We start from the raw sequence: 56342 nt of genomic DNA, 5'->3' as shown, positions 1-56342 counted from the left end.
CAGCAGCCGGCCGGCTTGCTCGCACGCCATCTCGCTGTCGCCGGTGCCGGGCAACTGTCGCTGCAGCCGCAGGCGCGTGAGTTCGTTTTCGGCGCACATCTGGGCCAGCCATTGGTCGCTCTGGCGCACGGCGGCTCGCGTGAGCGAGCCGGTGGCCTGCAATCCAGCGGCGAGTGTGATGGCGATCACCGCGAGCGCCACCAGCACTTCAATCAGGGTGAAACCGCGCGAGGCCTTCACGGTGCGTCGGGCACGACGGCAAAGGCCGAGATGCCGTCGGTGGACAGGGTCAGGCGCCGGTCGCCCTGCTGCAGCACCACGCGCTGCGCTGCAATCAGCGGCTCGGGGCCGAGCACGAGCGTCAATGCCCCCGGGGGCTGGATCACCTGGGCCACGGTGTCGGGACTGAGCCAGCTGCGTGGTCCGATCAGGCTGTCACGCGAGGGCGCACCGCTGCGCAGCGGCGGCAGGCCGACAAACTCAAAGCCTTGCGGCAGGCTGCGCCACACCACGGGCAGGCCGCTGGTGCGCGATTGCGCGCGCGCCGATTCGATCAACGCCGACAGGCGAAGGCCTTCCCGCTCCAGCCGCGTGGAGCCGTCATCGCGCAAGGACAGCGTCACGCCGGCCGTGGCCAGCGCCACCAGCGCCACCACGACCATGAGTTCGATCAGGGTGAAGCCCAGGCTGCGCCGCATGGGTTTCTTCAGGCGACCCGCGCAGCGGCGGAGCGTGGGGGCCAGGTTTCGCCGCCGGGCCGCCCCAAGGCGAAACAGCCCCCTTGGGGGGCAGCGACCCGCGCAGCGGCGGAGCGTGGGGGCAAGCTCATTGCCAACTGCCGACGTCCGCATCCCGGTTTTCACCGCCCGGCTGTCCGTCGGCGCCGAGCGAGAGCACGTCCACCTCACCCTTGAGGCCTGGGTTGAGGTACTGGTAAGGACGGCTCCAGGGGTCGGCCGGGAGCTTGTCCAGATAGGGGCGCCAGTTGGGCGGGATCGGGCCGGTGCTGGGCTTGGCCACCAGCGCATTGAGCCCTTGTTCGCCGGTGGGGTAACGCTGGTTGTCCAAACGGTAGAGCTTGAGCGCCTGCATCAGGTTGTTCACATCGGTCCTGGCGGCGGTCACCCGGGCGTCGTCGGCGCGGTCGAGCACGTTGGGCACGATCAGCGCGGCCAGCACGCCGATGATGACCAGCACCACCATGAGCTCGATCAGCGTGAAGCCGCGTTGCAGGATGCGCCGTGGCGCGCGGGCGCGCGATTCAGTGCTGTGGTGTGTCAATTCGAACTCCCGAACGCTGGTGTGGTGACGAGACCTGGCAAGTGGGGGCACAGGCCTGTGGCCCCACCTTGTGCGCGGGGCTCGGTCGATCATAATCCGGGGCATGAAAAAGGCACCCGCGTTCGGTCACTCCGGCTTTCTGATGGAAAGCCCGGCGGCGTTGCAAAACACCAGCCGACGAGGGCCGGCGCTTGTGGCGGGTGTGTTGTGGCTGGCAGCGGGCCTGAGCGCGGGTTACTGGGCTTTGCAGGCCCTGGGCCGCTCACCGGTCACGCCCTTGGCGGTGGCCGCCCCCGCACCGATCCAGGTGGACTCGTTGGCCGTGGCCCGTGTGCTGGGTGCCCAGCCCGTGGCCTCTGCTGCACCCAACGCGCCGGCGGCACCCACCGGCACCCAGTACCAGTTGCAAGGTGTGGTGGCCGCCAGCGCAGCAGGCGGGGCCGCGCTGATCGCCGTCAACGGCCAGCCGCCGCGTCCATACCGGGTGGGCGCTTCGCTCGAGGGTGGGCTGGTGCTGCAGGCGGTCTCGCGGCGCTCGGCGCGCCTGGGGGCTTCCATGAACGGCCCTGCCACGGTCGAACTGACCTTGCCCGAGAGCGCCCCAGCGCCGTCCTGATTCTTTCGCGCTGTCCATGGCCGCCCGGCGTGCTCCGTCTTCCCCGGCCGCGCTGTGCAGCGAGCTCCAGCGCCATCCACCGTTTTCCGACATGTTGCCGGCCCACGTGCAGGCCTTTGTGGCGGCGTCGCGCGAGCTCGCCTTTGCAGAGGGGGATGCGGTGGTGCGGCCCGAAGACGGCCCGGTGCGCGATCTGTACTTCATCCGCAGCGGCGCCATCACGGGTCGGCGCGGTTTGTCCGATGTGGCGGGTGGCGCCTTCCAGTACGAAGCGGGGGAGCTCTTTCCGGTGAGTGCCGTGCTGGCCCAGCGCGCGGTGACCACGCTGTACAGCGCCACGGAAAACAGCACGGTGCTGGCGCTGCCGGTCGATGACGTGCAGCGGCTGGCCGAAGCCAGTGCCGTGTTCGGTGATTTTCTGAACCGCCGTATCCTGCGCTTTCTCGAACTCTCGAGGGCGGCGTTGCAGGTGGTCTACGCCTCTCAGGCGCTGGCCGAGCAGTCGTTGGAGACGCCGCTGGGCCAGCTCTGCCGCCAGGCGCCTGTGACCTGCCGGGCGCAGACGCCGCTGCAGGACGCGCTGACCCGCATGCATTCACTTCGCATCGGCTCCATGTTGGTGGTCGACGCGGCCGAGGCGCCGGTGGGCATCCTGACGCGCTCCGACATCCTGGAGCGCATCACGCTGCCGCAGTTGCCGCTGGCCACACCAATTGGCCAGGTGATGGCGCAGCCGGTGATCACGCTCACGCACCAGCACACCGCGCAGGACGCGGCGCTGCTCATGTCCAGCCGCGCCATTCGCCACGTGCCGGTGACGCGGGACGGTCGGGCGGTGGGTGTGGTCTCCGAGCGCGATCTGTTTGCCTTGCAGCGCCTGAGCCTCAAGCAGGTGAGCAGCGGTCTGCGCAATGCGCCCGATGTGCAAGGCCTGCTGGCGGGATCGCGCGAGATCCGCCGTCTGGCGCGCGCACTGCTGGGACAGGGTGTGCAGGCCCAGCAGCTCACCGCGCTCATCAGCCACCTGAACGATGTGTTGACGTCGCGCCTGGTCCATCTCATGGCGGACCAGCACGGCCTGGACCTGAGCGACTGCTGCTGGATCGCGCTGGGCTCCGAGGGGCGCAACGAACAGACGATTGCGACCGACCAGGACAACGCACTGATCCTGGCCGAGTCAGAGGGGGACCCGGCGCCCGACAAGGCGCGCTGGCTGGCGTTCGCACGCGACGTAAACGAGGCGCTGGACGCCTGCGGTTATCCGCTGTGCAAGGGCAACATCATGGCCAGCAACCCGGCCTGCTGCCTCACTCTGAGCGAATGGCAACAGCGCTTTGCGAACTGGGTCGACCGGGGCACGCCGCAAGACCTGCTCAACGCCAGCATCTATTTCGACTTTCGCAGCCTGGCCGGGCAAGCCGCGATGGCAGATCGACTGCGTGCGTCCGTCACGCACCGTGCCCGCGGCAATCCGCGGTTTCTGCGGCAGCTCGCGCTCAACGGTTTGTCCCAAAGTGCACCGCTCAACTGGCTGGGTCAGATCGACACCACCGAGGTGGACGGGCAGGGCACGCTGGACCTCAAGTTGCAGGGCACGGCGATCTTTGTCGACGTGGCGCGCCTGTACGCCCTGGCCCAGGGCGTGGTGGCCACCGGCACGCGCGAGCGCTTCGAGGCGGTGGGTCCTTTGCTCGGAGTGCCCGTTGCCGAGCACCAGGCCTGGGTGGGTGGATTCGAGTTTCTGCAGATGCTTCGCCTGCGCGCCCAACTGGATGGCACCGCCGTGGGTGGCAACCCCAACCGCATCGCCATCAAGCACCTGAACGACATCGACCGCCGCATCCTCAAGGAGACCCTGCGGGTGCTGCGCTCACTGCAGCAGCGCGTGAAGCTCGACTACGAACGCTAGCGTTCCAGCAAGCTTTGTGCGGCCAGCAGCATGGGCCAGGCCAGCAGGGCGCCCGTGCCCTGGCCCAGGCGAAGTCCCATGTCCAGCAGTGGTTGGGACTGCATGTGGATCAGCAGCAGGCGGTGCCCGGCGTCGGCCGCGCGGTGGGTGAACACGAGGTAGTCCACCACATCGGGGCACAGCCCGCGCGCCACCAGGGCCGCCGCACCCGCCACATACCCGTCGACCAGCACCACGCGGCGTTCGCTGGCCGCTTGCAGCATGGCGCCGGTCATCATGGCGATCTCGAAACCGCCGAGCGCGGCCAGCGCCTCGAACGGTCCGATGGCGTTGCGGTGTTTGCTGGCGGCGGCCGAGAGCTTTTCCACCCGCTTCACGTGCTGGGTGTCGTCCAGGCTGCCGGTCTCGGTGTCGTCGCGGCTGAAGGCGTCCACCAGCGGCACACCGCACAGCCGCGACAGCAGCATGGCCGCGCTCACCGCGTTCGCCACGCCCACATCACCCAGCGCGATCACATTGCCTGGCAGGTGGCGCACCACGTCCATGCCGGCGTGCACGGCCGACACCGCCTGCGCCGTGGACATGGCCGGCCCCAGCATCAGGTTGCGAGTGCCGTACCCGATCTTGCGCAGCAACAGAGAGCCGTGTTGTTTGGTGTCGCTGGGCGGCGCGATCGGCTTGGCCATGCCCGCGTCCACCACGGTGAGTTCGAAACCATGCATGTCGGCCAGTGCGTTCACCGGCGCCTGGCCGCGCAGCAGCTGCATCACCATCTGCTCGGTCATGGTCGGCGCCAGCGACGACATGCCTTCGTCGGCAATGCCGTGGTCGGCCGCAAACACCACCAGTTGTGGCGAGTCAAAGGCCAGCAGGTCGAATTCGATCGACGTGCCGTTTTGCGCGCGGGCCAGTTGCAGCACCAGGGATTCCATGCGGCCCAGTGCGTGCTCGGGCTGGCCCTCGGGCCGCAGGCGCTGGCGCAGCGCAAATTCGAGCATGGTGTCGGTGGTGCCCGAGACCGTCGGCAGCTTCAGGTCGGCCGGCAACGCCGCCGAGCGTTTTGAGAGCGGAGAAAAGATGGGGTCTTTGGTCATGGCTCGATCGGATCGGGTTCAGCTCTGCAGGAACAAGCGGTAGACCGGGTTGTTGGTTTCTTCCACGCAGGGGTAGCCCAGGGTTTCCAGAAACTTGTCGAAAGCCTTGTGGTCCTTGGCCGGCACCTGCAGGCCCACGAGGATGCGCCCGTAGTCCGCGCCCTGGTTGCGGTAGTGAAACAGGCTGATGTTCCAGCCCGGGCGCATCAGGCTCAGGAACTTGAGCAGCGCGCCCGGACGCTCCGGGAACACAAAACGCAGCAAACGCTCGTCATGCGCCAGCGGCGAATGCCCGCCCACCATGTGGCGGATGTGTTCCTTGGCCAGGTCGTCGTGCGTCAGGTCCAGCGTCTGGAAACCGTGTTTGATGAGGTTCTTGGCGATCTTGGCGGACTCGCCCTTGCCCTGCGTGGTGAGTCCCACGAACACATGGGCCTTGCTGCCGTCGTGGATGCGGTAGTTGAACTCGGTCACGTTGCGCGGGCCGCCAGGCAGGTCGCCAATGAGTTCGCAAAAACGCCGGAAGCTGCCGCGTTCTTCGGGGATCGTCACGGCAAACAGCGCTTCTCGCTCTTCGCCCACTTCGGCACGTTCGGCCACGAAACGCAGGCGGTCGAAGTTCATGTTGGCGCCGCACAAAATGGCCGCGTAGGTCTGGCCGCGCGTCTTGTGGGTGGCCACGTACTGTTTGATGGCCGCCACCGACAACGCGCCGGCCGGCTCCACGATGCTGCGCGTGTCCACGAACACGTCCTTGATGGCCGCGCACACCGCGTCGGTGTCCACCGTGATGAACTCGTCCACCAGACCGCGGGCAATGCGGAAGGTTTCTTCACCCACCAATTTCACCGCTGTGCCGTCGGAGAACAGGCCCACATCGGCCAGCGTCGTGCGTTCGCCTTCACGCACCGAGCGGATCATCGCGTCCGAGTCGTTCATCTGCACGCCGATCACCTTGATCTCGGGGCGCAGCGCCTTGATGTAGTTGGCCACGCCGGAGATGAGGCCGCCGCCGCCGATGGCCACGAACACCGCGTCCAGGTGGTCGGAGCGCAGGCTTTGCAATTGCCGCAGGATTTCCATGGCGATGGTGCCCTGGCCCGCGATCACGTCCGGATCGTCGAAAGGATGCACAAAAGTGAGCCCCTGCTTCTTCTGGAGGCCCACCGCGTGGTTGTAAGCGTCGGTGTAGCTCTCACCGTGCAACACCACCTCACCGCCGAAGCCGCGCACCGCGTCGATCTTGACCTGCGGCGTGGTGGTCGGCATGACGATCACAGCGCGGGTGCCCAGCTTGCGCCCGCTCAGCGCCACGCCCTGGGCGTGGTTGCCGGCCGATGCGCAGATCACGCCCTTTTTCAGCTGCTCAGGCGTGAGGTGCGCCATCTTGTTGTACGCGCCGCGCAGCTTGAAGCTGAACACCGGTTGCTGGTCTTCGCGCTTGAGCAGCACCGTGTTGTGCAGTCGCTCGCTCAGGTTGTGCGCGGGCTCCAGCGCCGATTCGACCGCCACGTCGTACACGCGGGCGGTCAGGATCTTTTTGAGGTAGTCGGCCGGCCCCATGGTGGTCACAGGCGAGGGCGGGGCTTGGGTTTTGGGTTTTGCGGCGCGGGCTGTCATACAAATGTTCTCCAACCGCATCATATCGGGGCGAAAAAAAGCCCGGACTGGCAGAACCAGTCCGGGCTTGAATCCACCCAGGGAGGGTAGAGGAGACAACCTTACATACAATGCCGCGAGTATATCGAAGCCATGTTGCGACGCAACATCCGCCGTCGTTTTTTGGCGCTTTCTAGGGCGCCGCCCCCAACTCTGTTGACTATTTCACGACTGGACTCTTCCATGGAATGCACCGTCACCTGGACCGGCGCGGCCGGCACCCGTTCCCACATGGGTTTTGTGGCCGAAACCGGCAGCGGTCATGTGATTGCCATGGACGGTGCACCCGACGCGGCCAAGCCCGAAAACGGCGGCGCCAACCTGGCACCGCGCCCGATGGAAACCGTGTTGGCCGGCACCGGTGGTTGCACCGCCTACGACGTGGTGCTCATCCTCAAGCGCGGCCGCCACGACGTGAAGGGCTGCAGCGTGAAGCTGCAAACCGAGCGCGCCGAAGTCGACCCGAAGGTCTTCACCAAGATCCACATGCACTTCACGGTGAGCGGCAAAGCCATCCCGCCCGTGGCGGTGGAGCGCGCCATTGCCATGAGCCACGAAAAATACTGCTCAGCCAGCATCATGCTGGGCAAGACGGCGGACATCACCACCAGCTTCGAGGTTGTGGAAGCCTGATCCAGCGGCTCAGATGCGGTGCGCCACCGTCGTCATGACCTTGGCCGCCATGCGCATCAGACCCCGCACCGGTGCAGGCAACTCCACCGCCCCAGCGCCGTGAGCTTCGCGCGCGTGCCGGGCCTCGTCCTGTTTCATCTGCGCCACGATGGCGCGTGACGCGTGGTCGCCGGCTGGTAGACGCTCCATGTGCTCGGCCAGGTGCGCCTCCACCTGCCGCTCGGTCTCCACCACAAAACCCAGGCTCACCGCAGGCCCCATGCGCCCGGCCATCAGCCCCAAACCGAAAGCGCCCGCGTACCAAAGCGGGTTCAGCAGCGAAGCACGCGAACCCAGTTCGTCCAGCCGGGTCTGCGTCCAGGCCAGGTGGTCGGTTTCTTCCTTGCCTGCAGCTTCCAGCTGGGCCGCCAGCGCCAAGTTGGGTGCCACCGAGCGTCCGGGCCACCGAGCACTGAGCGCTTGAGCCGTGTAGAGCGCCTGCGCACACACCTCGCCCACGTGGTTCACGCGCATCAATGCACCAGAAAGGTGCTTGTCCGCGTCGCTGAGTTCGTGGTCGCTTGCGCGCTCGGGCAGCGTGGGGCATTCACGTGACGCGCGGGGTGCGACAAACAAGGTTCTCAAAGCCGAGTCGGCTGCGTTGATCAAGGCGTCGGTGGCTGTGGTCATGAAGGAGTCGCTATCAAAAATAGAAAAGACATGCTGCCACGATCGGGCGCGCAAGTACTTGTGGCTTGGCCAGCATCAAAGTTCATTGTGAGGACATGGAGCGGTACCGGGGGCCGTATCTGAGGACAAATTCTCTGCGGGTTACTACTGAGTGCGTCGCGGTGGTGCAACAGAAGCACCGCCGCAGGGCAGAAATGCACTCTTCAACATGGCGCCTTCCATTACTTTCTGATGCAATCCATTCAGCTTCCTGATGGAGGTCGGCTCGGCGGCAGAGACCACCAGTCCTTATTCAACCCTTGGAGAACCCTTCCATGAAAAAGACCCTGATCGCTCTGGCTGCAGTCGCTGCAACCGGTGCAGCTTTTGCACAGTCCTCCGTCACGCTGGATGGCGTGGTTGAACTGGGCGTTGTGCGCCCAGCAGCTAACGACAACTCCACGCGTCTCGACGCTGCGAACGGCGCGAGCCAGATCCGCTTCCGCGGTACCGAAGACCTCGGTGGTGGCCTGAAAGCCAACTTCGTTCTGGCCCAGCGCCTGAGCCTGGAGTCCGGCGGCAACGATGGTTCCGCCAACGGCCGTCCTACCTTCCAGGGCGAGTCCACTGTCGGTCTGTCCGGCGGCTTCGGTTCCTTGAAAATCGGCCGTGCACTGACCGCCCTGCAAGGCCCAGTCAACGCCACCGACCCATGGGGCACCCTGCAGCAAGCATCGACTGCGATCCTGCCATCGGGCTACTACACCGAGCCAACCGGTAGCCTCGACGGTTCCGGTCTGGGCCGTACTGACGCCATCTTCTACAACTCGCCCAATTTCAGCGGTTTCAGCTTTGCTGCTAACTTCGGTCCCAAGTTCTCCGGCACGAACCCTGCTGCAGTCCAAACTGCGAACACCGAAAACTTCATGAGCCTGTACGGTTCATTTGCCTCCGGTCCCCTGGTTGTGGGTGCTGGTTTCGAGCAAAACCGTCGCGATGACTCCATCACCTTCGTGCACGCGATTTACGACTTCGGTTTCGTTCGCATCGGCGGTGGCTTCGCCAAGGTTGAGGCCGGTGCAGCTGTGCCCGCAGGCCCAGCAGGCGCTTTGCTCGCCAACGAAGAAGCCAACAACTGGAACGTCATGGCCATCGCTCCTCTGGGCCCTGTGACCCTGAAGGTTGGATACGGCGAAAGCGAAAACGACACGACCAACACCGACCGCTCCAAAAAGCTCGGCATTGGCCTGGACTACCCGCTGAGCAAGCGCACCTTGATCTACACGTCGGTGGGTCGCGATTCGGTTCGCACCACCAACAAAGTGGGTTACGACATCGGCGTTCGCCACACCTTCTGATCGATGCCCGGCCCAGTGCCGGTCTTCGAAATCAGCAAAAAGCCCACCGCGCAAGCGGTGGGCTTTTTTCATGGACGCTGCGGTCACCGCTTTTGAGGTGGACGGAATAGAAAAAAGTAGCTATTTGGAATTCATTTGAGTTGGTGTGTTTCGAAAATAAGACAGATCTGAGCTGTCTCCCGCCGATTTTGAGGGATTACCCTTGGTCGGCGATGAGCGCAGGGATAGGATCACTTTTGTCGATTTTTTCAACCTTTGGCTTTTTACAAGAGAGCCAAAACCTATCCAAGGAAACAACCCATGAAAAAGACTCTGATTGCTATGGCCGTCCTGGCCGCTTCCGGCGCCGCAATGGCCCAGTCCAACGTGACGCTCTACGGCATCGTTGATGCTGGTATCGGCAGCTTCAAGAACGGCGCTCCTGGCACCTCGTCGGAAACCGAAATGCGTTCGGGTGGCTTGAGCACCAGCCGCATCGGTTTCAAGGGCACGGAAGACTTGGGCGGTGGTCTGAAGGCCGTGTTCAAGCTCGAAGCCGCAATTGACGTCCAAGCCGGTGCAACCCGCACCCCTTACTTCGGTCGCGGCGCCTACGTTGGCTTGGCTGGTGGCTTCGGTGAAGTGAACATCGGCAAGAACTGGACCGCTCTGGACGACATCTACGGTGCTGGCAACAGCGGTTTCGACGGTTCCCGTCTGGCCATCTCCAACGCGGTTTGGGCTTCTGCTGGCTACGCTGACATTCCAAACAGCACCATCAAGTACGTTTCGCCTTCGTTCGGTGGCTTTTCCGGTGCAGCCAGCTACTCGCTGGACCAAACCATTGGCCAGTCGACGGACGTGACCTCCTTCCAGTTGAGCTACGCAGCGGGCCCTCTCGCCGCAGCCGTGGGTTACCAGGAAGAAGCTGTTGCCGTCGGCGCAGACCGCAAGACCACCATGGTCAACGGTTCGTTCGACTTCGGCGTTGCTCGCCTGATCGGCGCATTGGGCAAAGTGTCCGGCATCGGTGCAGTTTCTGGCGCCAAGGCTGATGACTACCACGTCGGTGTTGACGTTCCCCTGGGCTCCGCTCTGACCCTCTCGGGTGGCTACGCTAGCTCCAAGTCCAAGACGGGCGGCGTCACGGTCTCCAAGACCGACGGTTTCGGCATTGCTGCCAAGTACAGCCTGTCCAAGCGCACCACCACCTACGCTGGTTACCGCGATGCAGACACCGAAAACGGTGCTGGCGTCAAAACCAACGAACTGAAAGAGTTCATCGTTGGCGTGAACCACGCTTTCTGATCCAGTTCCTCCCGGAACCAGCGTCAGTCCAAAAAGCCACCCGGCGTGCCGGGTGGCTTTTTTCATGGGCGCGACCTTTTCATCACTTCGCTGCCGTGGTCGCTTTCTTGTCGGCGGGCTTCTTCTCTGTCGTTTTCTTTTCCGCCGCAGGCTTGTCCGTTGGTTTGAACGCGTCGCCGTTCACGGTCAGGCCCTGGTTCGACAGTTTTGCTGCGCGCTTGTCACCGATGCCGGGTACCCTCTGGATCAGATCGGCCCAGTCTTTGAATGGTGATGTCTTGCGCTCGTCGAGCATCTTGGCGGACGTGGCTGGGCCGATGCCTTTGATGCTGTCGAGGTCGGCAACGGTGGCCTTGTTGATGTCGACGGCGGCGAAGCTGATGGCAGCAAACAGTGCCAGCGAGCTGGCCAGAATCTTTTTGAACATGAATCCTCCGTGTTGAAGTGGTTTGAACGCGGCAGATCCGGATCGTTGAAGGGGGAAATGGAATCTGCCGTGGAAGCCTGATGGCAGGCTTCGGTTTTGGAATGTAATTTAAAAATATTCATTTCTGCATTTTTTGTTTTGATTTAGACGCCTATTTGGTTATTTGACAACATGCCCCAATCCCGAGCCGTTTCACCTGTTCGCCCTGTCAATGACTTCAAGAATGCTTGTTGGCGCAAGGCCTGGCTGGTGCTCATCGTGGGGCTGGTGGCCTGTTCTGCAGCTCCTGAGCGGGCCGAGGGGGACGGGGAAGGACACGCTTTCGCACAGCAGGTGGCCTTGAGCCACGCGGCCGCGCGGCACTTGACCACACCGCCGAGTGCGTTGAACTGGCAGTCGTTTGCCTTGCCGGGCAAGCGCCATGTGGTGTTCGAACCCGTGGAGGTGTTGGCCCGGCCCGCGCTTCGCGTGAAAGCGGACAGCTCGGTGAGCATCTTTCGACGCCAGTTCGAACCGACGCTCAGCCAACCGGGGCGCATCTCGTTTTCGTGGCGGGTGGACGCGCTGCCCGAGGGGGCGGATCTCGCGGCTGCCGACGCCTCGGATTCGCCGGTGGGCGTCGTGCTCGGGTTCGAGGGCGATCGCACGCGCTGGTCGCCAAAGATGCACCGACTCTCGGAAATGAGCCGCTTGATCACGGGTGAGGAACTGCCCTATGCAACGCTGGTGTACGTGTGGGGCAACCGGGAGGCGCCGGGCACCGTGGTGGTGAATCCGCGCACCGATCGCATCCGCAAACTGGTGCTCGACAGTGGCACCCGAGATGTGGGCGTGTGGCGTGACCACGTCCGCGACGTGCGTGCCGATTTTCGACTGGTGTTTGGCGAAGAGCCAGGCCCGCTGCGGGTGGTGGCCTTGATGACCGACACCGACAACACGCGCAGCGCGCTCACCGCGTGGTATGGGCCGCTGGAGCTGCGTGTCGCCGAAGAACGCAGGCCTTGAAAAGCCTCTGAAGATCCGGGGTGGCGATGCGGGTTACCCCCGGATCGACAGCGGGAACGTTTGTTGCATAGTTCTCGCTCGTCTTCACTGATCAGGGTATCTCCATGCATTCCAACTTTTCCCATGTCCGCGTGGCCGCTTTGTCGCTGGCTCTTGCGGTGACCGCCAGCGGCCTGCAGGCCAAGACCTTCAAATGGACCAGCGCCAGCGACATCCCGACCTGGGACATCCATTCGCAGAACAACGCGCTGGCCAACGGCATTCACGCGTCGGTGTACGAGTCGCTCGTGTACTACAACAGCAAGACCTTCAAGCCCGAGCCGATCCTGGCCACCGCCTGGAAGCAGGTCACGCCGACACAACTGCGCCTCAACCTGCGCACCGGCGTGAAGTTTCACGACGGATCCACCTTCTCGGCCGACGACGCGGTGTTCTCGATCGAGCGCGCGATGACCAAGACCTCGAACTTCGGCATTTATGCGCAGGGCATCGACAAGGTGGTCAAGGTGGATGCGAACACCATCGACATCTTCACCAAAGACCCCAACCCGGTGCTGCTGAACCAGCTCACCGAGCTGCGCATGATGAGCAAGGCCTGGGCCGAGAAAAACAACTCGACCTCGCCGAAAGACATCAAGACGCAAGATGAAAACTTTGCCCACCGCAACGCCAACGGCACCGGTCCGTTTGTGTTGAAAGAGTGGCAGCCCGACCAGAAGATGGTGCTCACGCGCAACGCCAACTGGTGGGGCAAATCCGAGGGCAACGTGACCGAGGTGATCTACACGCCTGTGAAGGCGGTGGCCACACGCATGGCAGCGCTGCTGTCAGGTGAGGTGGACCTCGTGCTCGACCCGAGCCCGCAAGACCTGCCGCGGGTGCGTTCCGAGGGCACGCTCAAGGTGATCGACGGGATTGAGAACCGCACCATCTTCTTCGGCATGGACCAGTTCCGCAACGAACTGCCGGGCAGCAACATCAAGGGCAAGAACCCGCTGAAAGACCAGCGCGTTCGCAAGGCGCTCTACCAGGCCATCGACATGAACACCATCGCCCGCGTGACGCTGCGCGGTCTGGGCCAGCCCACCGGCGCGCTGGTGGCTCCGCAGGTGAACGGCTGGACGGAAGCGGTGCACAAGCGCTATCCGTTTGACGTGGCCGCCGCGCAAAAACTGCTGGCCGACGCGGGCTACAAAGACGGCTTCGAGGTGGACTTTGCCTGCCCGAACAACCGCTACATCAACGACGAGCAGATCTGCCAGGCGGTCACCGCCATGTGGGCGCGCATCGGAGTGAAGGCCAAGCTGCGCACACTGCCACTGTCGACCTACTTCCCGATGATCCAGCGCTATGAAGCCAGCATCTACATGCTGGGCTGGGGCGTACCCACGTTCGACGCGCTCTACAGCCTGCAGTCGCTGGTGCGTTCGGTGGGCGCGGGCGGTGACGGCAACTACAACGTGGGCCGCTACAGCAACCCGCAGATGGACGCGCTGGTGGAGCGCACCAAGAAGGAAACCGACCTGAAACTGCGCACCGAATTGCTGACCAAAGCCCTGACCTTGCAGAACGAAGATGTGGCGCACATCCCGCTGCACAACCAGGTGATTCCGTGGGCGATGAAGAAGAACATCGACGTGGTGCACCGCGCCGACAACCGGCTGGACTGGCGCCTGATCAAGGTAAACTGATTTCAGCCCATAGGCAGAGGGTCGTTCACCCCGCGGTGCGACCCTCTCTTCATTTGTACCCACGATGTTTGCATTCATTCTCCGGCGGTTGGCGCAAGCCGTGATCGTCATGGCCAGCGTCGCGCTGATCGCTTTCATGCTCTTTCAATACGTGGGCGACCCGGTGGTGTTTTTGCTGGGGCAGGACGCCACCGCCGATCAGATCCGCGAGTTGCGCGCCGACCTCGGTCTGGACCAACCTTTCTTCGTGCAGTTCTGGCATTTCCTGGCCAATGCGGTGCAGGGCGAATTCGGGCTGAGCTTGCGCCAGGGTGCCAAGGTGTCCCGCCTGATCGCCGAGCGCCTGCCGGCCACGCTGGAACTGGCCACCGTGGCTGCGGTGCTGGCGCTGGCGGTGGGGATCCCGATGGGGGTGTACGCCGCACTCAAACGGGGCACCTTCATGAGCCAGTTGTTCATGACCGTGTCGCTGCTCGGCGTGTCGCTGCCCACCTTCCTCATCGGCATCCTGCTGATCCTGGTGTTCGCGGTGAACCTGGGCTGGTTTCCCAGCTTTGGTCGGGGCGACGTGATCCAGCTGGGCTGGTGGTCCACCGGCTTGCTGACAGCCAAAGGATGGCTGCACATCACCTTGCCGGCCATCACGCTGGCGATCTTCCAGCTCACGCTGATCATGCGGCTGGTGCGCGCTGAAATGCTGGAGGTACTGCGCACCGACTACATCAAGTTCGCCCGCGCCCGCGGCCTGACCGATCGCGCTGTGCACTTCGGCCATGCGCTGAAAAACACGCTGGTGCCGGTGATGACCATCACGGGGCTGCAGCTCGGAGGCCTGATCGCGTTTGCCATCATCACCGAGACGGTGTTCCAGTGGCCCGGCATGGGGCTGTTGTTCATTCAGGCGGTGACGTTTGCCGACATTCCCGTGATGGCCGCCTACCTGTGCCTGATCGCATTGATCTTCGTGGTGATCAACCTGATCGTGGACCTGCTGTACTTTGCGGTCGACCCGCGCTTGCGCGTTGAAAAATCCGGTGGCCACTGAAACCGAACCGACATGTTGACCCCCCGCATCAAGGCCCACGGTCGTGCGTTCGCACACATCGCCGCCTTTCACCCCGAACTCACCGCGCTGCGGCGCGACCTGCACGCCCACCCCGAAATCGGCTTTGAAGAACACTACACCGCGCAACGTGTGGTGGAGTCGCTCAAGGTGTGTGGTGTGGACGAGATCCACACCGGCATCGGCAAGACCGGTGTGGTGGCGGTCATCCACGGTCAGCGCCGCGCGAGCGGCCGCATGATCGGCCTGCGTGCCGACATGGACGCGCTGCCCATGACCGAGCACAACGACTTCGCCTGGAAGTCCACCAAGCCCGGGATGATGCACGGCTGCGGCCACGACGGTCACACCACCATGTTGGTCGGCGCCGCGCGCTATTTGGCCGAAACGCGCCAGTTTGACGGCACGGCGGTGCTGATCTTCCAGCCTGGCGAAGAAGGCTTCGCCGGCGCCAAGGCGATGATCGAAGACGGGCTGTTCGAGCGCTTCCCGGTGCAGTCGGTTTACGGCATGCACAACTGGCCTCAGATGAAGCCCGGCACCGTGGGCGTGAACCCCGGGCCGATGATGGCCTCGGCCGACCGCATCACGATCGAGGTCACCGGCAAGGGCGGCCACGGCGCGCACCCGTACCAGACGGTGGACCCGGTGCTGGTGTCGGCCCACATCATCACCGCGGTGCAGAGCATCGTCTCGCGCAACGTGCGCGCCATCGACAGCGCGGTCATCAGCATCTGCGCCATGCAGGCCGGCGACATGGGGGCTTTCAGCGTGATGCCCGGCAAGGCCACGCTGGTGGGCACGGTGCGCACCTTCAACGCCGAAGTGCAGAACATGATCGAGCAGCGCCTGCAAGAGGTGTGTTCGGGTGTGGCGCTGGGCCTGGGTGCCGCGGCGCACGTGAAGTACGAACGCATCTACCCGGCCACCATCAACAGCGCTGCAGAGGCGCGCTTTGCGGCCGACGTGGCGCAGAAGCTGCTGGGCCACGACCACGTGGACCGCAACATGGACCCGAGCATGGGGGCCGAAGACTTTTCGTTCATGTTGCAGGCCAAACCCGGCGCCTATCTGCGCCTGGGGCAGGGGCTGGAGAGCGGCATGGGCGGCTGCTATCTGCACAACAGCCGCTACGACTTCAACGACGAGGTGCTGCCTCTTGGCGCTGCGCTGCATGCCGGCCTCGTCGAACACGGCATGCCGCTGGCCGAAGCCACGGACAAAGCTGTGCCGACAACTTCCCCACTTTCCAACCACGCAAGGAGCGATGCATGAAGTTCAACAAGACGCTGGTCACGGGCCTCGTGATGGCCGCTGTGTTCACCATGGGCTCTGCCCAGGCCCAGACCATCCGCATCGGCAACCAGGGTGACGCGCTCTCCATGGACCCTCACTCGCTCAACGAATCGTTGCAGCTCAGCGTGACGAACAACGTCTACGAACCGCTGGTGGGCCGCGACCGCAACCTGGGTCTCGTGCCGGCACTGGCCACCAGCTGGAAGCAGACCTCGCCCAGCGTGTGGCGGTTTGAGTTGCGCAAGGGCGTGAAATTTCATGACGGCGCTCCGTTCACTGCCGATGACGTGTTGTTCACGTTTGCGCGTGCCTCAGGTGAGGGCTCGGACATGAAGAGCTACACCAACGACGTGAAGGAGATCCGCAAGGTCAACGACTTCGCGGTCGAGATCGAGACCAAGGGCCCGTTTCCGATCCTGCCCGACGTGCTTTCGCTCTTGTTCATCATGAACAAGAAATGGTCTGAAGATAACCAGGCCACGCGTCCGGTGGACCGCCGCAAGGGCATTGAAAACGCGGCTTCGTTCCGTGCCAACGGCACCGGTCCGTTCCGCCTGCGCGAGCGCCAACCGAACATCAAGACCAGCTTCGTTCGCAACGGCAACTACTGGGGCAAGATCGAAGGCAATGTCATCAACGTGGAGTACACGCCCATCGGCAACGACTCCACACGCGTGGCCGCGCTGCTCTCAGGCCAGGTGGATGTGATCGAGCCCGTGCCCCTGCAGGACGTGGCGCGCATCAACGCCAGCGGCAAGAGCAAGGTGATGCAGGGCCCCGAACTGCGCACCATCTTTCTCGGCATGGACCAGAAACGTGACGAGTTGCTGTTCTCCAACGTGAAGGGCAAGAACCCGTTCAAGGACAAGCGCGTGCGCCAGGCGTTTTACCAGGCGATCGACATCAACGGCATCCAGCGCACCGTGATGCGCGGCGCCTCCAAACCCACGGCGCTGATGGTGGGCCCGGGCATCAACGGCTTTGACGAGTCGATGAACACCCGCCTGCCCTACGACCCCGACGCGGCGAAAAAGCTGCTCGCCGAGGCGGGCTACCCCAACGGCTTCGAGGTGGCCATGAACTGCCCGAACGACCGCTATGTCAACGATGCCGGTGTCTGCCAGGCGGTGGCAGCCAGCCTTGCGCGGGTGGGTGTGAAGATCCAACTGCAGGCCGAGACCAAGGGCACCTACTTCCCCAAGATCCTCAAGCGCGACACCAGCTTCTACATGCTGGGCTGGACGCCGGGTACCTACGACTCGCACAACGCCCTGAATGCGCTGATGCGCTGCGTGGACGACAAGGGCAGCGGCCAGTTCAACCTGGGTGCGTACTGCAATCCCAAGCTGGACGAGCTCACCGTGCAGATCCAGTCGGAAACCGACAAGGCCAAGCGCGACGCCCTCATCAAGCAGGCTTTCAAGCTGCATTCCGACGACATTGGCCACCTGCCGCTGCACCAGCAGGCGCTGGCCTGGGGCGTGGCGAGCAACGTGACCTTGGTCCAGATGGCCGACAACTTCATGCCATTCCGCTACATGTCCGTGAAATAGAAGCCCCCCTGCGCCGCCTGCGGCGGCTTCCCCCCGGTGGGGGGACGCTCGCTGGGGCCGGCGGAGCCGGACCCTCGCGAGCCTTGGGCTGGCGCTCTCTCACTCGATGCACTCTTAGGAATTCACGTTGACTTCTCTTCTGCACCGCTGGTTCGACAGCGATGTCGGCCACAGCTTCCGAACCTCACCCACCGCCATCGTGGCGGCGGTGATTGCGTTCATCTGCGTCTTCTGCGCCGTGTTTGCGCCTTGGGTCGCACCGCACAACCCGTTTGATCTCGCCACGCTGGAACTCTCCAACGCTCGCCTGCCGCCTGCGTGGAGTCCCGAGGGGTCGCGCAATTTCCTGCTGGGCACCGACGACCAGGGCCGCGACATCCTGTCGGCGCTGATGTACGGCGCGCGTATCTCGTTGGCGGTGGGTCTGGCCTCGGTGGTGCTGTCGGTGTTCATCGGCGTGTCGTTTGGTCTGGCTGCCGGCTTCCTGGGTGGCTGGGTCGACGCTGTGCTCATGCGCCTGTGCGACGTGATGCTGTCGTTTCCTTCCATCCTTGTGGCGCTACTCATTGCCGGTGTGGGCCGCGCGCTGTTTCCCAACGCGCATGACGCCCTGGCCTTCGGTGTGCTCATCATTTCGATCACGCTCACCGGGTGGGTGCAGTACGCGCGCACCGTGCGCGGCTCCACGCTGGTGGAACGCAACAAGGAATATGTGCAGGCCGCGCGCGTGACCGGCGTGGCGCCGCTGCGGATCATGCGCAGCCATGTGCTGCCCAATGTCATGGGGCCGGTGCTGGTGCTGGCCACGATTCAGGTGGCCACGGCCATCATCACCGAGGCCACGCTGTCCTTTCTGGGCGTCGGGGCGCCGCCCACCTCCCCGTCGCTGGGCACGCTGATCCGCGTGGGCAACGACTATCTGTTCTCCGGCGAGTGGTGGATCACCATCTTCCCCGGCGCCATGCTGGTGCTGATCGCACTCAGCGTGAATCTGCTCGGCGACTGGCTGCGCGATGCATTGAACCCGCGACTCCGATAAAACATGAGCCTTCTTCAAGTCAAAAACCTCGTCGTCGAATTTCCCGGCCGCCGCGGCACGCTGCGGGCGCTTGACGAGATTTCCTTCGACATCGCACCGGGTGAAATCCTCGGCGTGGTGGGCGAGTCCGGCGCAGGCAAGTCGCTCACCGGTGCTTCCATCATCGGCCTGCTCGAACCACCGGGGCGCGTGGCTTCTGGCGAGATCCTGCTGCACGGCCAGCGCATCGACAACCTGCCCCACGAAGAGATGCGCAAGGTGCGCGGGCGCAAGATCGGCGCGATCTTCCAAGATCCGCTGACCTCGCTCAACCCGTTGTACTCGGTGGGCCGCCAACTCATCGAGACCATCACCACGCACCTGCCGGTCAGCCAGGCCGAAGCGCGCACACGCGCCATCGAATTGCTGAAAGACACGGGCATCCCGGCGGCCGAGCAGCGCATCGACCACTTTCCGCACCAGTTCAGCGGCGGCATGCGCCAGCGGGTGGTGATTGCACTCGCACTCGCTGCCGAGCCGCAGCTCATCGTGGCCGACGAACCCACCACCGCGCTCGACGTGTCCATCCAGGCGCAGATCATCACGCTGCTCAAGACCATCTGCAAACAGCGCGGCGCTGCGGTGATGCTGATCACGCACGACATGGGTGTGATCGCCGAAACCTGCGACCGCGTGGCCGTGATGTACGCCGGGCGCATTGCCGAGATCGGCCCGGTGCACGAAGTCATCAACCACCCGGCCCACCCGTACACCAAGGGCCTGATGGCCTGCATTCCCGACATGAGCATGGACCGCGAACGCCTGCACCAGATCGACGGCGCGATGCCGCGCCTCAATGCGATCCCGGCCGGCTGCGCCTACAACCCGCGCTGTGAAAAGGTGTTCGACCGCTGCCACGTGGACCGGCCCGACCTGTTGATGGCGGGTGCCACGCGTGCTGCTTGCTGGCTGCATGCCGACGCAGGGGCTTCGGCATGAGTTCGGACATGTTCGAGCGGGCCGTGCAGGCCCAGGCGACCAAGGTGCAGACGGCCGAGACCCGCGCCGCCGTTTCTGCGGCGACCCTGGATGCTGCCAACGCCGCGCCGCTGGTGCGCGCCACCGACCTGGCCAAGACGTTTGATGTGTCGGCGCCGTGGCTCAACCGCGTGATCGAGCGCCAGCCGCGGCAATTGCTGCGCGCCGTCGACGGTGTGTCTTTCGACATCCCGCGTGGGCAGACACTGGCGTTGGTGGGCGAATCGGGTTGCGGCAAAAGCACGGTGGCGCGCTTGCTGGTGGGTTTGTACGAACCCACGCGCGGTGGTTTTGAGTTCGACGGGCAGGACGCGCACGCTGCGTTCAAGACGCCCGAGGGCCGCAAGCTGCGCCGACGCATCCAGATGATCTTTCAGGACCCCTACGCCAGCCTGAACCCGCGCTGGCGTGTGGAAGACATCATTGCCGAGCCGCTGCGCGAACACGAGATCGTGACCGACGCGGCCGCGCTGCGCGACCGGGTCGACGAACTGCTCAAGTCGGTCGGCCTGTCGCCGCTGGACCGCGTGAAGTACCCGCACCAGTTCTCGGGCGGCCAGCGCCAGCGCATCTCGATTGCGCGCGCCCTGGCCACGCAGCCCGAGTTTCTGGTGTGCGACGAGCCCACCAGCGCGCTGGACGTGAGCGTGCAGGCGCAGGTGCTCAACATCATGAAGGACTTGCAGCGCCAGCAGGGGCTCACCTATCTTTTCATCAGCCACAACCTGGCCGTGGTGCGCCACGTGAGCGACCAGGTGGGCGTGATGTACCTCGGCCGGCTGGTCGAGCTGGCTCCCAAGCACACCCTGTTCGACAGCCCGCGCCACCCCTACACGCGCATGCTGCTGGACGCGATTCCGAAGATGCACGACACGGGCCGCGCACGCACACCGGTCTCCGGCGAAGTGCCCAACCCGCTGAATCCACCCACCGGCTGCGCCTTCAACCCGCGGTGCCCGCACGCCAACGACCGTTGCCGCAACGAACGGCCCAATCTGCTCACCCTGGGTGGCATCCGCATTGCTTGCCACGCGGTGGAGGAAGGGCGGATCTGACCTCGGCGTTTCCCCAAAATGGGGGAGTGTTCTGGCGAGGGATTTCTCTTACTCTGTGTGGAGTTACGCGAACGGCATGTTTGGCCCGCTGTGGGCTGGCACCGTGCAGCACCTCGACAGGAGCGCATCATGGTCAAGCAAATGGGCTGGATGGTCGTGGCTTTGGTTTCTGCCAGCGCGTGGGCGCAGGTCGACGGGGTGAGCAGGCCGGTGGCGAAGGTGGGTGATGTCGCGGTTTACGCGGTCGAACAGTGAGCGGACAAGCGCATGTTCGACGAGACCGTCACCGTCACGTCGGTGGATCAGACGCACATCAAGAGCAGCCACGTCAGACCCATCCGCAATCCGCCTGAAATGGAAAGCGTCGTCACCCTGGATTGGGGCACGGTGGTCTCCGGCGCCAGTGGCACGCGTTTCGACCCACCGATCGCGGGCTTCAAATTCCCGCTGGTGGTGGGCGATGGCTGGAAATCCAGCTTCGTGGGCGAGGGCAACAACGCCAAAAGCAAGACCGATCTTGAGTTCAAGGTGGTGGCGCGCGAGAAAGTGAAAACGCCGGCCGGCGAGTTCGACACCTTCAAGATCGAGTCTGGAGGGTGGATCAACGGCGTTTCCTGGTCGGGTGCCATCCGCATGTCCGAGGTGCGCTGGCATGCGCCGTCGATTGGTCGGGTGGTGAAATCCGAGTACAAGGATTTCCGGGGTGGCCAGCTGTGGACCCACACGGTCAGTGAGCTCAATTCCTTCAAGCCGGCGCCTTGAGGCCGGCAGACGCCCTCAGGCGTAGCGTTTGCTTTTCAGGTTGTTCTTCATTTCCTTGAGCAGCGGCTGCAGCTTGGTGCCACCGATGCGCAGCGCCAGGCAGGTGGCCACGATGTCGATCACCATCAGGTGCATCAGGCGCGAGGTCATGGGGCTGTAGCGGTCGTAGCCCTCGGGGTGGTCGGCCGAGAGGTGGATGTGGCCGGCCTGCGCCAGCGGTGTGCCGCTGGTGGTGATGGTGATCACGGTGGCGCCGTGCTTTCGCGCAATGTCGGCCGCGTCCATCAGGTCGCGCGTGCGGCCCGAGTTCGAGACGATCACCACGCAGTCGCCCGGGCCGAGCAAGGAGGCGCTCATCACCTGCATGTGGCCGTCGCTGTAGGCAATGGCGTTGATGCCCAGGCGAAAGAACTTGTGCTGCGCGTCCTGCGCCACGATGCCCGAATTGCCCGCGCCATAAAACTCGATGCGGCCCTTGTGTTTGTAGGTGGCCACGAGCGCATCCACCACCTTTTCGATCGCGTGGCTGGACGCGTCGTTGCGGTACTTCAGGAACGCCGCCACCGTGTTGTCGATCACCTTGACCAGCACGTCGCTGGTCTTGTCGTCCACGTCCACGCTGCGGTGGATGAAGGGCACACCTTCGCTCACCGTGCCCGCCAGCTTGAGCTTGAAATCGGACAGGCCGTCGTAACCCATGCTGCGGCAAAAGCGCACCACGGTGGGCTTGCTCACGTGCGCGCGGTCGGCGAGTTCGGTCACGGGCAGGCTGGCAAAGGTGCGTGGGTCCAGCAGCACGAGCTTGGCCACACGTTGCTCGGCAGGCGCCAGCGAGGGCAGGGAAGCTTTGATCCGGTCGAGCATGGAGAGCACCTGGTTACAGCAGAAGGTGAAATTTTATTACCAACATTGTTCGATAATGCGTTCCATGAACCAACTCGACGCGCTCAAACAATTCACCACCGTGGTGGCCGACACCGGCGATTTCAAGCAGATCGCCGCGTTTGCGCCACAGGACGCCACGACCAATCCCTCGCTCATTCTCAAGGCGGTGCAAAAGCCGGAGTACGCGCACCTGCTGAAAGACGCAGTGGCAACCTATGGTGCCCAGGGACTGGACGAGGTGACGAACCGTTTGCTGGTGCGCTTTGGCTGCGAGATCCTGGAGCTCATCCCCGGACGTGTGTCGACCGAGGTGGACGCCCGTCTGAGTTTCGACACCGAAGCCACGGTGACCCGAGCACGGCGCATCATCGATCTGTACCAGGGCGAGGGTGTTCACGTGGACCGCGTGCTGATCAAGATCGCCTCCACCTGGGAAGGCATCCAGGCCGCCGCCCGGCTGGAGCGCGACGGCATCCACACCAACCTCACCTTGTTGTTCTCGTTTGCCCAGGCGGTAGCCTGTGGTCAGGCCAAGGTGCAGCTGATTTCACCGTTTGTGGGCCGCATTTACGACTGGTACAAAAAGACCGCCGGAGCGGGCTGGGACGAGGCGGCGATGGCCGGCCCCAACGACCCGGGCGTGCGGTCGGTGCGCGCCATCTACGAGTTCTACAAGAAGCACGGCATCAACACCGAGGTGATGGGTGCGAGCTTTCGCAACGTGGGGCAGATCACGGCGCTGGCGGGTTGCGATTTGCTGACCATCAGTCCGGAGCTGCTGGCCCAGCTGGCTGCGAGCGAGGCGCCCCTGAGCCGCGCGCTCGATGCCGCAGCCGCCAAGGCCATGGACATTCCTTTTGTGACCCACGACGAGGCCAGCTTCCGCTTTGCCTTGAACGAGGACGCAATGGCCACCGAGAAGTTGTCCGAGGGCATTCGCGCTTTCGTTGCCGACACCATCAAGCTCGAAGCCCTGATGCGCTGAGCTTGCTCGTTGGCCTGGAGCGCGTGGGCGCCCGGGTGGGCCGGACGGCTCATCAGCCGCTGCGCGTCAGCAAATCGCCGTCCGGCCCACCCGGGCACCCACGCTTTGGGCAAGCGAGAGGCAGAAGAAGAGAGACGGCAATGAAAAAACCCCGCGAGTTGCCTCGCGGGGTTTTTTCTTGGGGGGTTCCTGTCAGCCTGCAGCGATGCATTCCGACGCAGCATGAGGCGCCAGGCCAAGGCGCAAGGGCGTAAACAGTGGCAGCGCCACGGCAAGCCCTTGCAACGCCGGCATGGCGTCTCAGGCAAGGAGAACTTACATGCCCATGCCGCCCATGTCGCCCATGCCCATTCCGCCGCCACCCATGCCACCAGCAGGCGCGTCATCCTTCGGGGACTCGGCAACCATGGCTTCGGTCGTGAGCATCAGGCTGGACACCGAAGCGGCGTTCTGCAGCGCGGTGCGGGTCACTTTCGTCGGGTCCAGAATGCCCATTTCGATCATGTCGCCGTAGGTGTCGTTGGCAGCGTTGAAGCCGTAGTTGCCTTTGCCAGCCAGGATGGCGTTGACCACCACGCTGGGCTCGCCACCGGCGTTGGCCACGATCTCGCGCAAGGGCGCTTCGATCGCCTTGAGCACCAGCTTGATGCCGGCGTCCTGGTCGGCGTTGTCACCCTTGATGGTGCCAGCGGCCTGACGTGCGCGCAGCAGGGCCACGCCACCACCGGCGACGATGCCTTCTTCCACCGCAGCGCGCGTGGCGTGCAGGGCGTCTTCGACGCGGGCTTTCTTTTCCTTCATCTCGACTTCGGTGGCAGCGCCCACCTTGATCACGGCAACGCCGCCGGCCAGCTTGGCCACGCGCTCTTGCAGTTTCTCGCGGTCGTAGTCGGAGGTGGCTTCTTCGATCTGCACGCGCACTTGTTTCACGCGGGCTTCGATGTCAGCGGCAGCGCCGGCACCGTCGATGATGGTGGTGTTTTCCTTGCCCACTTCGATGCGCTTGGCAGAACCCAGGTCGGCCAGGGTCACCTTTTCCAGCGTCATGCCGACTTCTTCGGCAATCACTTTGCCGCCGGTCAGGATGGCGATGTCTTCCAGCATGGCTTTGCGGCGGTCGCCGAAGCCAGGGGCCTTCACAGCCACAACCTTCAAGATGCCGCGGATGGTGTTCACCACCAAGGTCGCCAGGGCTTCGCCTTCGACGTCTTCGGCAATGATCAGCAGCGGACGGCCAGCCTTGGCCACCTGCTCCAGCGTGGGCAGCAGGTCACGGATGTTGGAGACCTTCTTGTCGTACAGCAGCACGAAAGGGTTGTCCAACAGGGCCGACTGCTTCTCGGGGTTGTTGATGAAGTAAGGGGACAGGTAGCCGCGGTCGAACTGCATGCCTTCGACGACGTCAAGCTCGTTCTGCAGCGATTTGCCGTCTTCCACGGTGATCACGCCTTCTTTGCCCACTTTGTCCATGGCGTTGGCGATGATGTCGCCGATGCTGGAATCGCTGTTGGCGGAAATCGAGCCGACCTGGGCGATTTCCTTGCTGGTCGTGGTGGCCTTGGAGGCCTTCTTCAGCTCGGCGATCAGGGCTTCCACAGCCTTGTCGATGCCGCGCTTCAGGTCCATCGGGTTCATGCCGGCGGCCACGTACTTCATGCCTTCGCGCACGATGGCCTGGGCCAGCACGGTGGCGGTGGTGGTGCCGTCACCGGCGTTGTCGGAGGTCTTGGAAGCAACTTCCTTGACCATCTGCGCGCCCATGTTCTGAAGCTTGTCCTTCAGTTCGATTTCCTTGGCCACGGACACACCGTCCTTGGTCACAGTGGGGGCGCCGAACGAGCGCTCGAGCACCACGTTGCGGCCTTTGGGGCCCAGGGTGACCTTGACGGCGTTGGCCAGGATGTTCACACCCTCGACCATGCGTGCGCGGGCTTCTCCGCCGAAAATGACGTCTTTTGCTGCCATGTTGATTTCTCCGGAATTCAGTTAAAAGGAATGAAAAGAGAGGATTTACTTCTCAACGACTGCGAACAGGTCGTCTTCTTTCATCACCAGCAGTTCGTTGCCATCGACCTTGACGGTCTGGCCGCTGTACTTGCCGAACAGAACGCGGTCACCGACCTTGACGTTCATGGCGGACAAATCGCCTTTGTCGTTTTTCTTGCCAGGACCGACGGCCAGGATCTCGCCCTGGTCGGGCTTCTCTGCGGCGGCGTCGGGGATGACGATGCCGGAAGCGGTTTTGGTTTCGCTGTCAATGCGCTTGACGATCACGCGATCGCCGAGAGGACGAAGGTTCATTGCATCTCCTGGAGTTGGTACGGATGGAAAAAGGATTCAGGTCGGCGGTGCCGGCTTGGGGCCGAAAGATGCCGCCGATCACTTGGGGGAAGCTTGTTAGCACTCATCCCCAGCGAGTGCTAATGATAAGGGCGAGGCGGGGGGTTTACAAGGTCGGTCGGGATTTTTTCACCCGTGCGTCCCGGGATTGGGGTGGCCTTGCCGCTCGGCAGGTGCCTTCAGGCGGCGACGGGGGAGCCCGAAAACAGCGTGGTGTGCAGTTCGCACAAGCGCGTCTTGTCTTCCTCCAGCACCAAGGCCAGCATGGCCCTTTGAAGGCTGGTCGCTGCCTGCCGGCGCGCTGCATTCCCCACTTCCTCGTCGCAGCCCTCTGCAACGATCGACAGCAACTTCTGCATGCGCAGCTGCACTTCCGGCACTGCGGCGCCGTCCCGCGCGATGGGATCAAACGCCTGGTGGATGAAGTCGGCCGGGTCCAGGGGTACGAGCGTCAGTCGGTCCAGCGGCGTTTCCCGGGCAACTGGGTCGGTGGGGGTGTCCACCAGCACCCGCGTGATGGTGTTCATGGCAGCAATGGCCGTGCCGGGGTCGTTGACGGCGGGTGACAAGGCGCGCTGCGCCACCTCGCACAGCACGATCAGTCCGAAGCGCGGGTCCTGGTCGAAGCTGCGGCCGTCGCCCAGCACGAAAGTCTGACGCAGCGCGTCGGGGTCGGGGTCGGGTTTGTCGTTGTCAGCACCCGCCTCGACGATCACCAGAACGGTGCCGGGGTGGACCAGCTGGCCCGGGCGCACGCGCACGTGCAACCGGGCCGAGGCCGCCACCGCCTGCTCTTGCAGGGTCTGCATGTCGATGTGGCGCAGGTAACCCACCTTGTTTGCGCGCACCGGCGCGCCTGTCGGCATGGGCCCATGCGCTGTGCGTGCCCCCATGCCGGGTGAACGTCGGTAAGCGTCCATGGCACCCACCGCCGCGGTTTCGAGTTTGGCCAGGGTGTTCTCCATTCGGCCCAGCACCGAGAGCGTTTTCACCCAGCGCACCAGTGTCACGATCAGGTAGAGCAACACACCCATGGTGCAGACGAACAGGATGAAACGTCCGGTGCCTCCGTACAGGCCGAGTCCCAGCGCGGTGTTGGCGATGATCGCGTAGATGAAGGCCGAGATGAAGGTGGTGATGGCGTTCTGCGTGTCCGAATCACCGGCCACCAGCTGGATGGCGCGCGGTGATGCGCCCACAGCCGCCGAGGAGAACGCCGCCACCATGATCGACAGCGAGAACGTGGCCACGCCCAGCATGCTCGATGCGATGACCCCGAGCAGGTTGTCGAGCGTGCTGCGTTCGATGTCGGGAAGCAGGCCTGCCGGGATGAGGCGGTTGCCCACGGCCGCCACCAGCGCGATCAGTACCGCCACCACGCTGCCCACGGCGGGCTTGACCCAAAGGCGGTTTTCGGCGGCTTTCAACCAGATGAGGGCGCGGTACAAGGACATGCTTCAAAGCATAGGTGATTTGGCGCCCGGCCCCCGACTGTCTCCCCGGGCACGGCCCAGTTCCGGCCTGCCATCTCGAGCGCTTACGATCCTGACATGGATTGTTACAACCACCCCCCCGATCCGTCCCCCGGCTTTGCGGTCCTGTTTCGCTCGCTCGCGGGCCTGTCCGTGCTCTTGCTCGGCCTCTGGCTGGCGCTGTGGCCGGACCTTGCCCGCGCCGCGTCCAACGAAACCGATGTCACGCTGCAGGCGCGCCACTGGACCGATCCGTCCGGCCGCCTGGGCATCGACGAAGTGGTCCGGCGCGCGGACGGCGATTTTGAAGCCATCGTCGACTACCGCAGCTTCCAGCCTGGTGCCGGGGCGCTGTGGTTGCGTCTGGACCTGCCACTGCGCGACACCACCCGCCGCTGGTACCTGATGCTGAGCGCGGGGGCCTTCACCAACCTCGCCACGCTGTACACCGCCAACCCGTCCGGCGGGTGGACGGCCCAGCAGGCGGGCGACCACCTGCCCGTGTCGCAGTGGGACCACCCGGACCAGACGCCGGTCTTTCTGGTGGACCCCCAGGCCGCCGGCCCCGTGTGGCTGCGGCTGGAAAACCACCCGGCACCGCTGAGTCCGCGCCTGGTCCTGCTGGACGAGCGGCAGTTGCAGGACACACGGCAATGGACCTTCCTCATGGTGGGCGGCTACCTGGGTTTTGGCCTGCTGGTGCTGTTCCTGGGCTGGGTGCATGCCCGTCTGTATGCCGACCGGGCCTTTGTTGCGTATTGCTGTTATGTCGCCTGCATGCTGGGCTTTCAGGCTGCCTTCACCGGCGTGGGCGGGCTGTTTTTCTGGCCCGGCCACGCGGCGTGGAACGACGCGGCGCCGGCCGTGTTCATGCTCTGGTTGACCGCCTCGGGCATCTGGTTCGTGCGCGAGGTCTGCGTGGTCTCTCGACACAGCCGGAGGGTCGACCGTATCGTGCTGGCGTGGTCGGTGTTCGGCCTGTTGTTCCCGGCGGCCTACCTGCTGCTGCTGAACCAGCCGGCTTTCATCGTGCTCAACCTCTACGGCTTGCTGTCGGTGTTGCTGAGCTTCGGCTTGTGCATCTGGACCTGGCGCCGCGGCGAGACCTACGCGGGCTGGATGGCGCTGGGTTTTCTGCCGGTGCACCTTGCGTATCCGTTCCCAGCGCTGCGCAGCGCCGGCGTGCTGCCTGACAGCTGGGCCACGCAGTATGCGGTGCTGATCGGCTCGGCGATCGAGATCCCGCTGTTGCTCTACATCCTGCATCGCCGCGCCAAGGACTTCAGCGAAAACCGCGCGCGCCTGCGTGCGATTGAAAGCACCGACCCCTTGACCGGTCTGACGATTGCGCCGGTCTTGCTGCTGCGCCTGCGCGACGCCTTGCGCCGCGCGCGCCGGTACGACCACCGTTTCGGGCTGGTGCTGGTGGAGCTGTCCAACCACGCTGCCATCGTCGATCGCGAGGGACGCGAGGCGGGGGACCGGGCGCTGGTGGTAACGGCTTCGCGATTGTCGGCCGTGGTGCGCGACGTGGACACGGTCTGCCGCATCGGCGAAACCCGCTTCGCGGTGCTGGTCGAAGGCCCTGAAGACCTCAAGCTGCTGGGCCAGCACATCGTGGCCAAAGGCCTGGAGCGGGTGCCCCAGCTGCCGGCCGACATGGCCTTGCGTTTTCGCCTGGTGTCGGCCGCACTGCCCGACGAGGCCGATGGATCGGTGGATGACACGTTCTTGATGGAGCGCCTGAATCACGCGTTGGACCGGCTTGCGGACGATCCTCGCAAGGTGGTGTTGCACCTGCCCCAGGCGGTTTGACCCGGCCCGACTTCAGACTTCAGAAGTGGGCGAGGTAGCCGCCGTCCACCACCAGGGTGTGCCCGGTCACGTAGCTGGCCGCCGGTGACGCCAGGAACACGGCGGCGCCCGCGATTTCGTCGGCCCGGCCCCAGCGGCCCAGCGAGGTGCGTTGCTGCAACCAGGCCAGGGTCTGCGCGTCGCCTGTCATGCCGGCGTTGGCTTCGGTCGCAAAGAAGCCGGGCGCAATGGCGTTGACGTTGATGCCATCCGGGCCCAGTTCGGCGGCGAGCGCCCGGGTGAGGGCTTCGAGGGCGCCCTTGCTGGTGGTGTAAGCGGCATCGCCGGCGCGGGCGATCGGCCCGGCGATGGAGGTCACGTTGATGATGCGGCCGAAACCCTGCGCCCGCATGGGCCGGGCGGCTTCGCGGCACAGGTGCCAGGCCGACACCAGGTTGGCCTCCAGCATGTCACGCAAGGCCTGGGAGGGCAACTGTTCCAGCGGCTGCCGACGGCGCTGCCCCACGTTGTTGATCAGGATGTCCAGGCGGCCGTTTTCGGCCAGCACGCGGGCCACGGCGGCTGTGGCCGCGGTCTCATCGGTCACATCGAACGGCAATGCGTGGACGCGGGCGCCGTGGGCGCCTGCCTGCTCGACGGCCGCGTTCAGGCTGTCGGCGTCGCGCCCGTTGAGCCACACCTCGGCGCCGTGGGCGGCGAGTGCGGTGGCCATGGCCAGGCCCAGGCCACGGCCGGCGCCGGTGACCAGGGCCACGCGGCCGTGCAGGGAGAAGAGAGGGAAGGGTGTCGGGGCGGTGGGAATCACGCGCGAATTATCGGCGCGTACCCCGACCGCCGCGCGGCGCGGCTCAAGCGGTGAGTTCGGCCATCGCGGATTGCGGGAACGCCAGCTCGGGCTCCAGGGTCTCCAGCGGCAGCGTGAAGTAGAAGGTGCAGCCTGCGCCCGGCGCGGTTTCCGACCAGATGCGGCCACCGTGGCGGTCGATGATGCGCTGCGCCAGGGCCAGGCCGGTGCCGGTGCCTTCGAAGTCCATCGAATGGTGCTGGCGCTGGAACATCACGAACAGGTTGTGCGCCTTTTCCAGGTCGAAGCCGGCGCCGTTGTCGCTCACGAAGAAGGTGCGTCCGCCCAGCGGGTTGACCTTCCAGCCCACCTTGATGACCGCATCGCTGCGCTTGGCGGTGTATTTCACTGCGTTGTCGAGCAGGTTGCCCCAGGCCTGGGCCAGCAACATGGCATCGCCGCGCACCATGGGCAGGTCCTCGTCGACGGTCCATTCGATGTGGCGGTCCGGGTGTTCCTGCTTCAGGTGGGCAATCACGCCGTGCAGCAGGGGCGCCATCGGCACCGGTTGCGATTCCAGCGTCACGCGGCCCAGGCGCGCGTATTCGAGCAGGCCTTCGATCATCAGGCTCATGCGTTTGGACGCTTTGGCGATCGAGGTCTGGTACTGGCGGGCCAGGTTGTCGGTGGATTCGCCGGTCTGTTCCTGCAGCAGGCTCACGAAGCTGGCGATGTGGCGCAGCGGCGCGCGCAGGTCGTGCGAGACCATGTGCGAGAACACGTCCAGGTCCTTGTTGGCCGCCACCAGCTGCTGCGTGCGTTCGGCCACGCGCTTTTCCAGTTCGCGGTTGAGGTCGTTCATCACGTCCTCGAGGCTCTTGGCCGCGGTCATGTCGCGTGTGATGCTCGAGAGGCCCTGCAGTTCGCCCATTTCATTGCGCAGCGCGGTGAGCACGGTGTGTGCCCAGAAGCGCGAACCGTCCTCGCGCAGGCGCCACCCGCGCGACTCCCACTGGCCGTGCTCCTTGGCCAGGCGCAGCACCTGGCCGGGATCGACCTCGTCTTCGCCCGCGTTGTCGGTGCACAAAAGGGTTTCGTAGGACTGCCCGACGATCTGCGTGCGCTGGTGGCCATGCAGGCGCTGCGCGCTTTCGGTCCAGTCGACGACCGTGCCGGCCTCGTCCACGAAATAGATGCAGTAGTCCTGGATGGCGTCGACCATCAGGCGGTAGCGCTGCTCGCTGGCAAACAGCTCTTCCGAGCGTTCACGCACGCGTTCTTCCAGGTCCTGGTTGGCGTGCAGCACAAATTCTTCGGTGCGCCGGCGTTCGGTGATGTCGTGCAACTCGATGAACAGACCTTCGATCTCGCCGTTCTGCACATCGGGCAGATAGTGGATCTCGAAGTAGCTGCGCCCGCCGTCCGCCGCGGTGCGTTCGGCTTCGAAGTTCTGGGTCTGGCCGCCCAGCGTGGCCAGCACGCGCGGCATGATTTCGGGCAGCACCTCGGGTCGCACCACCTCGCTCAGGTGCGAGCCCACCATGTCTTCGGGCTTCTTGCCATAGCGCTGGGCGTGCGCGTTGTTGGCAAAGCGGCAGATGAGGTTCTTGTCGTAGTAGGCCAGGCGGGCCGGAATGCGGTCGGTGATGCTGCGCAGGATCGCGTCTTGCGGCGCATCGGCGTTGTGACTGGCCGGCACATTGCCCAGATCGGACACCACCGTGCTGGTGTGCAGGAAGCGGCCCTCGGCGTCGTACACAGCGGTGGACGTGAGCCGGGCCTGCAGGAAATCGCCATTGGCGCGGCACAGCGACAGCGTGAGCGGCTCGGTGCGGCCGCTGATCAGCAGCTGTTCCACGTGCTGGGAGGCCGGGCCGCGGGACGCGGGCGCGGCCAGATCGGTGAGCTTTCTGAACATCACCACTTCGTCGCGGTCCGTGCCCAGCCAGTCCAGCAAGGTCTGGTTGATGTTGACGCAGCGCAGCTCGGCGTCCAGCGCCAACAGGCCGCAGGGCGCGTTGTCGTACAGGGCGCGGGCGGCGCTCAGGGCGGCCAGCAATTCGTCGGTGATGGGTGCCAACTGCTGCTCAGTGGTCGTTGCAGAGGTGTCCATGGGGAAGGCTCCTGGTCGGTTCGGATCGGGGCAATGCATTTGCTCGTACTTCCTTATCGGACGCTGGCGGCAAAAATTCAGCGGGGCCCGATCACCGGAAAACGGGGTGAAACGGAGGCATTTCCGACGAAAAAAAGCCCCGGCGCTTGCGCACCGGGGCTTTTGCGGGGATTTGTAAGTGAATGCTTACAGTCCGGCAGCCTTCTTGAGAGCGGCGGCGCGGTCGGTGCGCTCCCAGAAAAACTCGGGCTCTTCGCGGCCGAAGTGGCCGTAGGCGGCGGTCTTGGTGTAGATCGGGCGCAGCAGGTCCAGCATCTGGATGATGCCTTTGGGACGCAGGTCAAAGTGTTCGTTCACGAGTGCGGCGATCTGCTCGTCGGGAATCACACCCGTGCCTTCCGTGTAAACCGTCACGTTCATCGGGCGGGCCACGCCGATCGCATACGCCACCTGGATCTGGCACTGCTTGGCCAGGCCGGCGGCCACGATGTTCTTGGCCACGTAGCGCGCGGCATACGCCGCCGAGCGGTCGACCTTGGACGGGTCCTTGCCGGAGAAGGCACCACCGCCGTGCGGGCAGGCGCCGCCGTAGGTGTCCACAATGATCTTGCGGCCGGTCAGGCCACAGTCGCCCTGCGGGCCACCAATGACGAAGCGACCGGTTGGGTTGATCAGGAACTTGGTGTCTTTCAGCCATTCCTTGGGCAGCACCGGCTTGATGATCTCTTCAATGATGGCTTCATTGAACGAGGCCTTCATCTTGGTGGGCGTCTCGCTCTGGTCGGGGCTGTGTTGGGTGGAGAGCACCACGGTGTCGATGCTGTGCGGCTTGCCGTCCACGTAGCGCATCGTCACCTGGCTCTTGGCATCGGGGCGCAGGAACGGCAGGCGGCCGTCCTTGCGCAGCTGGGCCTGGCGCTCCACAAGGCGGTGCGCGTAGTAGATCGGGGCGGGCATCAGCTCGGGCGTCTCGTCGCAGGCATAGCCGAACATCAGACCCTGGTCGCCGGCGCCGGTGTTGAGGTGGTCGTCGGACGCGTGGTCCACGCCCTGGGCGATGTCGTTGGACTGCTTGTCATAGCAGACCATGACCGCGCAACCCTTGTAGTCGATGCCGTACTCGGTGTTGTCGTAGCCGATGCGCTTGAGCGTGTCACGTGCGACCTGGATGTAGTCCACATGCGCGTTGGTCGTGATCTCGCCGGCGAGCACCACCAGACCGGTGTTGCACAGCGTCTCGGCGGCCACGCGGCTGCGGGGGTCCTGCTCAAAAATTGCGTCGAGAATCGCGTCGGAGATCTGGTCGGCGACCTTGTCGGGGTGGCCTTCAGAGACGGATTCGGAGGTGAAAAGAAAGTCGTTCGCCATGGTTAAACTCCAAGTTGGTTGATCGGCGTTGCCGGTCTGTCAGAGTTCGGCGAACGCTTTAGCGGAATTTGTGAATCGCCCCGCAATTAGTTCAGTAACTCGGCGATGGGCGGATTCTAGACCATGGTTTGAGCCCCGCCCTGTCACCCACCTTCGCCTTGGCCCCGCTGATCCACCTCCTTTTTCGCGCCTTCAGCCTGCTGCCCTTGCCCGTGCTGCACGCGCTGGGCTGGGTGCTCGGCTGGGCCAGCTTTCTGCTCTCAAGCCGCTACCGTCGCCGTTTGCTCGCCCATGCGAAGCAAGCCGGGTATTCCACCGGGGTGGCGCTGCGATCGGTGGGTGAAGCCGGCAAGCTGGTGGCCGAGCTGCCGCGGCTGTGGCTGGGCCGCCCGGTGCCTGTGGGTTGGGAGGGTGCCGCTCACATCGAGGCAGCCCAGGCAGGAGGCTCGGGTGTGTTGTTCCTCACGCCGCACCTGGGCTGTTTCGAGATCACCGCGCAGGCCTATGCCCGGCGATTTGGCGAGCGCCACCCGATGACGGTGCTGTTTCGCCCGGCGCGGCAGGCGGCCATGCGCGATCTGGTGAGCGGCGCCCGGCAACGTCCGGGTTTGCTCACCGCCCCCACCACGCTGGCGGGTGTGAAGCAGCTCCTCAAGGCGCTCAAGGCGGGCGACGCGGTGGGTCTGTTGCCCGACCAGGTGCCGCCCGACGGCCAGGGCGTGTGGGCGCCGTTTTTCGGGCGCGACGCCTACACCATGACGCTCTCGGCGCGGCTGGCACAAGCCGGTCAGACGCGGGTGCTGGTCAGCTGGGGTGAACGTTTGAGCTGGGGCAGGGGCTACCTGGTGCACGTCCGGGCGTTCGGGCCGCTGGACAGCGACCCGGTGCGGGCGGCCGGCCAGATCAACCGGGCCATGGAAGCGCTGGTGCGAGAATGCCCGGCGCAATACCTCTGGTCGTACGACCGTTACAAGACCCCACCGCCCGCTCGCTGATGTCCCAGCCCCTTCCCGTTTCCGAGCATCAGCTGCCTCCCGGCGGCATCGCCAACCGCCTGGGTCTGGTCTTCATGCACATGCTGGCGAGCCTGCCCCTGTCGTGGGTGCGCGCCCTGGGCTGGCTGCTGGGCCAGGCGCTGCATCTGGTGGCGGCGCGCCGCCGCCGCATTGCGCTCACCAACTGGGGTTTGTGTTTTCCCGAGCAAGGCGCTGCCGAGCGCCAGCGCGCGGTGCGCCAACACTTTGTGTTTTTTGCCCAAGCCTGGCTGGACCGCAGCTGGTTGTGGGAGGCCAGCGATGCCACCATCCGCCGCCGTCTCAAACTCACCGGCGACCTGCAGGCGCTCGCCGGCAACGAACCCACGGTCTTGTTCGCCCCGCACTTCGTGGGCATGGACGCCGGCTGGACCGCGCTGACCGCGCACCTGGATCGGCGCTTCTGCGGCATCTACGCCGAGCAGCTCAATGCCGATGTGGACCGCTGGATGTCGCAAGGCCGCCAGCGTTTCGGTGAGCCGCACATCGTGGCCATGCGCCAGGGCCTCAAACCGCTGGTGGCCGCCTTGCGACAGGGCCTCCCGATGTACCTCCTGCCCGACATGGATTACGGCACGCGGGACTCGGTCTTCGTGCCTTTCTTCGGCGTGCAGACCGCCACCATCACCTCGCTTTCGCGCTTTGCGCGCATGGCCCGGGCGCGTGTGGTGCCGGTGGTCAGCCGCCTGACGAAAGAGGGTTACGAAGTCACGGTGCATTCGCCCTGGGCCAACTACCCCACGGGCAATGTGGAGGCCGACACGGCCACGATGAACACGTTTCTTGAAGGCTTCATCCGCGCCACGCCCGAGCAGTACTACTGGGTGCACAAGCGCTTCAAGACGCGGCCCGAGGGCGAGCCCTCGTTCTACGCCGGCCTCTGAGCGCTGCGGCTCAGTCCCCCAGAAAAGCCGCGATCAGCGCCGCCACCTGTCGAGGTTGCTCATGCACGATCCAGTGCGTGGCGCCGGGCACGCGTTCAATGCGCAGGTCGGGTACAAAGCCTTGCAATCCATCGAGCAGGGCCTCGGGCAAGGCGGTGTCGCCCAGCCCCCAGACCACCAGCGTGGGCACGTTCACCGTCACCCGCTCGCGCGGCAGCTGCACCGCCGCCGCGCCGGGATCGCTGGCGGCGGGTGGGCGCAGGGGCGAGGCCGCGTAGTAGGCGCAAGGGCCGTGCAGCCCCTGGCGCCAGACAGCCCGGTAGCGGTCCCGGGTGGCGTCGTCCAGCCAGGCCAGCGGCCCGCTGTCGGCCGCCATGTTGGTGAAAAAAGGCCACAGGCGCGCGAAATCGTTCTCGGCCAGCAGGGCCGCTGCATCCGGGCGCGCCAGGAAGTTCATGTAGGCGCTTGACGCCTGCTGCTCCGGTGAGTTCGCGAGTTCGCGCTGGAAGGTGGCGGGGTGGGGCGCGTTGACGATGGCCAGCCGGCGCATGGACGCGGGACGCTGAGCGGCCACGCTCCACGCCAAGGCACCGCCCCAGTCGTGTGCCACCAGGCAAGCCAGTTGGCCTGGGGTGGGGCTGTCCTGGGTGATGACCTCGATCAGCGCGGTGAGGTCCTGCACCAGTGGCTTGGCGCGGTAGGCCGCCACGTCGGCGGGCGCACTCGACTGCTCAAAGCCGCGCAGGTTGGGCGCCACGCAGCGGTATCCTCCATGCTCGGGCTGTGCGAAATGCGCCAGCAGTTCGTCCCACACAAACGCGGCTTCCGGGAAACCGTGCAGGAACAGCAACACCGGCCGGCCGCGTTCACCCGCGGCTCGGCAGCTCAGTGTGATGCCGTGCGGCAGGGTCTGTTGAAAGGTGTCGATCATGGCGGGCTGCCTCCGTGGGCCCGCACACGGTCAATCGAGGGCGGGCGGCTCGTCTTCGGGTTCTTCGGCCGCGGCCGGTGCGACCACGGCAGGGCCGTCTTCGTGCGTCCAGCGCCAGAGCATCTGGGCCACTTCATCCAGCCCCTTTTTCTTCAAGGCCGAGAAGAGTCTCGCCTCGCCGCCACCCGACTGCAGTCGCGCAATCGACAGTGCCTTTTGAGCTTCGGCGTGGTTGAGCTTGTCGGATTTGGTGAGCAGCACCAAAAACTTCAGGCCCTCCTGGACGCGCGGGCGGATCACTTCGAGCAGGATGTCGTCGAGTTCGGTCAGGCCCAGGCGCGGGTCGATCAGCAGCACCACGCCCTTGAGGTTTTCGCGCGTGAGCAAATAGTTGCCCATGACGCGCTGCCAGCGCAGCTTGGCCTCGCGCGGCACCGCCGCGTAGCCGTAGCCCGGCAGGTCGGCCAGCACGGCGTCGGTGACACCCTGTTTGCCGAGTGAGAACAGGTTGATGCTCTGCGTGCGCCCTGGCGTCTTGGAGGCAAAAGCCAGGCGCTTTTGCTGCGTCAGGGTGTTGATGCAGGTGGACTTGCCGGCGTTGGAGCGGCCGACAAAGGCCACCTCGGGCACCGTGAGAGGAGGCAGGTGTTCGAGCTGCGGGGCGGTGGTGAGGAAGCGGGCGGTGTGCAACCATCCGTGCGCGATCTTCACGTCGGGGTTCAGCGGATCGGTGGGTTTTCCAGCGTTGGGTGTCCGGGCTTGGGGGCTTTTGGCGTCCGCGGACGGGGAAGCAGGGGGGGTGGCTGGAGTGTGGTTCTGGGTCATTGGGGGGTTTTCCCGAGAGGGCATTGTAAAATCGAATGGCTGTAACCAGACAGATCGCGAAATTCTTCAACCCGAACACGTCGCTCGCGACGCCCGTCCCGTCATGAAATTGCCTGTTTCCCTTCTTTGCGCCGCCGCTGCCGTGGCTTTGTCGTTCAGTGTTCAGGCGCAGTCGGTCAAACCCGATCTGGCCAAAGGCGCAGCATCCTATGGCCAGGTCTGTGTGGCCTGCCACGCGGCCGACGGCAACTCCACCACGCCGGTGAACCCCAAGTTGGCGCAGCAGCACCCCGAGTACCTGGTCAAGCAGTTGCAGGAATACAAGTCGGGCAAGCGGGACAACGCGATCATGAAGGGCATGGCCTCCGGCTTGTCCGATGAAGACATGCGCAACATCGGTTTCTGGCTCGCCTCGCAGAAAGCGACGCCCGGAGCGGCCACCGACAAGGATCTGGTGGCGCTGGGCGAGCGCATTTACCGCGGCGGCATCCCAGACCGACAGATTGCGGCCTGCGCTGGTTGCCACAGCCCCAACGGCGCCGGCATTCCGGCCCAGTACCCGCGCCTCTCGGGACAGCACGCCGAATACACCGAAACCCAGCTCAGGCATTTCCGCGATGGCACGCGCGCCAACAACGCACAGATGACGGGCGTGGCCGCCAAGATGAACGACCGCGAAATCAAGGCGGTGTCCGACTACATCGCCGGCCTGCGCTGAGATGCAACCGGGGCGTTTGCCCTCGGTCGCCTTCCGGGATATAAGCGAACAGTAATATTTAGCGGCACAATGCGTTGATGCCTTCCGGCGGTGAACCGCCGGCGAAAAACAACATCACAACAGGGCGCGTTCCGGAATCACTGGAACCGCCCTTTTTGTTGAACCGTTCCTTACCCCTGCCCCATGACCGTTTCCACCCAAGGCCTGCACATCCGCACCGGCTCGCGCATCGTCAGCGAGGCGGTGGAGTTGTTGTCGTCGATGCGGTTTTCCATCTCGCTGCTCACGGTCATCTGCATCGCCTCGGTGATCGGCACGGTGGTCAAACAGCACGAGCCCTTCAACAACTACGTCAACCAGTTCGGACCGTTCTGGGCGGACGTGTTTGCCAGCGCCAACCTGACCTCGGTCTACAGCGCATGGTGGTTTCTGCTGATCCTGGCCTTTCTGGTGGTGAGCACCAGCCTGTGCATTGCCCGCAACACGCCCAAGATCCTGGCCGACTTCAAGGTCTACAAGGAAAACATCCGCGAGCAAAGCTTGAAGGCTTTTCCACACCGCGCCGAAAGCACGCTGGTGGAATCGCCGCAGGCCGCGGCCAACCGCATCGGCCAGACGCTGCTGGGCTCGGGCTGGAAGGTCAAGCTGCAGTCGCGCGACACGCCGCAAGGTCAGGGCTGGATGGTGGCGGCCAAGACCGGCGCGGCCAACAAGATCGGCTACATCGCGGCGCACAGCGCCATCGTGCTGGTCTGCATCGGTGGACTGCTGGATGGCGACTTGATGGTGCGCGCGCAGACCTGGTTCAACGGCAAGTCCGCGTTCACGGGTGGTGGCCTGATCGCCGATGTGCCCGCGCAGCACCGTCTCTCGTCCAGCAACCCGACCTTCCGCGCCAACCTGCTCGTGACCGAAGGCACGACCGCCAGCACGGCCATCCTCGCCCAGCCCACCGGCGTGTTGTTGCAAGACCTGCCGTTCTCGGTTGAACTCAAGAAGTTCATCGTCGAGTACTACGAGACCGGCATGCCCAAGCTGTTCGCCAGCGACATCGTGATCACCGATTTCGAGACCGGCGAGAAGAAGGAAGCGCGCGTGGAGGTGAACCATCCGGCGAGCCACCGCGGCATCAACATCTACCAGTCGAGCTTTGATGACGGCGGCTCGCGCGTGAAGCTGCAGGCCGTGCCGCTGAACCGGCCCACGCGCCCCTTCGAGATCGAAGGCACCATCGGCGGGTCGAGCGCGCTGAGCAATGGCGACGACAAGCTGGTGCTGGAATACACCGGCCTGCGCACGATCAACGTGGAAAACTTCGCCGGCATGAACCCGGCCGAGGGTGTGGATGTGCGCAAGGTCGACCTGCGCAGCTCGATCGAAAGCCGCCTGGGCAGCGGCCACAAGACCGCCACCGAGAAGACACTGCGCAACGTGGGCCCGAGCATCACCTACAAGCTGCGCGATGCTGCTGGCCAGGCGGTGGAGTACCACAATTACATGCTGCCGATGGAGATCGAAGGTGCGCGCATGTACCTGCTCGGCCTGCGCGAAACGCCGTCCGATCCGTTCCGCTACCTGCGCATCCCGGTGGACGAGAACGACAGCATGGACGGCTTCGTGCGTTTGCGCGCCGCGCTCGACGATCCGCAGATGCGTGAGCTCGCGGTGCGGCGCTACGCGGTGTCGGCGGTGGAAGACGGACGCCCTGAGCTGGCCGAAGCGCTGGTGGCCTCGGCCACACGCGCGCTGGCCTTGTTTGCCGGCGCCGAGCCCTCGGTGCAGGCGACGCCTGTGGCGGATGGCGCGGGCATCAAACCCCCTGTGATGGGTGGCTTGCAGGCCGTGTCGAATTTCCTCGAAAACAACGTGCCGCAGGCCGAACGCGAGCGCGCTAGTGAGGTGTTGGTGCGCATCCTGAACGGCACGCTGTTTGAGCTGTTGCAGGTCAGCCGCGAACGTGCCAATCTCCCGCCACTGGAGCGCAACGACGCCACGCAGCAGTTCATGACGCAGGCCGTCATCAGCCTGAGCGACACGTTCTTCTATCCCGCGCCCATGACATTCCAGCTCAAGGACTTCACGCATGTGCAGGCCAGTGTGTTCCAGGTGGCGCGGGCGCCGGGCCAGAACATCGTTTACCTGGGCTGTCTGTTGTTGATCGTGGGCGTGTTCGCCATGCTCTATGTGCGCGAGCGCCGTCTTTGGGTGTGGCTTGCGCCGTCGGCCGATCAGTCGTCCACGGCCACCATGGCTTTGTCGTCGAACCGAAAGACGATGGAAGCCGACCGCGAGTTTGAACTTTTGAAGTCCCAGTTGTTGAAGGTGCCAGCATGAATACCGCCACCGCGAACCAGACCATCGAACTGAAAAAAGACCGGGGTGGCCAGGGCCTTGAACCCGGCTACTTCGCTCGCCGCAATGTGTGGGACTGGCTGTTTGCCGCGCTGGTCGTGGCGGGCACCGCCATTGCGTTTGCGCTGTATGGCTCGGCCATGGACGGTTACGAGAAAGCCATCCTGGTGGGGACAGCGCCGTCCCTGATCTGGCTGGCCTGGTTCTGGCGGCCGCTGGGGGCGTTGTCGGTGGTCGTGGCGGCCTTTGCGCTGCTGGCGATCTGGCTGTACCAGACGCCGGCCGGTGGCGCCGATCTGGCGCGCGCCGACCAGGTCTTCATGCTCAAGTACTTCATCTCCAGCCAGTCGGCCATTCTGTGGATGAGCGTCCTGTTCTTCATGAGCACGGCGTTTTACTGGGTCGGCATGTTCACCCGCGCTGGAGACACTTTCGAACTGCTGGGATCGCGCCTGGCCTGGGTGGCTGTGACGCTCGCGCTCATCGGCACCATGGTGCGCTGGTACGAGAGCCACCAGATCGGGCCCGACATTGGCCACATCCCGGTGAGCAACCTGTACGAGGTTTTTGTGCTGTTTTGCTGGATGACGGCGGCGTTCTACCTGTATTACGAAGACCAGTACAAGACCCGGCGCATGGGCGCCTTCGTGATGCTGGTGGTGAGCGCTGCGGTGGGGTTCCTGCTCTGGTACACGGTGATCCGCGAAGCCCATGAAATCCAGCCGCTGGTGCCCGCGCTGCAAAGCTGGTGGATGAAGCTGCACGTGCCCGCCAACTTCATCGGTTATGGCACCTTCGCCATCGCGGCCATGCTGGCTTTCGCCTACCTCATCAAACAAAGCGCGAATGAGACCCGCTGGTACAAGCTCGCGCCGCTGTGGATCCTGGGACTGGTGCTGTGCCTGGAGCCGATCGTGTTCCGGCAGTCGGCGGCCGAGAAGGGCGGCAGCTACTGGTTTGTTTACTTCGGCGTGTCGGCGCTGATCGTGGCCACCATCATGTTCGGGCGCAAACGCATCGCCGAGCGCCTGCCCAGCTTCGAGGTGCTGGACGACGTGATGTACAAGGCCATCGCCGTCGGTTTTGCGTTTTTCACCATCGCCACCGTGCTCGGGGCGCTGTGGGCGGCCGAGGCCTGGGGCGGCTACTGGAGCTGGGACCCGAAGGAGACCTGGGCGCTGATCGTCTGGCTGAACTACGCGGCCTGGCTGCACATGCGCCTGATGAAGGGCCTGCGCGGCACCGTGGCGGCCTGGTGGGCGCTGGTGGGTCTGGCGGTCACGACCTTTGCTTTCCTGGGTGTGAACATGTTCCTCTCGGGCCTGCACAGCTACGGCGAACTCTGATCCCTGCGGAGGGGTCAAGCGGGCAGGGCAGCGCGGCCCTCCCCGGAACTTTGTAAGAATCGCGGCTGTCCGACGACTCACGGCAAGTCCTGCGCGGCATCCTCTGCGCGGGGCGTTGCACAGATCAGGACCGCCCCATGCTCATCCGAACTTCCCAAGACGGCTTCAACCACCCTTTCCCCAGTGAAATCACGGCCAAGGCGGCCTACCAGAACCGGCGACAGTGGCTGCAACGCAGCGCGTTCGCGGCAGCCGCTGTCGGCGGCGTGGCTTCGCTGGCCACCAAGGATGCGTGGGCCCAGTCCGCTGGCCCCACGCCCCGCCCGGGCAAGTTGCTGCCCCTGCCCGGCAAGTCCTCCAGCGTGCCGGGTGCCACCACGGTGGAGAAGCTGACCTCTTACGACGACGCCAGCACCTACAACAACTACTACGAGTTCAGCACCGACAAGGCCGACCCGGCGGTCTATGCCAAGTCGCTCAAACCCCGTCCGTGGACCGTCGCCGTTGAAGGTCTGGTGAACAAACCGGGCACCTTCGACCTGGACGCCTTGCTCAAACTCAGCCCGATGGAAGAGCGCATCTACCGTCTTCGCTGTGTTGAAGGCTGGTCGATGGTGGTGCCGTGGGTCGGTTATTCGATGGCCGAACTCATCAAGCAGGTGCAACCGCAGGGCAGCGCGAAGTTCGTGGAATTCGTGACGCTGGCCGACAACAAGCAGATGCCGGGTTTGAACTCGAACGTGCTGGAGTGGCCCTACGTGGAAGGTCTGCGGCTGGACGAGGCCATGCACCCGCTCACGCTGCTCACCTTCGGGATGTACGGCGAGGTGCTGCCCAACCAGAACGGCGCGCCGGTGCGGCTGGTGGTGCCGTGGAAGTATGGTTTCAAGAGTGGCAAGTCGATTGTGAAGATCCGCTTCACCGACAAGGAGCCGCGCACCGCGTGGAACCGTGCGGCACCGATGGAGTACGGCTTCTATTCGAACGTGAACCCGCAGGTGTCCCACCCCCGCTGGAGCCAGGCCACCGAGCGTCGCATTGGTGAAGAAGGTGGCCTGTTCGCCAAACGCCGACAGACCCAGATGTTCAACGGCTACGAGCCACAGGTGGGTCAGCTCTACGCCGGCATGGATCTGCGCAAGTTCTTCTGATGGAGGCCATTCGTTCGCCGGGGCTCCCGGCTGGAGCCCGCTCCCCCGGTTCGCGCATCAACCGCTGGCTGAGCCACCGCTCTGCCAAGCCCGTCGGGTTTGTGCTGGCTTTGCTGCCGTTCGCCTGGCTGGTCTGGGCGGCGTTTGCCGATCAGCTTGGCGCCAACCCGGCCGAGGCACTGATTCGCTCGCTGGGTGACTGGACCATCCGTTTTCTGGTGCTGGTGCTGGTCATCACGCCGCTGCGCACGGTGAGCGGCTGGGTGGCGTTGGCGCGCCTGCGCCGCATGGTGGGGCTGTTCGTGTTCTTCTACGCCTGCCTGCACCTGCTGGCCTACGCGTGGTTCGACATGGAATTCAGCGTGCCGGGCATCGTGGACGACGTGATCAAGCGCCCGTTCATCCTGGTCGGTTTTCTGGGCTGGTTGCTCTTGCTGGCGCTGGCGGCCACTTCGTTCAACCGCGCCATTCGCGCCATGGGCGCCCAGCGTTGGCAGCTCCTGCACCGCGCGGTGTACGTCATTGCCGGGCTGGCGGTGCTGCACTTTTTCTGGATGCGAAGCGGCAAGAACGACTTTGCCGAGGTGGCGGTCTACGCGGGTCTGTTTGCGGCGTTGCTGGGCTGGCGCCTCTGGCGGCGGCTCTCGAAGCCGCGCGCTGCCTGACGCAACAGATCAGGCCGGCGGCAGCAAGGTTTCCAGGCGCAACTGGTCAGCGGCCGATTCGCGCGCCCTGATCAGCGTGGCAGTGTTGCCATCCACCAGCACCTCAGCGGCCCGACCGCGCGTGTTGTAGTTGCTCGCCATGCTCATGCAGTAGGCGCCTGCCGACAGCACAGCCAGCACGTCACCTGACTGCGCGGCCAGCGCGCGGTCGCGGCCCAACCAATCTCCGCTTTCGCACACCGGGCCGACCACGTCCCAGGTGGTGGGGGCCTCTTCGCGGGGAGCAACTTCCACGATGCGGTGAAAGGCCTGGTACATGGCAGGGCGTGGCAGGTCGTTCATGGCCGCGTCCACGATCAGAAAATTCTTCTGCTCGCCCGGCTTCCGGTACAGCACTTCGGTGAGACACACACCCGCGTTGCCCACGAGTGAGCGACCGGGTTCGATGACGATCTTGCGGTCGCCAAAACCGCGTTCGTCCAGTCGTTTCAGCAGTTGCTGCCAGAGCGCATCGGCCTGTGGGGGTGTGTCGCCGTGGTAGTCGATGCCCAGGCCGCCACCGAAGTCGATGTGCTCGATCGGCACGCCCGCAGCTTCGATGCTCTGCACGAGATCAAGCACCCGGTCCATCGCGTCGAGGTAGGGCCCGGTCTGCGTGATCTGCGAGCCGATGTGGCAGTCGATGCCGACCACGTGCAGGCCGGTGCATGCAGCGGCATGCCGGTAGGTGGCGACCACATCTTCGTGCGCGATGCCGAACTTGTTGCCCTTGAGACCGGTGGAAATGTAGGGGTGGGTCTGCGCGTCCACATTGGGGTTCACGCGCACGCTCACGGGTGCGCGCCGTTTCATGTCGCGCGCAACTTCGTCGAGCACGTCCAGCTCGGCGCGGCTCTCCACGTTGAAACACCCAATGCCGACGTCCAGCGCGCGACGCATCTCGGCGCGCGTTTTGCCCACGCCGGAGAAGATGATCTTGCCTGGCTCCACACCAGCGGCCAGCGCGCGTTCGAGTTCACCACCCGAGACGATGTCCAGCCCGCAGCCTGCACGCACCAGCGTCTGCAGGATGCCCAGCGTGGAGTTGGCCTTCATGGCGTAGCAGATCTGGTGCGAGCGCCCAGCCAGCCCGCGCTGGTAGGCGGCCAGCGCGCCCAGCATGGCTGCGCGGCTGTAGACGAAAAGTGGCGTCCCGTGTTGCTCGGCCAACTTCTTGAGCGACACGCCCTCCATCACGAGTTCGCCCGACTGGTACGAAATGAAAGGGGGCAGGGTCATGGGAGGCTGGCCGGGCAGGGTGGTCATTCTGAGGATCGGAACAGATGGAGGGGGTGCACAGGCCGGCAGCCGGGAGCGCGTTGTGCGTCAGCGCAGTGCGGGGCTGACCGTCGGCGTCGGGGCGATTGTCGTGGCGTTTGTGCTGGCCGGCGTCGGTGTGGCGGTGGGCAGGTACAAAGGCCCTTTTTGACCACAAGCCGACAGCAACAACAGGCCGAGCACCATGCCCACAACCCGCGTGCGTGAAGGGGGGCGGCCTAAAATGCGTGTCGTTCTCAACATGCACCGATTGTAATGACCGACACCGAGTACCAAGACCTGGCAGAGGCGCTGTTGCGCGCGATCGAGTTGGCATGCGATCGCATCAACGATCAAACCGATGCCGATGTCGACAACCAGCGCGTGGGCGGCATGATCACGATGACGTTCGCCAACGGCAGCCAGATCATCGTCAACCTGCAGAAGCCGCTGCAGGAAGTGTGGCTGGCCGCGCGCGCCGGTGGTTTCCACTACCGCCACGACGGGACCGCCTGGATGGATACCAAAGGCCAGGGCGAGTTTCTGGCCCACCTCTCCCGTTTCGCATCAGAACAATCCGGCCAGTCGCTGAGCTTCAGTTCCTGAACAGATCGAGGATGCCGCGCCGGTCTTCCACAACGGGCGCTGCCACTGGCGCGGTTGGCGCACTGGCGGGGTCGACCTCCGGAACCACTGCGCCTGGCCATGGGTCCTGCAAGCCCAGCCCGTGCACGCCGTTGCCGGGTGTGAACTCTTCAAAGTACCACTCGCCACCCACATTGATCACCCCGGGTGGAGGCGTGTACGCCGCCACCGGCACATCCTTGAGCGCCTGAGACATGAACGAAATCCAGATCGGAAGACTCAGCCCGCCACCGGTTTCGCGGCTGCCCAGGTTGCGTGGCGAGTCATATCCCACCCAAGCCGCAGCGACCAAGGTGGGTTGATAGCCCACGAACCAGGCGTCCACCGAGTCGTTGGTGGTGCCGGTTTTGCCAAAGAGATCGGTTCGTTTGAGCGTGGCTTGCGCGCGCGCTGCCGTGCCCGAGCGGGTGATTTCCTGAAGCAGGCTGTTCATGATGAAAGCGTTGCGCGGTTCAATGGCGCGCTGCGCGTCGGACAGCTGTGCCTCCGCCGCCTCGAAGAGTACCTTTCCCTTGTGATCGGCAATCCTTGTGATCAAGGTGGGTGCCACACGGTAACCGCCGTTGGCGAACACGCCGTAGCCCACCGCCATCTGCATCGGCGTAACCGAACCTGCACCCAGTGCCATGGTGAGGTAGGGCGGGTGTTTGTCGACGTCGAAGCCAAATCGTCCCACCCACTGCTGGGCGCTCTGAGTGCCCACCAGTTGCAGCACGCGGATCGAGACCATGTTCTTGGACTTGGCCAGCGCCCTTCGAACCGACATCGGTCCTTCGAACTGCCCGTCGTAGTTCTTCGGTTCCCAGGGTTTGCCGCCGGTGGCGTCGGCGCTGTAGAACAGCGGCGCATCGTTGACGACTGTCATGGGGGTAAGGCCTTTTTCCAGCGCGGCGGAGTAGATGAATGGCTTGAAACTGGAGCCCGGCTGGCGCCACGCCTGCGTCACATGGTTGAACTTGCTCTTCTGGAAATCAAAGCCACCCACCAAAGCGATCACCTTGCCCGTGCGAGGATCCATGGCCACAAAGGCCGACTCCACTTCAGGCAGCTGCGTGATGCGCCAGGTCTTGTTGGCGGTCTGCACCACGCGGATCACCGCGCCGGGCCGGATCTTGACGTTGGGTCCTGCCTTGTCCGACAGCCCGGACTGCACGGGCTTGAGTCCCTCGCCGATGACCTCGAACGGCTCGCCATCCTGCCGCACCGCCAACACACGTTTTGGACCGGCTTCCAGCACCACGGCGGAAAGCAAATCGTCGTTGTCGGGTCGTTCCGTCAGCGCATCGTCAACCGCTTCGTCCAACGCCGCCTTGTCTTTCGGGAGATCAATGAACAGCTCGGGGCCGCGGTAGAACTGTCGGCGCTCATATTCCAGGACGCCTTGGCGCACCGCGCGGTAAGCCGCTTCTTGCTCTGCGGCCTTCAGGGACGTGGTGACGACCAGTCCGCGCGTGTAGGCCTCTTCGCCATACTGCGACACGATGGACTGGCGGACCATTTCGGCCACGAACTCGGCATGCACCTGCGCCACATTGCCCACAGGGCGCAGCTTGAGCTCTTCGGTCTTGGCCACTTCGGCCTGCTCGGCGGTGATGAACCCGTTCTCCACCATGCGGTCGATGATGTGCAACTGGCGAGCACGGGCGCGGCGGGGGTTGCGAACGGGGTTGTAGGCTGAGGGCGCCTGCGGCAGACCGGCCAACATGGCCGCTTCGGCAATGGTCACATCCTTGAGCGCCTTGCCAAAGTACACCTGGGCGGCCGACGAGAAACCGTAGGCGCGCTGACCCAGAAAGATCTGGTTCATGTAGATTTCGAGAATCTGTTCCTTGGTGAGCAAATGCTCCAACTTGAAGGTCAGCAGAACTTCGTAGATCTTGCGTGTGTAGCTCTTCTCCGCAGACAGGTAGACGTTGCGCGCAACCTGCATCGTGATGGTCGACGCGCCTTGGCTCTTGGCCTGGCGCAGGTTGGCCAGCGCGGCCCGGATCATGCCGCGGTAGTCCACGCCGTGGTGCTCGAAGAAGCGCGCATCTTCAATGGCGAGAACCGCGTTCTTCATCACCTCGGGGATTTCGTTGATCGTGAGCAGGTTGCGCCGCTCTTCGCCGAATTCGCCGATCAATTGGCCTTCCGTCGTGAGCACGCGCAACGGCAATTTGGGACGGTAGTCCGCCAGTCCGGCCACGTCGGGCAGATTCGGGTAGGCCACGGCCAGTGCGATGCCCACGGCCATCAGCACGCTTACAACACCTGCCGCCGCCAGTCCGGCCACAGCCACCACCAAGCGTCCCATCCAGATCAGTGCTGTGTGGCCCGCAGATACTGGCTTTGAATTCTTCGAAGGGGTGGGGGTATCTTGGTTGGACATGCAGTCGATCAGGGCCTCAAACCCCGATTATAAAAATGGCGCTCGGTGGCTTGAGCCAGCGTGGTCGGCATATTGTGAGTTGTTGAGCAGCTTGCTGCGCAGCGGTACATGACAAGCGGACAACCCGGTTCATCCACGTGTGATTTTGGCAACGTTTCCAGTTGTCTCAAAGGCAAAATTTCTTTGCTGGACAAAGAGCTTGCTGCTAGCATTCAAGTGAATTCTTAAGTCTGATGCCGTCGGGTGTCATCATATCGGGGGGTCATCTTGATCTCATTGGGGTCGTTATTCAGCCGTGAACCGGCGCCCATGTTGGGCATTGACGTGAGTTCGTCCAGCGTCAAGCTGGTGGAGCTTTCCCGCAACCGATCCGTTGATCTGGTGCTGGAGCGCTGCGCCATGGAGCCGCTGGAGCGAGGCTGGATCACCGACGGCAACATCGAAAAGTTCGACGAGGTGGCCGAGGCCGTTCGGCGAGTGGTGCGCAAGAGTGGCAGCAAGACCAAGAACGTCGCACTGGCACTGCCGGCATCAGCCGTGATCACCAAAAAAATCATCCTGCCTGGCGGCTTGTCCGACAAGGAGTTGGAAGCCCAGGTGGAGTCGGAAGCCAATCAATACATTCCCTTCTCGCTGGACGAAGTGAGTCTGGACTTCTGCGTGATCGGGCCCAGTGCCAATTCGGTGGGCGACGTCGAGGTCTTGATTGCCGCCTCGCGCAAGGAAAAAGTGTCGGACCGTCAAGGTCTGGCCGAAGCTGCTGGCCTCAAACCGGTGGTGATGGACGTGGAGTCCTACGCTTCCCGCATGGCCGCCGGCCGCGTGATCGAGACATTGCCCAATCAGGGCATCGACTCCCTGGTGGCATTGTTTGAGGTGGGCGCTCTGACCACCAGCATGCAGGTCATGCGCAACGACGATGTTCTCTACGAGCGCGACCAGGCTTTTGGTGGCGCGCAGTTGACGCAGTTGATCGTTCGACAGTACGGATTCTCGGCTGACGAAGCCGAAGCCAAAAAGCGCTCGGGAGATCTGCCAGACGACTACCGCGCGGCTGTGCTGGACCCTTTCATTGAAAGCATGGCGCAAGAGGTGGGCCGCGCATTGCAGTTCTTCTTTACCAGCACGCCGTACAACAAGGTGGACCACATCTTGTTGGCTGGTGGCAGTGCTGCGTTGCCAGGCTTGACCGAGGCCGTGACGCACCAGACGTCGTTTGCCTGCATGGTCATCAATCCCTTTGACGCGATGGAAATGGCGTCGTCCATCCAGGCCCGCAAGATCTCGCGCGAAGCGCCTTCCTACTTGACCTCCACCGGGTTGGCCTTGCGGAGGTTCTACCAATGATCTTGATCAACCTGTTGCCTCACCGCGAGGCGGCCCGCAAGCGGCAAAAGGATCAGTTCTTCACCCAGCTCGGTCTGTCCGCGCTGCTCGGAGGCATTGTCTGCGGCGCCGTGTTCACCTGGTACCAAGGTCAGATTGCTTCGCAGCAGGAGCGCAACGCCTTTCTCCAGGCTGAAATCACCCGGCTGGACGCTGAAATCAAGGACATCGCCGGTTTGCAGAGGGAGATTGCTTCGCTGCGTGCCCGGCAGACCGCCGTGGAAGATCTTCAAGGCGACCGCAATATTCCTGTTCATTTGCTCGACGAACTGGTGACTCAGTTGCCCGATGGCATCTACCTCAAGTCGATGAAACAAGAAGGTCAGAGCGTTCTGTTGAACGGTGTCGCGCAATCCCAGGAGCGCGTGTCAGACTTGCTGCGCAACCTTGCCAACAGCAGCCCTTGGTTGACCCGGCCAGAACTGATCGAGATCGTGTCGTCCAGTGTCGCAGTGACTGCACGAGACCAGCGCCGCGTGTTCAATTTCTCCATGCGCGTCGCGCTCAAACGCCCCTCCGCCAACGGTGGCGCTCCCACCAGTCCAGCCGGCGCACCCGCCGCGCCGGGCAAGGTCTGATCTGAGGGCACACATCCATGGCCAAATCGCCCAGCATCAATGTGGACTTCAAGGGAGTCCAGGAAAAACTCAAGGGCCAGTTCACCGGACTGGACCCGAACGACCCATCACAGTGGCCAGGACTGCCGCGCAACCTGCTGTTTGTGGCGGTTTGCGTCGCGGTCATTGCCGGCTTGTGGTTTGCCTGGTTGAAAGATTCGGACGAAGAGTTGATCGCCGAGAAGGCCCGAGAGCAACAGCTGCGCGAGGACTACAAGAAAAAGGCCATTCAGGCGGTGAACCTGGACGCCTTGCGAAAACAGCTGGAACAAGTGCAGCAGTACGTCACCCAGCTGGAAAAGCAGTTGCCCAGCAAGGCCGAGATGGATGCCTTGCTCTCGGATATCAACCAGGCGGGCTTGGGCAGAAGCCTTCAGTTTGAATTGTTCCGCCCAGGGCAGATCAGCGTGAAGGAGTACTACGCTGAATTGCCCATCTCCGTGCGCGTGACGGGTTCGTACCATGACATCGGGCTGTTCGCGGCCGACATCGCCAATCTTTCCCGCATCGTGACGCTCAACAACCTGACGTTGACGCCCGTGACCAACCGCGAAGGCATCCTCACCATGGACTGCATCGCCAAGACCTTCCGTTACCTGGATCAAGAAGAAATTGCTCTTCAACAGAAGGCACAGGGAGCCAAGAAGTGATGTCTTCCTCCCACACCAAGCTTATCTTGAGCATCGCTGCGATCACTGTGCTTTCTGCGTGCACTTCATCGGGGCAAGACGAACTTCAAGCCTGGATGCAAAGCGAGCGCAACAGCATCAAGCCCTCCGTTCAGCCCATTCCAGCGCCCACCAAGTTTGAACCCCAGGCTTATCTGGGAGAGCGGGCAACGCCACCGTTCAGCATCGAGAAGCTGACCAGTGTCCTGCGCGGCAGTCAGTCCGCACCGGTGGTCAACGCCGCACTGATCGAGCCTGAGCTCAACCGGCGCAAACAACCGCTGGAGGCCTATCCACTGGACACCATGTCTCTGGTCGGCAGCCTGAATCGGGATGGTCAGTTGGTGGCGTTGGTGAAAGTGGACAACCTGCTGTACCAAGTCAGGCCGGGCAATTACCTGGGCCAGAACTATGGACGGGTGACCCGCATTTCCGAGACCGAGGTGATCTTGCGCGAGATCGTGCAGGATTCCGGCGGCGAATGGACCGAGCGCCCCGCAGCGTTGCAGTTACAAGAGGGATCTTCTAAATGAACAAGCCAATCAAGGCAACCGTGGTTTCTTCCGTGCAGTGGGGCTTGCTCAAAGGCGCCGTCGTTGCGTGCATGGCATTCTCGACCGTGTGGGCGCAAGCCCAGAACGCCATCCAGTCGCTGACGGGTGGGGTGCAAGGCGGCGTTGAGATCATTCGCATCAACACGGCGCAGCCACTCACGGCTGTTCCCACCGGCTTCACGATCCAGGCACCTGCGCGCATCGCCCTCGACTTTCCCGGTGTGGCCAATGCCATTGGCCGAAGCACTGTCGACATCAATGAAGGCAATCTGCGCTCGGCCAATGTTGTGCAAGCCGGTGACCGGACCCGTGTGGTCATCAACCTGAAGCAAGCGGCATCCTACGAAACCAAGATCGAAGGCAATTCCCTGCTGGTTGTGCTGCAGCGGTCCGAGGCGGTCACAGCGGTGACTGCACCCCCGGCCGTCTTCTCTGAAAGTCGCAACCGCGATGTGGCGTCGCTTCGGGACATCGATTTCCGCCGCGGTGTGGGCAACGCCGGCCGTGTGGTCGTGGAGTTGGCCAACAACCAGGTGGGCGTCGACATTCGCCAGCAAGGTCAGAACCTGGTGGTCGAGTTTCTCAAGACCTCCTTGCCCGAAGGCCTGCGCCGTCGCCTCGACGTCAGCGACTTCGGCACGCCGGTTCAAAGCGTGACGACCTCCCAGGCAGGTGACCGTGTTCGCATGGTGGTGGCACCCACCGGCAATTGGGAGCATTCGGCCTACCAGAGCGACAACCAGTTTGTGCTCGAAATCCGCGAGCAGAAGATCGACTCCAGCAAGCTGACACAAGGTCCTGGCTACAACGGCGAGAAGCTCTCGCTCAACTTTCAAAACATCGAAGTCCGTTCGTTGCTGCAAGTCATTGCCGACTTCACCAATTTCAACGTGGTGACGTCCGACTCGGTCACTGGATCGGTGACGCTGCGCCTGAAGGATGTGCCGTGGGACCAGGCGCTGGACATCATTCTCCAGGCCAAAGGTCTGGGCATGCGCAAGTCTGGCAATGTGTTGTGGATCGCACCCAAAGACGAGATTGCCGCGCGAGAGAAGCAGGACCTTGAAGCCCGTGCATCGACAGAGAGCCTGGAGGCTTTGCGCACACAGGGTTTCCAGATGAACTACGCCAAGGCGGTGGACATCGCGGCGCAACTAACCTCGTCAGGCAGCGGCGGCGGTGGTAGTGGTGGCAACAGCGCCCGTATCCTGTCCGATCGCGGCAGCGTGATCTCCGAGCCCCGGACCAATCAGCTGTTCGTGACCGACATCCCGTCCAAGCTGCAGCAGGTTCAAGACCTGATTGCCAAGCTGGACATTCCGATTCGCCAGGTGATCATCGAAGCGCGCATCGTCGAAGCAGACGACAGCTTCGGCAAGTCACTGGGTGTGCGGCTGGGCGGTGGTGTTCGTGGATTCGGTGTGGGCTCGGTCAACGGCAACGCGGTGCAGGGCAACTTCGGCTCCACCTACGGGGCGGTGTCCACGGGCCCGACGCAGACTTCCCAGCCTTTTGTGAGCCTTCCGGCCAATCCGAGCAATGCGCTGGCAGCTTCGTACGCGTTGTCGCTGTTCAGCCCGAATGCATCACGTTTCCTGAGCCTGGAGATCTCGGCGCTCGAATCCGATGGCAAGGGACGCATCGTGTCGAGCCCGCGTGTGGTCACTGCCGATCAGGTGAAAGCCCTCATCGAACAAGGCACGGAGTTTCCCTACCAAACGGCCACCTCCAGCGGAGCCACGGCCATTGCGTTCCGCAAGGCGAACCTGAAGCTGGAAGTCACGCCACAGATCACGCCGGAAGGCAACATCATTCTGGACCTGGACATCAACAAGGACAGCCGTGGTGAATCGACACCCGACGGCATTGCCATCAACACCAAGCACGTGCAAACCCAGGTGCTGGTGGAGAACGGTGGCACCGTGGTGATCGGTGGCATTTTCGAGCAGACCGAGCGAGACCAGGTGAACAAGGTGCCGCTGCTGGGAGACCTTCCTGGCGTGGGCAACCTGTTCAAGTCGCGCGAGCGGATCAACAACAAGTCGGAACTGCTCATCTTCATCACTCCGCGCGTGCTGGGTCGATCCGCGATCAATTGAGCGCCACCTCCTGTTTCCTGATCGGCTTGCCCGGCTCGGGCAAGTCGACGGTGGGTAGGCAGCTGGCCCGCCGCATCGATCTCCCCTTTTTTGACTCCGACCACGTGATCGAACAGCGATTGGGCTGTTCGATCCGCGAGTTTTTCGAGCGCGAAGGGGAAGACCGCTTTCGAGACATCGAGTCGGCGATCCTGGACGAACTCACCGCCGGGCCTGCCTGTGTGGTGTCCACCGGTGGTGGATCTGTGTTGCGCAACGAGAACCGGGAACACCTCCACCAGCGCGGCTCCGTTGTGTACCTCCGCTCGACGCCCGAAGAGGTGTTCCGTCGGCTGCGATACGACCGCAACCGTCCCCTGCTGCAGGTGGCAGACCCCTTGCAGCGACTGAAAGATCTCTATTCGGTGCGTGATCCTCTGTACCGGGAGACAGCGCATTTCGTGATTGAGACCGGCAGGCCTTCGGTGGCCATGCTGGTGAACATGATCGTGATGCAGCTGGAGCTTGCCGGCGTGGTGGCGCCCGGCGCAGTGCCACCCCAGCACTGAGCCAGGCGGCCGGCACTCCGGCAGTCAGGGCATAAACTCGGAGCCCATGACGACACAAGCCACCTTCCCCGCGCACGAGCGTGTGAGCATTGCCCTCGGTGATCGGAGCTACCCCATCGACATCGGATCGGGCCTGCTCGATGCTGCGGACAGTTTTGCGAATCTGCCCACCGCGCACAGCGCCATGATCGTGACCAACGAAACGGTCTCGCCGCTGTATGCCCAGCGCCTTGAAAGGGCGCTCGCGCCACGTTATCCCCGCATTCACACGGTGTGCCTGCCCGACGGCGAAGCCCACAAGAACTGGGAGACCTTGAATCAGATCTTTGATGCGCTTCTGTCCCAAGGCTGCGACCGCAAGACGGTGATGTTCGCGCTGGGCGGTGGCGTCGTGGGTGACATGACGGGCTTTGCCGCGGCCAGCTACATGCGTGGCGTGCCGTTTGTTCAAGTGCCGACCACGCTGCTGGCGCAGGTGGATTCGTCGGTCGGAGGCAAGACGGCCATCAACCACCCGCTGGGCAAGAACATGATCGGGGCCTTCTACCAGCCGCAGCTGGTGTTGTGCGATCTGGATACGCTCAGCACCTTGCCCTCCCGCGAACTCAGTGCGGGGCTGGCCGAGGTCATCAAATACGGCCCGATTGCCGACATGGCCTTCTTCGACTGGATCGAAGCGAACATGGATGCGCTCATCGCACGCGACCCCGCCGCGCTGGCTCATGCGGTCAAACGCAGCTGTGAGATCAAGGCCTGGGTGGTGGGGCAGGACGAGCGCGAGGCCGGCCTGCGCGCCATCCTGAACTTTGGACACACCTTCGGCCACGCCATCGAGGCGGGGATGGGCTACGGTGCCTGGCTGCATGGCGAAGCCGTGGGTTGCGGCATGGTGATGGCGGCACGGCTCTCTCAGCGGCTGGGCGGGGTGGATGCGGCCTTTGTTGAACGCCTCACGCGCCTGGTGCAAGCGGCGGGACTGCCCACGGTGGCGCCTGTGCTGGATGTGCAAGACAACCTGGGCCGATACCTCGCGCTGATGCAGGTCGACAAAAAATCGGAGGCCGGCGAGATCAAGTTCGTGGTGCTGGACCGCCCGGGCAGCGCGGTGGTGCGCGGCGCGCCCGATGCGCTGGTGGCGCGGGTGATCGCTGACAGCGTGCGGCTCTGATGGAGCGGCTGCCGAAGCCACCGGTGCCCGGCCTGGCCGCGTATGCGTGCGACCCGGCTCGCAGCCGGGGACGCCGTTACCCGGAAGCGGAGGCGCCCACGCGCACCGCCTTTCAGCGTGATCGCGATCGTGTCATCCATTCCACGGCATTTCGCCGCCTGGTCTACAAAACCCAGGTGTTTCTGAACCACGAAGGTGACCTGTTCCGCACCCGCCTGACCCATTCTCTCGAAGTTGCGCAGCTCGGGCGCAGCATTGCGAGGTCGCTGCAGCTCAACGAGGATCTGGTGGAAGGCATTGCGCTGGCGCACGACCTGGGGCACACCCCGTTCGGACACGCGGGCCAGGACGCATTGAACGCCTGCATGCAGTCCCTCTCTCCCAGTGACCTGGCGGAGAACGGCGGCGGTTTTGAGCACAACTTGCAGAGCTTGCGCGTGGTGGACGAGCTTGAGGAGCGGTACCCGTCGTTTGACGGACTGAACCTGTGCTTCGAGACCCGCGAGGGCATCCTCAAGCACTGCTCGCGCGCCCACGCACAACGGCTTGAACGACAGGAGCCCAACGGCGTGGCGGCCCGATTTCTCAACGGTGGATCGCCGAGTCTGGAAGCGCAGCTGTGCAACCTCGCCGATGAGATCGCCTACAACGCACACGACATCGACGACGGAGTGCGCTCGGGTTTGCTCACGTTGGAGCAACTCGACGACGTGCCCCTGTTCGCGCATTACCGGCAGCAGGCGCTGAAAGCGCACCCCACGCTGGCTGGCCGACGCCTGTTGTTCGAATCGATCCGCCTGATGCTCAGCGATCAGGTCTACGACGTCATCGACCACACCCGCCTGCGCCTGGAAGAGCACGGTTTGATCGATGCCGATGCTGCACGCCGTCTGCCTTTGTTGGTGGGGTTCTCACCCGAGATGCGCGACCGTTCGCAGGTGCTCAAGACCTTCCTGTTGCGCAACCTCTACCGCCACCCCCAGGTGATGGAAACCACCGGCCGTGCGCGGCAGGTGGTGAGCGATCTGTTCGACCGTTACCTGAGTGCGCCGCAGGAACTTCCCGAGGCGCATGGCCGCAGCCAGCAGCACGCGCGCGCCGTGGCCGACTACATCGCCGGCATGACCGATCGTTTCGCCATCCGGGAACACGAGCGTCTGTTCGGAACCGTGGTCTTTCCCTGAGCCGAACCGGTCCCGCCGCGCCATGACGCCCCGCGAAGACCCGGCTTCCCGGCGGACCGCCGCCATCGTGTTTGCCGTGGGCGTCTCCTGCGCCCTGCACATCGGCAAGTTGCCGGTCGCCATTCCCGTTTTGCGCGACGCCCTGCAACTCACGCTGGTGCAGGCGGGCTTTCTGTTGTCGCTGGTGCAGCTCGCCGGCATGACCCTGGGTCTGGCGGTCGGGCTCATGGCCGACCGGCTCGGGCCAAGGCGAGTCATGTTGATCGGCCTGGTGCTGCTCGGGCTGGGCAGCGCGCTGGGCGCCGTGGCGCCGGGCATCGAGGTGCTTCTGGTGTCCCGTGTGGTGGAAGGCGTGGGTTTTCTGCTCGCGGTGCTGCCCGCGCCGGGCCTGTTGCGCCGGCGCGTGTTGCACGCGCCCACACTGTCGCGTGCTTTGGGTTGGTGGGGCGCTTACATGCCGCTGGGCACCGCGCTGGCGTTGTTGCTGGGCGGTGCGCTCATTGGGCAGATCGGTTGGCGATGGGTCTGGTTGGCGCTGTCGTTGATGTCGCTGGCCTCGGTCGTGCTCCTGGCGCGCAGCGTCGCGCCCGAGAAGATGTCGGCCGCCAAGGGAGCTGAAGCCTGGGGCCCGCGTTTGCGGAAAACACTGAAAGCGCCGGGACCCTGGTGGGTGGCGCTCGCGTTCTTTCTGTATTCCGGCCAATGGCTGGCGGTCATCGGGTTCTTGCCTTCCATCTATGCGCAG

53 protein-coding genes (2 of these 53 running past the window's edge) are annotated in these 56342 nt (G+C 64.1%); 34 read left to right on the top strand and 19 right to left on the bottom strand.

Annotation, left to right across the window (positions count from 1 at the left end):
• The 3 genes from gspI to gspG form a co-directional block, all read right to left on the bottom strand.
• Positions 1-240: the 5' portion of a type II secretion system minor pseudopilin GspI gene (gene gspI / locus BSY239_RS15550; RefSeq protein WP_069047587.1), read on the bottom strand. Its footprint begins 129 nt before the window's first position; the window shows 240 of its 369 coding nt (coding positions 1-240); the start codon lies at positions 238-240; its stop codon lies off the left edge, out of view.
• Positions 237-698 (bottom strand): prepilin-type N-terminal cleavage/methylation domain-containing protein, encoded by a 462-nt coding sequence (locus tag BSY239_RS15545; RefSeq protein WP_069047586.1) that lies wholly within the window; start codon positions 696-698, stop codon positions 237-239. The genes gspI and BSY239_RS15545 overlap by 4 nt, the downstream gene beginning before the upstream one ends.
• A 127-nt stretch (positions 699-825) precedes the next feature.
• Positions 826-1281, bottom strand: a complete 456-nt coding sequence (gspG, locus tag BSY239_RS15540; RefSeq protein WP_069047585.1) for a type II secretion system major pseudopilin GspG — start codon at positions 1279-1281, stop codon at positions 826-828.
• Between the two features lie 103 nt (positions 1282-1384).
• On the opposite strand from gspG, the gene BSY239_RS15535 reads away from it, so the two are divergent.
• Together BSY239_RS15535 and BSY239_RS15530 are read left to right on the top strand one after the other, a co-directional pair.
• Positions 1385-1897 (top strand): type II secretion system protein N, encoded by a 513-nt coding sequence (locus tag BSY239_RS15535; RefSeq protein ID WP_236944083.1) that lies wholly within the window; start codon positions 1385-1387, stop codon positions 1895-1897.
• Between the two features lie 16 nt (positions 1898-1913).
• Positions 1914-3806 (top strand): DUF294 nucleotidyltransferase-like domain-containing protein, encoded by a 1893-nt coding sequence (locus tag BSY239_RS15530; RefSeq protein WP_069047584.1) that lies wholly within the window; start codon positions 1914-1916, stop codon positions 3804-3806.
• Here the strand turns inward: BSY239_RS15530 and BSY239_RS15525 are convergent.
• Positions 3803-4900, bottom strand: coding sequence for a nicotinate-nucleotide--dimethylbenzimidazole phosphoribosyltransferase (locus tag BSY239_RS15525; RefSeq protein WP_083240009.1), 1098 nt, complete (start codon positions 4898-4900; stop codon positions 3803-3805). The genes BSY239_RS15530 and BSY239_RS15525 overlap by 4 nt on opposite strands.
• 18 nt (positions 4901-4918) lie before the next feature.
• Complete coding sequence (gene ilvA / locus BSY239_RS15520) at positions 4919-6463, bottom strand: threonine ammonia-lyase, biosynthetic (protein ID WP_156775620.1); 1545 nt, start codon at positions 6461-6463, stop codon at positions 4919-4921.
• Between the two features lie 279 nt (positions 6464-6742).
• Here ilvA and BSY239_RS15515 point away from each other — a divergent pair, with 279 nt between their 5' ends.
• On the top strand, positions 6743-7192 hold the full coding sequence (locus tag BSY239_RS15515; RefSeq protein ID WP_069047582.1) for an OsmC family protein: 450 nt from the start codon (positions 6743-6745) through the stop codon (positions 7190-7192).
• A gap of 9 nt (positions 7193-7201) precedes the next feature.
• Here the strand turns inward: BSY239_RS15515 and coq7 are convergent, their stop codons facing one another.
• The gene (coq7, locus tag BSY239_RS15510) at positions 7202-7861 is read right to left on the bottom strand and encodes a 2-polyprenyl-3-methyl-6-methoxy-1,4-benzoquinone monooxygenase (protein WP_069047581.1); all 660 of its coding nucleotides are present in this window, start codon (positions 7859-7861) and stop codon (positions 7202-7204) included.
• Positions 7862-8175: 314 nt separating this feature from the next.
• Here coq7 and BSY239_RS15505 point away from each other — a divergent pair, with 314 nt between their 5' ends.
• Both BSY239_RS15505 and BSY239_RS15500 read left to right on the top strand, forming a co-directional pair.
• Positions 8176-9198 (top strand): porin, encoded by a 1023-nt coding sequence (locus BSY239_RS15505; RefSeq protein WP_069047580.1) that lies wholly within the window; start codon positions 8176-8178, stop codon positions 9196-9198.
• 300 nt (positions 9199-9498) lie between these two features.
• Positions 9499-10485 carry a porin gene (locus tag BSY239_RS15500; RefSeq protein ID WP_069047579.1) on the top strand — a complete coding sequence of 329 codons (987 nt, stop codon included), beginning with the start codon at positions 9499-9501 and terminating at the stop codon, positions 10483-10485.
• An 82-nt stretch (positions 10486-10567) separates the two neighbouring features.
• Here BSY239_RS15500 and BSY239_RS15495 read toward each other — a convergent pair whose 3' ends face one another.
• The gene (locus BSY239_RS15495) at positions 10568-10912 is read right to left on the bottom strand and encodes a ComEA family DNA-binding protein (protein WP_069047578.1); all 345 of its coding nucleotides are present in this window, start codon (positions 10910-10912) and stop codon (positions 10568-10570) included.
• A 339-nt stretch (positions 10913-11251) separates the two neighbouring features.
• Between BSY239_RS15495 and BSY239_RS15490 the strand changes: the two genes are divergently transcribed.
• The 10 genes from BSY239_RS15490 (at position 11252) to BSY239_RS15450 (ending at position 21393) form a co-directional block, all read left to right on the top strand.
• Complete coding sequence (locus BSY239_RS15490; protein WP_172823117.1) at positions 11252-11917, top strand: DUF3047 domain-containing protein; 666 nt, start codon at positions 11252-11254, stop codon at positions 11915-11917.
• A 104-nt stretch (positions 11918-12021) separates the two neighbouring features.
• Positions 12022-13608 carry an ABC transporter substrate-binding protein gene (locus tag BSY239_RS15485; protein WP_069047576.1) on the top strand — a complete coding sequence of 529 codons (1587 nt, stop codon included), beginning with the start codon at positions 12022-12024 and terminating at the stop codon, positions 13606-13608.
• Between the two features lie 64 nt (positions 13609-13672).
• Entirely contained in the window at positions 13673-14653 is a 981-nt protein-coding gene (locus BSY239_RS15480) for an ABC transporter permease (RefSeq protein WP_069047575.1), read from the top strand.
• 12 nt (positions 14654-14665) lie between these two features.
• Entirely contained in the window at positions 14666-15946 is a 1281-nt protein-coding gene (locus BSY239_RS15475) for a M20 aminoacylase family protein (protein ID WP_069047574.1), read from the top strand.
• A gap of 32 nt (positions 15947-15978) precedes the next feature.
• Complete coding sequence (locus tag BSY239_RS15470; protein WP_442905805.1) at positions 15979-17520, top strand: ABC transporter substrate-binding protein; 1542 nt, start codon at positions 15979-15981, stop codon at positions 17518-17520.
• 127 nt (positions 17521-17647) lie between these two features.
• Entirely contained in the window at positions 17648-18559 is a 912-nt protein-coding gene (locus tag BSY239_RS15465) for an ABC transporter permease (RefSeq protein ID WP_069047572.1), read from the top strand.
• Positions 18560-18562: 3 nt separating this feature from the next.
• Positions 18563-19537, top strand: coding sequence for an ABC transporter ATP-binding protein (locus BSY239_RS15460; RefSeq protein ID WP_069047571.1), 975 nt, complete (start codon positions 18563-18565; stop codon positions 19535-19537).
• Positions 19534-20631, top strand: a complete 1098-nt coding sequence (locus BSY239_RS15455) for an ABC transporter ATP-binding protein (RefSeq protein WP_236944082.1) — start codon at positions 19534-19536, stop codon at positions 20629-20631. The genes BSY239_RS15460 and BSY239_RS15455 overlap by 4 nt, the downstream gene beginning before the upstream one ends.
• A gap of 129 nt (positions 20632-20760) precedes the next feature.
• Positions 20761-20886 (top strand): hypothetical protein, encoded by a 126-nt coding sequence (locus BSY239_RS22985; RefSeq protein ID WP_257784865.1) that lies wholly within the window; start codon positions 20761-20763, stop codon positions 20884-20886.
• A 12-nt stretch (positions 20887-20898) separates the two neighbouring features.
• Complete coding sequence (locus BSY239_RS15450) at positions 20899-21393, top strand: TapB family protein (RefSeq protein WP_069047570.1); 495 nt, start codon at positions 20899-20901, stop codon at positions 21391-21393.
• Positions 21394-21408: 15 nt separating this feature from the next.
• Here the strand turns inward: BSY239_RS15450 and BSY239_RS15445 are convergent, their stop codons facing one another.
• Positions 21409-22257, bottom strand: a complete 849-nt coding sequence (locus tag BSY239_RS15445) for a MurR/RpiR family transcriptional regulator (RefSeq protein ID WP_069047569.1) — start codon at positions 22255-22257, stop codon at positions 21409-21411.
• 64 nt (positions 22258-22321) lie between these two features.
• Here BSY239_RS15445 and tal point away from each other — a divergent pair, with 64 nt between their 5' ends.
• The gene (gene tal, locus BSY239_RS15440) at positions 22322-23263 is read left to right on the top strand and encodes a transaldolase (protein WP_069049022.1); all 942 of its coding nucleotides are present in this window, start codon (positions 22322-22324) and stop codon (positions 23261-23263) included.
• Positions 23264-23578: 315 nt separating this feature from the next.
• On the opposite strand, the gene groL is transcribed toward tal, so the two are convergent.
• The 3 genes from groL to BSY239_RS15425 form a co-directional block, all read right to left on the bottom strand.
• Positions 23579-25228 carry a chaperonin GroEL gene (gene groL, locus BSY239_RS15435; protein ID WP_069047568.1) on the bottom strand — a complete coding sequence of 550 codons (1650 nt, stop codon included), beginning with the start codon at positions 25226-25228 and terminating at the stop codon, positions 23579-23581.
• Positions 25229-25273: 45 nt separating this feature from the next.
• Positions 25274-25564, bottom strand: a complete 291-nt coding sequence (gene groES, locus BSY239_RS15430; protein WP_069047567.1) for a co-chaperone GroES — start codon at positions 25562-25564, stop codon at positions 25274-25276.
• A gap of 218 nt (positions 25565-25782) precedes the next feature.
• On the bottom strand, positions 25783-27057 hold the full coding sequence (locus BSY239_RS15425) for a DUF2254 domain-containing protein (protein ID WP_083240007.1): 1275 nt from the start codon (positions 27055-27057) through the stop codon (positions 25783-25785).
• A gap of 96 nt (positions 27058-27153) precedes the next feature.
• Here BSY239_RS15425 and BSY239_RS15420 point away from each other — a divergent pair, with 96 nt between their 5' ends.
• Positions 27154-28890: a sensor domain-containing diguanylate cyclase gene (locus BSY239_RS15420; RefSeq protein ID WP_069047566.1), complete on the top strand. Its 1737-nt coding sequence runs from the start codon at positions 27154-27156 to the stop codon at positions 28888-28890.
• Between the two features lie 19 nt (positions 28891-28909).
• On the opposite strand, the gene BSY239_RS15415 is transcribed toward BSY239_RS15420, so the two are convergent.
• The 3 genes from BSY239_RS15415 to metK all read right to left on the bottom strand — a co-directional run bounded on the left by BSY239_RS15415 (position 28910) and on the right by metK (position 33155).
• Entirely contained in the window at positions 28910-29692 is a 783-nt protein-coding gene (locus BSY239_RS15415) for an SDR family oxidoreductase (RefSeq protein WP_069049020.1), read from the bottom strand.
• Positions 29693-29738: 46 nt separating this feature from the next.
• The gene (locus BSY239_RS15410) at positions 29739-31787 is read right to left on the bottom strand and encodes a PAS domain-containing sensor histidine kinase (protein WP_069047565.1); all 2049 of its coding nucleotides are present in this window, start codon (positions 31785-31787) and stop codon (positions 29739-29741) included.
• Between the two features lie 186 nt (positions 31788-31973).
• The gene (gene metK, locus BSY239_RS15405) at positions 31974-33155 is read right to left on the bottom strand and encodes a methionine adenosyltransferase (protein WP_069047564.1); all 1182 of its coding nucleotides are present in this window, start codon (positions 33153-33155) and stop codon (positions 31974-31976) included.
• A 158-nt stretch (positions 33156-33313) separates the two neighbouring features.
• Here metK and BSY239_RS15400 point away from each other — a divergent pair, with 158 nt between their 5' ends.
• A complete protein-coding gene (locus tag BSY239_RS15400; RefSeq protein WP_083240203.1) occupies positions 33314-34150 on the top strand; it encodes a lysophospholipid acyltransferase family protein in 837 nt (278 codons plus the stop codon).
• Positions 34150-35073, top strand: a complete 924-nt coding sequence (locus BSY239_RS15395) for an LpxL/LpxP family acyltransferase (protein WP_083240005.1) — start codon at positions 34150-34152, stop codon at positions 35071-35073. Before BSY239_RS15400 ends, BSY239_RS15395 begins: the two co-directional genes overlap by 1 nt.
• Positions 35074-35083: 10 nt before the next feature.
• On the opposite strand, the gene BSY239_RS15390 is transcribed toward BSY239_RS15395, so the two are convergent.
• Both BSY239_RS15390 and yihA read right to left on the bottom strand, forming a co-directional pair.
• Entirely contained in the window at positions 35084-36004 is a 921-nt protein-coding gene (locus BSY239_RS15390; RefSeq protein ID WP_069047563.1) for an alpha/beta fold hydrolase, read from the bottom strand.
• A 30-nt stretch (positions 36005-36034) separates the two neighbouring features.
• Positions 36035-36829 carry a ribosome biogenesis GTP-binding protein YihA/YsxC gene (yihA, locus tag BSY239_RS15385; protein WP_083240004.1) on the bottom strand — a complete coding sequence of 265 codons (795 nt, stop codon included), beginning with the start codon at positions 36827-36829 and terminating at the stop codon, positions 36035-36037.
• 103 nt (positions 36830-36932) lie between these two features.
• Between yihA and BSY239_RS15380 the strand changes: the two genes are divergently transcribed.
• The 5 genes from BSY239_RS15380 to BSY239_RS15360 all read left to right on the top strand — a co-directional run bounded on the left by BSY239_RS15380 (position 36933) and on the right by BSY239_RS15360 (position 43061).
• Entirely contained in the window at positions 36933-37547 is a 615-nt protein-coding gene (locus tag BSY239_RS15380) for a c-type cytochrome (protein ID WP_069047562.1), read from the top strand.
• 183 nt (positions 37548-37730) lie between these two features.
• A complete protein-coding gene (locus tag BSY239_RS15375) occupies positions 37731-39881 on the top strand; it encodes a cytochrome c biogenesis protein ResB (RefSeq protein WP_069047561.1) in 2151 nt (716 codons plus the stop codon).
• Positions 39878-41245, top strand: coding sequence for a c-type cytochrome biogenesis protein CcsB (gene ccsB / locus BSY239_RS15370; RefSeq protein WP_069047560.1), 1368 nt, complete (start codon positions 39878-39880; stop codon positions 41243-41245). Before BSY239_RS15375 ends, ccsB begins: the two co-directional genes overlap by 4 nt.
• A 137-nt stretch (positions 41246-41382) precedes the next feature.
• A complete protein-coding gene (msrP, locus tag BSY239_RS15365) occupies positions 41383-42396 on the top strand; it encodes a protein-methionine-sulfoxide reductase catalytic subunit MsrP (protein ID WP_069047559.1) in 1014 nt (337 codons plus the stop codon).
• A complete protein-coding gene (locus BSY239_RS15360; protein WP_069047558.1) occupies positions 42396-43061 on the top strand; it encodes a sulfite oxidase heme-binding subunit YedZ in 666 nt (221 codons plus the stop codon). The genes msrP and BSY239_RS15360 overlap by 1 nt, the downstream gene beginning before the upstream one ends.
• Positions 43062-43070: 9 nt before the next feature.
• Here the strand turns inward: BSY239_RS15360 and lysA are convergent, their stop codons facing one another.
• On the bottom strand, positions 43071-44339 hold the full coding sequence (gene lysA, locus BSY239_RS15355; RefSeq protein ID WP_156775619.1) for a diaminopimelate decarboxylase: 1269 nt from the start codon (positions 44337-44339) through the stop codon (positions 43071-43073).
• Positions 44340-44426: 87 nt separating this feature from the next.
• Complete coding sequence (gene lptM / locus BSY239_RS23075) at positions 44427-44621, bottom strand: LPS translocon maturation chaperone LptM (protein ID WP_083240003.1); 195 nt, start codon at positions 44619-44621, stop codon at positions 44427-44429.
• Between the two features lie 12 nt (positions 44622-44633).
• On the opposite strand from lptM, the gene cyaY reads away from it, so the two are divergent.
• Complete coding sequence (gene cyaY, locus BSY239_RS15350) at positions 44634-44963, top strand: iron donor protein CyaY (RefSeq protein ID WP_069047556.1); 330 nt, start codon at positions 44634-44636, stop codon at positions 44961-44963.
• Here cyaY and BSY239_RS15345 read toward each other — a convergent pair.
• The gene (locus BSY239_RS15345) at positions 44953-47373 is read right to left on the bottom strand and encodes a penicillin-binding protein 1A (RefSeq protein WP_442905751.1); all 2421 of its coding nucleotides are present in this window, start codon (positions 47371-47373) and stop codon (positions 44953-44955) included. The two genes, cyaY and BSY239_RS15345, sit on opposite strands and share 11 nt — an antisense overlap.
• Before the next feature lie 267 nt (positions 47374-47640).
• Here BSY239_RS15345 and BSY239_RS15340 point away from each other — a divergent pair, with 267 nt between their 5' ends.
• The 9 genes in view from BSY239_RS15340 to BSY239_RS15300 are tightly spaced (at most 46 nt apart) and all read left to right on the top strand, a layout consistent with a single transcriptional unit that may run on beyond the window.
• Positions 47641-48720 (top strand): pilus assembly protein PilM, encoded by a 1080-nt coding sequence (locus tag BSY239_RS15340; RefSeq protein WP_069047555.1) that lies wholly within the window; start codon positions 47641-47643, stop codon positions 48718-48720.
• Entirely contained in the window at positions 48717-49337 is a 621-nt protein-coding gene (locus BSY239_RS15335) for a PilN domain-containing protein (protein ID WP_069047554.1), read from the top strand. Before BSY239_RS15340 ends, BSY239_RS15335 begins: the two co-directional genes overlap by 4 nt.
• A 17-nt stretch (positions 49338-49354) precedes the next feature.
• Positions 49355-50026, top strand: a complete 672-nt coding sequence (locus tag BSY239_RS15330) for a type 4a pilus biogenesis protein PilO (RefSeq protein ID WP_069047553.1) — start codon at positions 49355-49357, stop codon at positions 50024-50026.
• Positions 50026-50577 carry a pilus assembly protein PilP gene (locus BSY239_RS15325; RefSeq protein WP_069047552.1) on the top strand — a complete coding sequence of 184 codons (552 nt, stop codon included), beginning with the start codon at positions 50026-50028 and terminating at the stop codon, positions 50575-50577. The genes BSY239_RS15330 and BSY239_RS15325 overlap by 1 nt, the downstream gene beginning before the upstream one ends.
• Positions 50574-52697 carry a type IV pilus secretin PilQ gene (pilQ, locus tag BSY239_RS15320; RefSeq protein ID WP_069047551.1) on the top strand — a complete coding sequence of 708 codons (2124 nt, stop codon included), beginning with the start codon at positions 50574-50576 and terminating at the stop codon, positions 52695-52697. Before BSY239_RS15325 ends, pilQ begins: the two co-directional genes overlap by 4 nt.
• Positions 52694-53245 (top strand): shikimate kinase, encoded by a 552-nt coding sequence (locus tag BSY239_RS15315; protein WP_236944080.1) that lies wholly within the window; start codon positions 52694-52696, stop codon positions 53243-53245. The genes pilQ and BSY239_RS15315 overlap by 4 nt, the downstream gene beginning before the upstream one ends.
• 46 nt (positions 53246-53291) lie before the next feature.
• Positions 53292-54413 carry a 3-dehydroquinate synthase gene (aroB, locus tag BSY239_RS15310; protein ID WP_069047550.1) on the top strand — a complete coding sequence of 374 codons (1122 nt, stop codon included), beginning with the start codon at positions 53292-53294 and terminating at the stop codon, positions 54411-54413.
• Positions 54413-55597 (top strand): deoxyguanosinetriphosphate triphosphohydrolase, encoded by a 1185-nt coding sequence (locus BSY239_RS15305; protein WP_069047549.1) that lies wholly within the window; start codon positions 54413-54415, stop codon positions 55595-55597. Before aroB ends, BSY239_RS15305 begins: the two co-directional genes overlap by 1 nt.
• Positions 55598-55619: 22 nt before the next feature.
• Positions 55620-56342: the 5' portion of an MFS transporter gene (locus BSY239_RS15300; protein WP_069047548.1), read on the top strand. 480 nt of this gene lie beyond the right edge of the window; only the first 723 of its 1203 coding nucleotides appear in the window; its start codon is at positions 55620-55622; the stop codon falls past the right edge of the window.

The sequence above is a fragment of the Hydrogenophaga sp. RAC07 genome (genome assembly GCF_001713375.1).
Taxonomy (GTDB): domain Bacteria; phylum Pseudomonadota; class Gammaproteobacteria; order Burkholderiales; family Burkholderiaceae_C; genus Hydrogenophaga.
This window is presented reverse-complemented; position numbering and strand designations above follow the sequence as displayed.

Coding starts and splice junctions, on each gene's coding strand:
- tal (WP_069049022.1), top strand. CDS start 22,322: ATGAACCAACTCGACGCGCTCAAACAATTCACCACCGTGGTGGCCGAC.
- BSY239_RS15450 (WP_069047570.1), top strand. CDS start 20,899: ATGTTCGACGAGACCGTCACCGTCACGTCGGTGGATCAGACGCACATC.
- BSY239_RS15380 (WP_069047562.1), top strand. CDS start 36,933: ATGAAATTGCCTGTTTCCCTTCTTTGCGCCGCCGCTGCCGTGGCTTTG.
- BSY239_RS15375 (WP_069047561.1), top strand. CDS start 37,731: ATGACCGTTTCCACCCAAGGCCTGCACATCCGCACCGGCTCGCGCATC.
- BSY239_RS15420 (WP_069047566.1), top strand. CDS start 27,154: ATGGATTGTTACAACCACCCCCCCGATCCGTCCCCCGGCTTTGCGGTC.
- BSY239_RS22985 (WP_257784865.1), top strand. CDS start 20,761: ATGGTCAAGCAAATGGGCTGGATGGTCGTGGCTTTGGTTTCTGCCAGC.
- BSY239_RS15445 (WP_069047569.1), bottom strand. CDS start 22,257: ATGCTCGACCGGATCAAAGCTTCCCTGCCCTCGCTGGCGCCTGCCGAG.
- BSY239_RS15525 (WP_083240009.1), bottom strand. CDS start 4,900: ATGACCAAAGACCCCATCTTTTCTCCGCTCTCAAAACGCTCGGCGGCG.
- BSY239_RS15505 (WP_069047580.1), top strand. CDS start 8,176: ATGAAAAAGACCCTGATCGCTCTGGCTGCAGTCGCTGCAACCGGTGCA.
- ilvA (WP_156775620.1), bottom strand. CDS start 6,463: ATGGGGCCGGCCGACTACCTCAAAAAGATCCTGACCGCCCGCGTGTAC.
- BSY239_RS15345 (WP_442905751.1), bottom strand. CDS start 47,373: ATGTCCAACCAAGATACCCCCACCCCTTCGAAGAATTCAAAGCCAGTA.
- coq7 (WP_069047581.1), bottom strand. CDS start 7,861: ATGACCACAGCCACCGACGCCTTGATCAACGCAGCCGACTCGGCTTTG.
- BSY239_RS15535 (WP_236944083.1), top strand. CDS start 1,385: ATGAAAAAGGCACCCGCGTTCGGTCACTCCGGCTTTCTGATGGAAAGC.
- groES (WP_069047567.1), bottom strand. CDS start 25,564: ATGAACCTTCGTCCTCTCGGCGATCGCGTGATCGTCAAGCGCATTGAC.
- BSY239_RS15495 (WP_069047578.1), bottom strand. CDS start 10,912: ATGTTCAAAAAGATTCTGGCCAGCTCGCTGGCACTGTTTGCTGCCATC.
- aroB (WP_069047550.1), top strand. CDS start 53,292: ATGACGACACAAGCCACCTTCCCCGCGCACGAGCGTGTGAGCATTGCC.
- BSY239_RS15395 (WP_083240005.1), top strand. CDS start 34,150: ATGTCCCAGCCCCTTCCCGTTTCCGAGCATCAGCTGCCTCCCGGCGGC.
- cyaY (WP_069047556.1), top strand. CDS start 44,634: ATGACCGACACCGAGTACCAAGACCTGGCAGAGGCGCTGTTGCGCGCG.
- BSY239_RS15515 (WP_069047582.1), top strand. CDS start 6,743: ATGGAATGCACCGTCACCTGGACCGGCGCGGCCGGCACCCGTTCCCAC.
- BSY239_RS15425 (WP_083240007.1), bottom strand. CDS start 27,057: ATGTCCTTGTACCGCGCCCTCATCTGGTTGAAAGCCGCCGAAAACCGC.
- BSY239_RS15330 (WP_069047553.1), top strand. CDS start 49,355: ATGGCCAAATCGCCCAGCATCAATGTGGACTTCAAGGGAGTCCAGGAA.
- BSY239_RS15480 (WP_069047575.1), top strand. CDS start 13,673: ATGTTTGCATTCATTCTCCGGCGGTTGGCGCAAGCCGTGATCGTCATG.
- metK (WP_069047564.1), bottom strand. CDS start 33,155: ATGGCGAACGACTTTCTTTTCACCTCCGAATCCGTCTCTGAAGGCCAC.
- BSY239_RS15335 (WP_069047554.1), top strand. CDS start 48,717: ATGATCTTGATCAACCTGTTGCCTCACCGCGAGGCGGCCCGCAAGCGG.
- msrP (WP_069047559.1), top strand. CDS start 41,383: ATGCTCATCCGAACTTCCCAAGACGGCTTCAACCACCCTTTCCCCAGT.
- BSY239_RS15470 (WP_442905805.1), top strand. CDS start 15,979: ATGGCCGCTGTGTTCACCATGGGCTCTGCCCAGGCCCAGACCATCCGC.
- pilQ (WP_069047551.1), top strand. CDS start 50,574: ATGAACAAGCCAATCAAGGCAACCGTGGTTTCTTCCGTGCAGTGGGGC.
- BSY239_RS15500 (WP_069047579.1), top strand. CDS start 9,499: ATGAAAAAGACTCTGATTGCTATGGCCGTCCTGGCCGCTTCCGGCGCC.
- lysA (WP_156775619.1), bottom strand. CDS start 44,339: ATGACCCTGCCCCCTTTCATTTCGTACCAGTCGGGCGAACTCGTGATG.
- BSY239_RS15360 (WP_069047558.1), top strand. CDS start 42,396: ATGGAGGCCATTCGTTCGCCGGGGCTCCCGGCTGGAGCCCGCTCCCCC.
- BSY239_RS15475 (WP_069047574.1), top strand. CDS start 14,666: ATGTTGACCCCCCGCATCAAGGCCCACGGTCGTGCGTTCGCACACATC.
- BSY239_RS15390 (WP_069047563.1), bottom strand. CDS start 36,004: ATGATCGACACCTTTCAACAGACCCTGCCGCACGGCATCACACTGAGC.
- ccsB (WP_069047560.1), top strand. CDS start 39,878: ATGAATACCGCCACCGCGAACCAGACCATCGAACTGAAAAAAGACCGG.
- BSY239_RS15530 (WP_069047584.1), top strand. CDS start 1,914: ATGGCCGCCCGGCGTGCTCCGTCTTCCCCGGCCGCGCTGTGCAGCGAG.
- BSY239_RS15485 (WP_069047576.1), top strand. CDS start 12,022: ATGCATTCCAACTTTTCCCATGTCCGCGTGGCCGCTTTGTCGCTGGCT.
- yihA (WP_083240004.1), bottom strand. CDS start 36,829: ATGACCCAGAACCACACTCCAGCCACCCCCCCTGCTTCCCCGTCCGCG.
- groL (WP_069047568.1), bottom strand. CDS start 25,228: ATGGCAGCAAAAGACGTCATTTTCGGCGGAGAAGCCCGCGCACGCATG.
- BSY239_RS15455 (WP_236944082.1), top strand. CDS start 19,534: ATGAGTTCGGACATGTTCGAGCGGGCCGTGCAGGCCCAGGCGACCAAG.
- BSY239_RS15410 (WP_069047565.1), bottom strand. CDS start 31,787: ATGGACACCTCTGCAACGACCACTGAGCAGCAGTTGGCACCCATCACC.
- BSY239_RS15460 (WP_069047571.1), top strand. CDS start 18,563: ATGAGCCTTCTTCAAGTCAAAAACCTCGTCGTCGAATTTCCCGGCCGC.
- BSY239_RS15305 (WP_069047549.1), top strand. CDS start 54,413: ATGGAGCGGCTGCCGAAGCCACCGGTGCCCGGCCTGGCCGCGTATGCG.
- BSY239_RS15325 (WP_069047552.1), top strand. CDS start 50,026: ATGTCTTCCTCCCACACCAAGCTTATCTTGAGCATCGCTGCGATCACT.
- lptM (WP_083240003.1), bottom strand. CDS start 44,621: ATGTTGAGAACGACACGCATTTTAGGCCGCCCCCCTTCACGCACGCGG.
- BSY239_RS15545 (WP_069047586.1), bottom strand. CDS start 698: ATGCGGCGCAGCCTGGGCTTCACCCTGATCGAACTCATGGTCGTGGTG.